We start from the raw sequence: 43,318 nt of genomic DNA, 5'->3' as shown, positions 1-43,318 counted from the left end.
CTCTCATGGCGCTCCGTGCCCAGGATGTGCAGCCCTCCGAGTTCGACCACCCCGTCGCCGAGGACAATGTCGGTTCCCCGGCCGGCCATGTTGGTGGAAATGGTCACTGCGTCCTTTTGGCCGGCATTGGCGATGATTTCGGCTTCAGCCTCGTGGTTTTTGGCGTTTAACACATTGTGGGCGACACCGCGCTTTTTGAGCAGACCGCTTAAATACTCCGAGACGTCGATGGAGACCGTTCCCACCAGCACGGGGCGGCCCACGCGGTTTAACTCGATGATCTCCTCGATGGCTGCATCGTATTTCTCCTTTTTGGTCATGTATATCGCGTCCGGATAATCCTCCCGAATCATGGGCTCATTTGTGGGAATGATGACCACGTCGAGATCATAGATCTTCTTGAATTCCGCGGCCTCGGTATCGGCCGTGCCGGTCATGCCCGAAAGCTTGTCATACATGCGAAAAAAATTCTGGAAGGTGATGGTGGCCAGCGTCTGGTTCTCGTTTTCGATTTTGACGTTTTCCTTGGCCTCCAGGGCCTGGTGCAGCCCTTCACTGTATCTTCTGCCCGGCATGAGCCGGCCGGTGAATTCATCAACAATGATAACCTGGTTGTCTTTGATGATGTAGTCCACATCGCGGGTAAACAGGGCATGGGCTTTTAATGCCTGGTTGACGTGGTGCAGCAGTTCAATGTTTTTGGGGTCATAGAGGTTTTCCACCTGGAGCTGCTGCTCGGCCATGGCCACGCCGGCCTCGGTCAGGGTCACGGATTTGGCCTTCTCATCCACCGTGTAGTGTTCTTCCGGCTTTAAGTGGGGCACGATGCCGTTGACCTGGTAATACAAATGCGTGGATTTCTCCGCAGGCCCGGAAATGATCAAAGGAGTGCGCGCCTCGTCAATGAGGATGCTGTCGACCTCGTCAACAATGGCAAAGTTCAGTTCCCGCTGCACCAGCGATTCCTTGTCAAACTTCATGTTATCGCGCAGATAATCAAACCCGAACTCGTTATTGGTGCCGTAAGTGATATCACAGGCGTAGCCCTCCTTGCGCTCCTGGTCGTTCATCCCGTGGACGATATTGCCCACGCTCATGCCCAGAAAGCGGTAAATCTTTCCCATCCACTCGGCATCGCGCCGGGCCAGGTAATCGTTGACCGTGACCACGTGGGCGCCTTTTCCGGTCAGAGCATTTAAATAAATGGCCAGGGTGGCCACCAAGGTTTTTCCCTCACCGGTTTTCATCTCCGCGATATTGCCCTGGTGCAGGACAATGCCGCCCAGAATCTGCATGTCAAAATGGCGCATCTCCAAGGTGCGCCGGGAGGCTTCGCGAACCACGGCAAAGGCATCGGGCAACAGGTCATCAAGGGACTCTCCCTGCTGGTACCGGGATTTGAGCAAGGGGGTCTGGGCGGCCAGATCCGCATCGCTCATGGCCTCGTATCTGGGTTCAAGGGCGTTGACCGCATCCACCACCGGGTGAAGCTTTTTTAAAACCCGCTCGTTTTTACTGCCGAATAATTTTGTTAAAAAATTGCCTGCGGCAAGTGCTGCCATGGAATTCCTGTTCAAGGTTTAAGGTTGAAGGTTCAAGGTTCGGGAATTCACATTGACGACAGAACATAACATATTGCCTGAACGTTTTGCCGTCAAGGTACCGGGTTTTAAGGCAAAAGGCCCGCTTCACGGGGAAGCGGGCCCTGGTTTTGGAACCCGGATAACAGATTATTTCAGCCCCAGCTGATATTTCAGGGAATTGAGGGTATTTTTCATGAGCATGGTAATGGTCATGGGACCCACGCCGCCGGGCACCGGGGTAATGGCACCGGCGATTTCCTTGGCTGCATCAAAATCCACGTCCCCGCGCAGGATGGCAACCGTTTTGCCGGTTTTCTCGCTAACCTTTTCGCCCACGCGATTAACGCCCACGTCAATGACGCACGCGCCCGGCTTGATCCATTCCGGCTTGACCAGCCCGGGCACGCCTGCGGCCACGATCAGGATATCGGCGCGCTTGCAGTGGGCGGCCAGATCCTGGGTGCGGGTGTGAACAATGGTAACCGTGGAGTTGGCACCCTCGCCTTTCTGGCACATCATCATGGCAATGGGTTTGCCAACGATATTGGAGCGGCCCACCACCACGACCTCGGCGCCGCTGGTTTCAACACCGGCGCGCACGATCATCTCCTGGATGCCGGCCGGGGTGCAGGGCGCGTATTTCACCTCAGATCCACCGATCATCAGGCGGCCCACGTTGACCGGATGAAATCCGTCCACATCCTTGTCCGGGTCAATGGCATTGAGGATCTTTTTCTCGTTGATGTGCTTGGGCAGGGGTAGCTGCACCAGTATGCCGTGAATTTCATTATCCTTGTTGTATTTGTCAATCAGGGCAAGCAGGTCCGCCTCGGAAATATCTTCGGGCTGGTTGTCCTGAATTTCCTTGTAACCCAGTCGATCCGCGGTTTTGATCTTTAGGGTCACATAAGACACTGAGGCGGGGTTTTCGCCTACCAGGATGGTAACCAGACCGGGCACCTTGTTGTGCTTCTCCTTGATCTGCTTGACTTCCTCTGCGATCTCCTCGAGGATCTGCTCCCGGATTTCGGTTCCTTTAATCAGTTTTGCCGTCATTTTTCCAACTCCTTTGTTTGGGGTTACACATTCGGGGCATATATTTGTGTCATCACGGCCAATCACACCGGATACGGGGCTGCTGTCAGGCCGGTGGTTTCAGACAGTCCCCACATGAGGTTCATGTTCTGCACGGCCTGGCCGGCCGCTCCCTTCACCAGATTGTCAATGGCCGACATCAGAACCAGCCGGCGGTTTTGATCATCCACCACAAAACCAATATCGCAGTAATTGGTGCCGCGCACCTCCCGGGTATCCGGCGGCCGGCCCTGCTTTGTGATCCGCACAAACCTGCGGTCCTGATAATACTGCTCCAGACACTGCCGGATATCCGGCTCATTTACGACACTGGCCAGGCTCGCATATATGGTTGTCTCCATTCCGCGAATCATGGGCAACAGGTGGGGTACAAAAGTAATGTTCACCGGTTTTTGACCCGCCTGGGTTAGCTTTTCCTCCATTTCCGGTTCGTGCCGGTGCGAAGCCACCTTGTAGGCCTTGAAAGACTGGCTGACCTCACTGTAGAGGCTGGTGACAGCCGGATTTCGGCCCGCACCACTGACACCGGACTTGGAATCGGCAATAATGGTTCCGCTGTCAATGAGCCCGGCCTTCACCAAAGGCACCAGGGGCAGCAGCACACTGGTTGGATAGCAGCCCGGATTGCCCACCAATCGCGCACCGGCAATATCGTCTGCAAAGACCTCGCAAAGCCCGTAAACAGACTCGGCAAGCAACTGTTTTGCCGCGTGGGTCTGGTATGCAGCCTCATAAAGGGCCGGATCCCGGAACCGGAAATCCGCGGACAGATCCACCACCCGGCAGCCTTTGTCAATGATTTCCGGAATGATTTCCATGGGAAGTTTATGGGGAAGGGCCGTAAACACCACGTCCGCACGCCGGCAGACCGAATCGGTATCAAAGGTCTCACACTTCTGGGTGATGATCCCCGCCATGGCCGGATATATGCTGTCAAAGGCCACGTCCGCATACTGCCGCGAGGTTAAAGCCGTGATCACCACTTCCGGGTGCCCGGCAAGAATCCGCACCAGTTCTGCACCGGCATAGCCGGTGGCCCCGACAACAGCGGCTCTGATCATGGATCCTCCTTACAGGTTGTTTAAAAAAACGATTTCCTGCACCAGGAAATCGGAACGTATGGATTGAAATCTAGAATAAATAGCAGAGCTTTTCGGCAAATTCAAGGCGTTTCATAGCAGTTGCCCGTTTTTCCGGCACCCGGCCCTCTCTACTGTCCGCCTCCGGAAAGAAACCGGAACAAAAGCCTCATACAGATCTGTGCGGGCAATAAATTCCATCACCTGAAAATCCGAATCCAGGATCTGTTCCGGATTCATAAACAAATCCCGGTCCAGGCGGTTTAACATCGGCCAGTCAATTCTTTCCAAAGGCGGCAGATTTTCCTCCGCGGCCATGCTCAGATGCAGGTGCGGCGGCAGCCAGCGTTTTTTGTTTTCACCGGAAATACGAGCAAAACACCGGCCTGCTTCCAGGCGCTGCCCGGGATGCAGGCCCTTGTCCGGCGTGATGTGGGCGTAGAACACAAGGCACCTGTCAGTACAGCCGCCCATCTCATGGGCTGCGATCACGGTGGTCCCGAGAAAATCGGGAATCATGGCCACCACCCGGCTATCAAATGCCGCGGGCACACAGACGGTTTCATCCAGCCGGAAATACCGGCCGGGCCTGTCTGCAAAAAAACAAATATCCAGCCCTTCATGGGATTGAGGCCGGGGCCTGCCGGGGCCCCACCAGCTTTTCCGGCTGCCAAAGCGCATGCCGCCAAAAAACAGCAGCCGGTCAAACTCAATGCTCCGGCAAATGCAATTTTCAATCAACAGATCCCGGACAAAACCGGTCTTGCCGGCACAGCCGCCTGAAGTGTTCACGCCTGCTGCCTCATCTGGCCGGCCAGTTCCAGGTAGCGGGCCGCCTGATCCGACTCGCCCTGTTTTTCATACAACCGGCCGATTCGCTGATAATACCCGCCCCGGTTGTCCGGATCCTCCTGAACCAGGGAGAAAAACAAATCCAGCAGCTTGGTTGAGGTCTCGCCGCTTTGAAAGGAAAGTTCGGCAAACCTGCGCTTGATAAAGGGGTCAATGCGCTGTTGACAGGACACGCACTCGTTCATGATCCGGGCATATGCATCCCGGGCTTCTGTCACGTGTCCGGAGGCCTCCAGGGTCTTGGCCAGGGCCCGGGATACGATCTCGTCTTCGCCGTGGGCGTCGGCACAGGCCTGAAACATGCCCATGGCTTTTTCCATGTCCCCGGCCTGAAAAAAGGTTTCTCCCATCAGCATCTGCATGTCCCGGCTTTCCTGAATCTCTTCAGGCGACGCGGCCAGCAGTTTCCAGGCTTCGGAATACTGCCCGTTTTCCCAGAACAATTCACAGAGCAGCTGATAAGCCCGGATTTCCCCGGGACTTTGTTCCAGGCAGGTTTCCAGCAACTGCCTGGCCCTGTCGTGCTGTTCAGCATGCAGGCAGGCCGTTGCCAGTTCCAAAACAATCAGGGGCTTTTCCGGGTTTTGCGCCATGGCCGCGGAGAGCTCGGTGACAGCCGTGGAAAAATCGCCCTGGTTCAATGCGGTATACCCCCGGACAAAGGCATCCCCATAGGAGCGGTATTCTTCTGCAATCTCTTCGGGAAGCGCGTGGCAGAGCACGGCAAACATATCCGCCTCGTCTGTATCAAATTGCCCGGGCCGGCCGGACAAATCCGGCTCTGCCGCTGAATCGGAATATTGCTGTTCAGCATGCCGGCGCATTTCTTTTTTCCCGCGGACAAGGCCGGATAAGCCCTGCTGGATCTTTTCCCGGGTTGCGGCATTTTCCGTCAGGCCCATGGCCAGCTCATAGAATTCAGCAGCTTCCCTGGTATCCCCGGCTTCTGCCAGGTCCCGGGCGTTTTCCACATGATTTTGCGCCAGAGCCTCGCTGGCCTTTTGATGCTTTTGCGCAATCCGGTCAGACAGGTGGCTTTTTTCCGGATACCGGGTTTTGATTTTATTCAATGCCTTTTCAAATTCGATCCGGGCTTCCCCATAGGCGGCGTTTCGAAAGCATTCATCGCCTTTTTCTTCATGTGCCTCCGGAGATTTTCCGGAAAATATGCGAAACAAACCCATTGCTTGTCTTTCCTTTCAAATCAACGCCAGTTTATGCCACAGGCTCCGGAAAATCCGGTCCGCGGCGGTGGTGTAAAAAATTTCCGGCTGCCGTGACCCCCTGCTCAAAACCCTCCAGGATCTTTTCCTCGCTTCGGGTCAGGCGATTGACCCGGAAATCGGCCGGCGGATAAATCACGTCAATGCGGTGCCTGTTTTCCAGATCATCCAGGAGTTGATTGTATGTCCCCCAGTGACGGTCCAGGGCGGCAATCAGGTGCTGGTAGCGACCCTTTTTGTAATAGGATTCATATAACATCTTGACCCAGAAGGATTCCCGCTCCTTTCGATATCCCCGGGGCCGGGTGGCCACCACGAGGATGTCTTTTTCCGCAAAGCCCAGTTCCAGCGCCTTTTTGTACGGCAGGGGATTGCAGACACTTCCGTCCATTAACTGGTGTCCGCCGTAGGAGACAAAATTGCGGTACAAAAACGGAATGGCCGACGAAGCCTTTAATGCGTCCGGGATATCATGAATTTTGCTTCCCAGATACACGGGTTCCGGTGGTGCGTCTTCATAAAACCGGGTAACGGCAATCCACAGGGGACATCCCGTGCTGCGCAGCCGCCCTATATGAAGCGGTTCGGGTCCGGCAATGAACTGATCCACCAGCCAGTCCAGGTTCAAAACGTGCTTTTCCGGCCTGAAGATATTGCTCATCCGGATAAACCGGCCGGTCAGCAGTTCAGAGAAAAACGCATCCCGGGCCAGGTGAATTTGCCGGGCGGCATATGCCGCCCCGATCAGGGCGCCTGCAGAAGTTCCAATGATGGCGCGCCACGGATAATACCCCCTCTCCAAAAAAGCCTGAAGCACGCCAACCAGAAAAATGCCGCGCATGCCACCGCCTTCGAGTACCAGCACCTTTTTGGGGGGGAAACCCAGAAACCGGCTTTTAATGGATCGGCACTCACTGAAAAGCCTGGAAATCAACGTCATGGTCCCCCTGTCCGGGCTTCCGGCTGTTTTTAAATGTTCACAGTAATATAATATTCCTGATTGCCGCGCAGCCGCACCGGTTATTGACAACAGTGAGACTGACCTTTTTCACCGCCTTGACAACGGCATTTTCCCGCTCATATACCTTTTGGGCTTGCGCGGAAAAAGTGCCTGTTGACAGTCATGGTTTCCGGCAAAAACCGGATGCTTTTATTCATAATACATCCGGCCCGCACCTGAAAAGCATAAAATAACCCGTTACAAACCACCGGATTTTCCGGCTCAAACCACCAAAACCCGGTTTTGGGCCTTGCATCCCAAAGATTTCGCATTTACCATTGAAACATGACAACCATTCGACAGCAGATCATGGCGATTCTGGAGCAGGGCCTCTGTGATGCCAGAGATCTTTCCCAGGAACTGGGCATCAGCGAAAAAGAAGTCTATGCCCACCTGCCCCATGTGGGCAAAAGCGTTGCGCCCCAGGGCAAAAAACTTCGCATTCAGCCCGCCCGGTGCCTGGCCTGCGGATTTGTGTTCGGCAGCCGCAAACGGGTCACCCGGCCTGGCCGTTGTCCGGAATGCAAAAACCAGCGCATCCAGAGCCCCAGGTTTGAGGTCAGATAAAAACCTGTTAAAGGCCAAGCACGGCTTGCAGTTCCGTCAGGGCAACGGGTGAAACCATACAATCCCCAATGGCCGAAAGCAGAACAAACCAGATAAAATCCGCCTCCCGCTTTTTGTCCCGGGCCAGGGCATCGTAAACTGCGGCCGGATCAGCGGGCAGGGAAACCGGAAGACCAAAACGCGCCAGCAAATCACAAAGGCGCTGCATGTCGGATTCGCTCAGCAGCCCTTTTTTCACAGACAACCGGGCGGCAGCAACCATGCCCGCGCTCACGGCCTGACCGTGGCCGCACCCAATGGTTTTTTCAATGGCATGGCCCAAAGTGTGGCCGAAGTTGAGTTTCCGCCGCTCGCCTTTTTCCCGTTCGTCCCGGTTGACAATATCGGATTTGATCAAAACGGAGTCATAGACAATCTGCTCGATGATCTCCGGCATCAGGGCCATGGCCTCTTCAGCCCGGCTTTCCAGCCGGCCGAAATATCCAGCATCGGCTATGGCGGCATGCTTGATGATTTCGGCAAAACCGGAAACCACCTCCTGCCGGGGCAGGGTCTTTAAAAGATGCGGGTCGCATATGACAAAACCGGGCTGATGAAAAACCCCGACCATGTTTTTGTAACCGTCCAGGTTGACCCCGGTCTTGCCGCCCACGCTGGCATCCACCTGGGCCAGCAGGGTGGTGGCGGCACTGGCAAACCGCACGCCCCGCAGATAGGTGGCAGCCACAAAACCGGCAATGTCGCACACAATGCCGCCTCCCACCCCGAGCAGAAACACGCTGCGGTCTGCCTCCAGCTCAATTAATCGCCTGTAGATAAACGCTGCCGTATCCAGGGTCTTGGACGCCTCGCCGCAGCCGATGACAATGCGCTCGGCATCCGGCATCTTCTGACCGTAAAGCCGGTTGACGGTTTCATCGGTGATCACAATCACACGCGTGTTTTCGGGCAGATACGCGCCTGCGTTTTCCAGGCGCTCACCCACCAGGATTTGCGAGGCCCCGGTCTGGCCTGCAATTTCAAGACGCTTCATTACCACCTCTTTTCAAATACCCAAATTAAATTCAGGAGGAAGCAAAAATATCGCAGATAGCCCTTGCCTGGCGGCACATAAGCGCAAACTGGTCCGGGTACAGCGACTGGCCCCCGTCGCACCGGGCAAAATCGGGCATATCATGGACCTCCACCATGAGCCCGTGGGCGCCCACGGCCGCGGCGGCCCTGGCCAGGGGCAGGACCTGGTCCCGGTATCCGGAGGCATGGCTCGGGTCGATGATCACCGGCAGATGACTTTCCCGCCGGACCACGGGAATTGCCGAAAAATCCAGGGTGTTTCGGCTGTGGCGCACAAAGGTGCGCACCCCGCGCTCACACAAAATGATATTTTCGTTGCCCTCGGACATTATATATTCGGCGGCCATGAGCCATTCATCCACGGTGGCCGACATGCCGCGCTTTAACATTACCGGTTTTTTTGACTCCCCGGCCCGGCGCAGAAGGCTGAAATTCTGCATGTTTCGGGTTCCGATCTGGACGATATCGGCATATTGCTCCACCATGTCAAAATGCTCCAGGTCCAGGACCTCCGTGACCACGGGCATGTCAAACGTTTCACGTACCTTTGCCAGGATTTTTAACCCCTCTTCGCCCAGGCCCTGGAAAGCATAAGGCGACGTGCGGGGCTTAAACGCACCGCCCCGGAAAATATCGGCTCCTGCCTTTTTCACGTGCTCGGCCGTTGCCATGGCCAGCGATTCGCTTTCCACCGCGCACGGCCCGCCGATAATGGAAAGACGGTTGCCGCCGACTTCTGTATTGCCCACCCGGACGACGGTGTCATGAGGCTTAACTTCCCGGCTGACCAGTTTGTATGGGCGGGTTACGGCAATGGCTTCCTTGACCCCGGCCATGGCCTGAAAACCGGCTGGATCCAGGGGACCCTTGTTGTATAAAACCCCAATGGAAACCCTTTCCCCTCCGGGAATGGGCCGGGCCCGGCAACCCTTTTCCTCAATGACGCGAACCACCGCATCAATCTGCTCCTGTGTGGCATCCTGCCGCATGACGATCAGCATGGTTTTTCCTCCTGTCTCAGATCACTGATAAAAATTTTTTCCGCAAAACAAAAAAACCGTGAAGCCCGACGGAGCCCCACGGTTTGTCTGTGTGTGTCAACTTTTGCCGGCGGCTTTACAGCGGCACCGGCCGAAGGGCATACCCCGCTTGTTCGGCCTTGGACCACCAGCGCCAAAAAAAGGAACAAACGAAATTATGATTGTCGAATATGCCCATGATAAGCTATTGTCAAATTTCAGAACAGACCGGTCCGCCGGTCGGTAAAAGTCCGCTGTTTCTATACTATAGGCAAAAATCGGATCCGCGTCAAGGAAAAATACCACATGATCGTGATCCCCCACGGAGGCAGCCATGACCACCAAGGATCTTTTGCTCACCATTGACAACGGCACCCAGAGCTTAAAGGCCATGGCATTTGACCTCTCCGGCCGGATGCAGGCCATTGTCAAAATCCCGTTCACCCCGTATTTTTCCGAAAAACCGGGCTGGGCCGAACAGGACCCGGAAATGTACTGGGAGCTGCTCGGCCGGGCCTGCCAGGGATTGTGGAGCGAAAGAAAAATCGAGCGAAAACGCCTTGCCGGTGTCTCGGTCACCACCCAGCGGGGGACCGTGATCAACGTGGATAAAAACGGCCGCCCCCTGCGGCCGGCAATCCTGTGGCTGGATCAGCGCAAGGCCATAAACCCCCCGCCTGTGGGCGGACTCTGGGGCCTGCTTTTCAAGGTTACAGGCCTATCCAGGACCGTGGCCTATTTTCAGCAGGAAGCCGAGGCCAACTGGCTGCAAACCCATCAGCCGGAGATCTGGAAAAAGACCCACAAGTATCTACTTTTGTCCGGGTATCTCACCTACCGGCTCACCGGCGAGTTTTCCGATTCCGTGGGCTGCCAGGTGGCATATCTGCCGTTTGACTACAAGCGCCTTGCCTGGGCCGGAAATTCGGACTGGAAATGGCGGGCACTGCCCGTTGACCCGGACATGCTGCCCCGGTTGATCCACCCGGGCGGCCGTCTTGGATTGGTAAGCGCCACAGCCGCCCGGCATACCGGAATTCCCGAGGGGCTCCCGGTTATTGCCGCAGCCGCGGACAAGGCCTGCGAGGTTATCGGCTCGGGCAGCATGGATGCGCAAACCGGATGCATCAGCTACGGCACCACGGCCACCATCAATGTGACCCATAATCGCTACGTGGAGCCCATATCCCTGATCCCGCCCTACCCGTCTGCCATTCCGGGCCATCATTCCCTTGAAGTACAGATTTTCCGCGGCTATTGGATGGTGAGCTGGTTTAAAAATGAATTCGGCCACAAAGAAAAGCAAAAGGCGCAAAACCTGGGCGTGGATGCAGAAGCGCTGTTCGACCGCCTGATTGACGACATTGCCCCCGGATGCATGGGACTGATGCTCCAGCCCTACTGGACTCCCGGCATCAAAATGCCCGGCCCCGAGGCCAAGGGCAGCATTATCGGGTTCGGCGACATCCATTCCCGCGGTCACGTGTACCGGGCCATCCTGGAAGGCCTGGCCTATGCCCTGCGCGAAGGAAAGGAACGCATTGAAAAACGGACCAAAACGCCCATCCGGCAGCTGCGGATTTCCGGGGGCGGGTCCCAGAGCCGCAATGCCATGCAGGTCACCGCAGATGTTTTCAACCTGCCGGCATCCAGGCCGCACATTTATGAAACCTCCGGGCTGGGAGCGGCCATCAACACGGCCGTGGGATTGAATCTGCACCCGGACTATCCCGCTGCAATCGCAGCCATGACCCGGATCGGCGACACATTTGAGCCCATTGCCGAAAACCAGAGGCTTTATGACACATTATACAGGCGCATCTATCAAAAAATGTATGCCCGGCTCAAACCATTGTACGAAGAAATCCGGGAAATTACCGGATATCCGCAATAAGCGGTTTGATCCGGCACTTGACATCCAAAAAAAAATCCTTTAAACATAAACAGGCATTTATGAGAATTTCTCATAAAAAAAAGCCCAATTCCAACCTTTTTTCTTTTACATTGTTGGAAGTGGTTACAAAACCACTTCCGGAAAAACCCGTTAACCACCACAAGGGGCAGGGCATGAGAACGCAATCCAAATCCAGGCGAATCCGGAAACTTGTCACCGCCGGTCTGTGCGCGGCACTCGTGATGTTTTTCTTTGCATCAGCAAACGCCGGCATTGAAGAGCACATCATTGAAACAGAAACCGGTTTTTACTACACGGTCCAAAAGGGTGACACCCTGTGGGATCTGTCTGAAGAGTTTTCAGATTCTCCCTGGCAATGGCCGGATTTATGGCACTACAACCCACAGATCCCCAATCCCCACTGGATCTACCCGGGCCAGAAAATCCGCATATACAAAAAAAGCTTTGGTGATAAAAAAAGGCAGGAGACCGAACCCACCCGGGAGGAAATCGAGCAATATTTCACTTATACCCCGATCCGGACGGTGGGATTTATCCGTAAGCAACCTGTTGAAACCCTGGGGACGCTCTCACTTGAACGCCATGGTATTAACCTGTTGAGCACCGGTGACAAGGTCTACATTCGCCCGGAACCCGGCGGGAACATCGTCAAGGGGGAAAACTACCTGATTTACCGCATGAAAGGAGGAGTTGACGATCCTTCCACTGATCAATACATCGGAGATCAGTACCTGCTCACCGGAATTCTGGAAATTACGGATTCCCAGCCGGATTTTGCCGCAGGCAGAATTGTGAAAGCCTTTCGCGACATTCAAAAAAACGACAAAATCATGCCCCTGATGGACCGCAAGGCAGACATCAGGATCAAACCCGGCATTGAAAACCTGAACGCCAACCTCATCAAGTCAGAAGAAGGCTGGAATTTCATTGGGCAAGACACCATTGCCTTTATCAACAAGGGTCGGGGCGACGGCATTGAAGTCGGCCAGCAGTACACGATTCTTGTCGAGGTCACCACTGACGCGGACTGGGGTCCGGATTCCCCGAAATATCTGACCACCGAGGAGATGGGCACCCTGCTGGTGCTCCACACCGAAGACAACACGGCCACCGTACTGATCACGGACTCAAAGGAAGATCTTAAGGCCGGCATGCCGCTGCAGGCCTTGAAATAAACACATCCGGCGCCGGCTTTCTTTTTTTCCCGGGCGGGCGGAAGGATATCCGCCCGCCCGGCTTTTTAAAATCCCGCCTGCTGAAAACCGTTTACGCAAAAGCGCTGAAATGCCCGCCGATCCGGGTTCTTGTAAAATTTTTCAGACTACACCTAAAGAACAGCCCGGCATATCCGATAGGAAAAATATCAACTATTAAGGCTTGGCCCGGCTATCGTACTGCCCATACCGGGATGGTATATACTGTAGAAGGAATTCATTCAGAGGAGCATTTAATTGGTTTCCATCACCTGCACGGGTTGCAACAAAACCTACCAGATACCTGACAGCGAACTGCCTGAAAACAAACCTGTGGATCTGCTTTGCCCGGCATGCAGCACCGTGCTGAGAGTGCAAAAAGATCAACAGCAAACCCGGGCGGAAACAAAGACCCCGGCCCTGACCGGCCCGGAGTTGATGGAAAAGATTGTGCAGACCTCAAAGGCACTGCCGCCCATGCCCCAAATCATCGCCCGGGCAAACGAGGTGCTTTCCAGTGAGAACTCCGGATTCAGAGAAATCAGCCAGGTGCTGGAAACCGACCAGGCCATGGCCACCCGGGTGCTGCGCATCGCCAATTCCGCCTACTACGGGGTGAGCGTGCCCGTGACATCCGTACAACAGGCCTCCGCCCTTCTTGGATTTCAAACCCTGTTTGAACTCATTACCGTGGTCAGCAGCTCCAAAATGATGGGAAAAAACCTGGAAGGATACAATATTGAGGCCAAATTTGTATGGAAGCATTCCCTTTCAGTGGCAGTGGGTGCCAAAGCCATTGCTGAAAAATATCACCCGGAACTGGTCAATGACGCTTTCATGTCCGGGCTCATCCATGATTCCGGCATGGTTTTGCTCGACTCCTGTATCCATAAAAATCAGCGGCAATTCAATGAGCTTCTGGCCCGGGGAAAGACCCTGCAGGACGCGGAATTTGAAATGTTTGAATTCGACCATGCGGCCCTGGCCGCCAGGTATCTAAAAAAGTGGAAGCTCCCGGAAAACCTGACCCATGCCATCCGGTATCACCACAGCCCGGCTGAATGCGGCCATGACCCGCTTGCCTGCATCCTGCACATCTCCGATGCCATGGCCAATACCAACAATCTGGAGAGCAATTTTGTCATGGACGACAGCGCTCTGGACGCCATCGGCATGCCCACCGATGACCTGGACCAGATGACCTTTGACATGGAGGCCTTGGTCGACAGCATTATCGAAAGCATGGAGGCCTGAAGGCAGCACTGTTCCGTCAGGCATTTACCCGCCAGGTCCTGCGAGATCTTCCACAACCAAATACAGGCAAGGCACGATGCCAAAACCCAGGGAAATGGCCATGGGAATGAGATAGGCGGCCTGCCGGGAGGTCTCCAGGATGATGGGGGTCAGGCCCCCGAATGTGGTGAGGGTGGTGAGCAGAATGTGGCCGGCAACCGCGCCCACAATCCCGAAGGGAATGGCGGTCATCACGATCAGCGGCTGGATATAGCTTGCAAATATCACCGCCAAAAGCCCGTAAATCACGGCCATGGCCATGATGAAACCGCCCCGCAGCGCGGCGGTGGACTCTCTCATCTCAGCCTCGATGCCTTCAACACCCCGGATGGCCTCTTCCACGGGCAGCAGGATGCCTTGTTCCACTTCCGCCGGGTCGGCGCCGGGATAGCTCACATAGACCTCGACCATGTCGAGCTCAAATTCCGGAAACACTTCCTTCTGGATGGCAAAGGCCGTCCAGATGCCCCCGACGATCAAAATGATCATCAGCAGATTGGCGGCAATGGGGTTGCGGACCATCCACGCAATGGGACCCGGACGGATCCTGGTCAGTGGTGGATGCCGTGGCTGTCAGGCTGAGCCTGGGATACCGGCTGATCTCTGCGGCAGCAAGGTCCTTGTCCGCGGCCTGAAGCCTCCTGCAAGCCTCCCGGACATCAGGCCGCCGGCTCAGCAATTCCGAAGGAACACAGTTTCCGGTAAGGGGGAAGACCGGCAACCCTGGAAGACGGGCAGCCGTCTTTTTGATCAAAAGACCGGCCAAGCAGCACCGCCAATTGATGATTGAAAACACCGATTGCGGATTTTGCAACATGGGCCTGCTCATGCGTGGATTCCAGGAGCTGATCCAGGCGAATCACATCTGCACGGTCGGCCTGGCCGTTTTCAAACCGGCTCTGGATCAGGGAAAAGATTTTTTCATTGGCCCCGATCTGGTCCCGCAGGAGCCGGAGCCGAGCAGAGGCCTCGGCAAGCTGATACCAGGTCCGCACCACTTCCGCTGACAAAGAAACCGCAAAAGCCCTGAAAACCGGGCTTACTAACAGATTGTTGACAGGCATAAAATTCCTGTAAGGGTTTATTTTAAAAAAGGCAGAAAAATCCAGCATAGCAAAAGTGCGCTTTTGCAATCATCTGTTTTCAGTTCAGGCTTTTTGACAGCAATGTAATCAAACAATCCAGAAAATCAGGTGAGTTGAGGCCCTGGATGCGCCCGAGCGTTTCAATATCCGCCTGTGCGGTTAGCCTGGCAGCCTCGGTTTTGGCGGCAGCGTTTAGTTCTTCTGCGTCTATGGCGCTGCGCTGGAGACGGGACAGGGCAAGGCGCAGGTTGCTGGTGCGGGGCAGGTCAAGTGCGTCCAGGGCCTGGCGGAAGGTTCGGGCATCCACGGTTTCGAGCAATTCTACGGCGGCTTCGGCGGGGTTTTGAACTTCTTCCGGCATTTCGGATGCGGTTTCTGCGGCAGCCGCTTCCTCCGGGGCTCGCTCTGCCCCGGCATCCCCGAAAACCACGGTTTCATGGTAGGCCGGGGATTGGGAAAGATCCACGATGGCTTCATAAACAAAGACTTGTGGCGTGTCTTTTACCGCCTTGAATGGATAAATGCTGGCCACGCCGGTTGTTTTTTTCCTGAGCTGATCGCAGATGCGGCCGGATTCCTTCTGTTTTTTGTCCGGATCCGGCTGGTAGATGCGGATTTGGGCAATGGCGCGCATGGAGCCGGCCTCGGGGTTGTGTATGTCGATTTTCACATCCGGTTCCAGCTTGACGCGCACACCCGTGGCAATGCCTTTTAGGACCAGGTCCTGGGCCTTGAACACGGAAACCAGACTTCGCAATCGTGGATCGGGTTTGCGTTCTATGATGCAGTATCCTTTTTTGCCTTTTCAATGGAATCAATAGCCTGATCAACCTGCCCGGCCAGGTCCGGGTTCGCCCGGGCCAGATCTTTTAAAAAACTTACGGAAAAATCCCCGCCCACCTTTCCCAGCAGGCCGATTGCAGCCTTTAACACGTGAATTTCAGCCTGCGCCTGGCTGTTTCGCTTGAACAGGGACAACCGCTTTTTCCCGCCAGTGCCCATTGGCTGAATCCACTCAAGGATCTGCGACTCCAGCCGGGTGCTTGCGGAAATATCAGGCAAGGCTGCAAGGGCGGTCATCAAAGCCGCAGCCTGTTTCAACCGGGGGAAAGCGCTTTTTAAATGGTCAAAGGGAACATCAGTAATCAGGTCCAGGATCTGATCTACTGTGTCCGGATTTTTTACCGGCAGCTCAGTGATCGCCTTCATGGCCCGCCAGTTCACTCGGGAATCCGGATCTGACAACAACTCGATCACATAGCGCTCTGCTTTCGGCGGCTTTAAGGCCACAATGGCAGCCAGTGCCTCCAGGCGCAGGCGAGGATGATCATGATTCAGAAAAGCCTCAGCCAGCCGGCCATCTTCAGCGTCAGTGCTTACCTGCCGCAGTATCATTAATGAATTCCTGTGGATATACCAGGGACGGTCCAAATCACTGAGCACGTCGATCACCCATTTCCTGGCGTCTTCGGCCAGGGCGGCCAGCCGGTCGACCACCCTTGCCCGCAATTTTCGGTCCGAGGTCTCGGACAGAATTTTGCCCAGCACCCGGATACCCGGATATCCCAGGCGGGCAAGCACGTCATCGAGCCGGTCGCGTTCCGGATCATCGGCGTTTTCATAGGCCCGGCACAGGTGGTCCAGGTGCGGGGAAAAAACCTGGTCAAATATTTCCAGGTCCCGGTCTGTAATGCCTTCCCGGCTTTCCACAAGCCCCCGGGAAAGGCTCTCCAACACCTCCCATTGCCGGTTTTCAATAAAAACCGGCACCACCCGGCGGAAGCACCGGATATAAACCATGGCGGTGTCATCATCTGCGGCAGATGCAAAGCCCTCTATGTATGCATCCGCGTGGGCGCGAACATCTTCTGCCATCCTGCGGGATTTGATGATGTATCTGACGTCTTCGGACAGGTGTTCAAAGGAGACAATCTCATTTTCGTAAAGGTAAGCCAGAAAAGCCTGTGCACCGGAAATATTTTCCGTCACCACGTGCCCGGCCATGCGTTTTAAAATCCTGCGGATACCCTCGAGGCGCTCCAAAATCCGCTGGTTGCCGGGGTCTGCAGCAATTTTTTCATTCAACCAGTCCAGTTCCTCGAAGGTATAGACGGCTGTTGCCGGCAGCAGGTCTGCGGGAAGGGCGTCCACGAGAAGATTCTCGATTTCTGAAGACTTCATGTGGGTGACATAATCGGCAATGATGTAGCAGTTGACCAGAAAATCATTAAACCGCTTCGGATGGCGCAGGGGCCGTAGAATGTCCCGGATGGACTGCTGTTTGAGCTTTCGCGCCTTTTCCTCTGAGATGCCGCTGAACATGGGCAGCAGCATCAAGTCCTTGGCCAGCCGCTGCATGGCGATTGCCACCCGCCAGGGTAAATTTTTTTCAAAATCAAGCTGATCGTTGTCAAATACCGCTGAGACTTCGGTTATGTTATGTTCCACCAGAGCTGCGGTCAAAACACGCCCGGCCTCCCGGGCCCCGCTTTGATCCACTTTTGGATCGCTCATGATCCGGACAAAGGCCCGGAAGTGATCAGCGGAAATGTCTTTTTTAATGGCAATGCTGAGCAGTTTTTTTTTCTCGAAATACTCAAACAGCTTAGGCACATAGAGCGCAGCCGAGCCCTTTCCCACCAAGGTTCGCACGGATACCGGCGCATCCAGGATCCCGGAGATGACAATATCGGTTTGCTGACGTGTTTCCTCTATGGTAAGCAAAAGCTCCGGGCAATCCCCCATTACCTGCTGAAACTCCTGGTACAGCCCTTGCCCGGCCTCTGCCGCACCCGGATGGGAAGCATCATAATAGCCGGTGCGCAGGATGGCCTTGGCCAGCTTCATGATCCATTCGCCCACGGGCCGGATCCGCTCGCGCTCATCCGGGTCAAGGGTTTTGTTTTGCTCAACAGGCTTGTCTGAAAACCCGGGCACCGGCTCGGATTCGGCTTCCCGTTCTTGCTCGGAAACCACCTCTTGAATCCATTCAAAGGATGCCGGGCCCGGGGCGTTTGAATTTGGGGTCCCGGCAGATTGTTCAGGCAGAGCGGATATGATCTGTTTTCCGGAACCATTGACCAAGGCAATCCGGGTGTTGTCTTCTGTATGCTGCGTCACAACGGCGTTTACCACCACAGGGGCTTCCATGTCCGGTGCGGTCAGAAATAAAAGGATTTTCGTGTCTTCAGGCAGGGGTCTTTTCAGGGCGAGGTCCCGGGGACCGGTTTGAAGCTGATCATGAAAGGCTTCGAGCCGGTCTGCTGCAACAAATTTGACGATGATCAGGTGTGGTTTCATGATCGTCCGGCATTGCTGGTTATCAATCAGAAATCAAACTCAGGCCCGGAAATATGTAACCGCATTCTCAAAAATGTGGACTCCGGCAGCGGACAAAGGCGGTTTTTCATCAGCGCCGGTGCAACGCCGCACCTGTTTGGCCCGGGTCCAGTCCGGATGATTGGCCGGATGATTGTAGGCCTCAGGGTGCGGCATCAGGCCGAAAACCCGTCCGGTGGGATCGCAGATGCCCGCGATATCGGCCATGGACCCGTTTGGATTGGCCGGAAACGCGCCTGCGGCCAAACCGCCGTCTGCCCGGGCGTATCTGCACACCACTTGGTTTTGATCAATGAGCCGATCAATCACCTTTTGATCGGCAATAAACTTGCCCTCCCCGTGGCGCACCGGCAGTTCCAGGTTTTCCATGCCGCGGGTAAACAGGCAGGGTGATTGGGCGTTGATGGACAAATGCACCCAGTCGTCGCGGAAATTGCCGCAGTCATTATAGGTCAGTGCCACTGTGCGGGCGGTATAATCATTGTCCAGACCCGGCAGGAGCCCGAAATTGACCAGGGTCTGGAAGCCGTTGCAGATGCCCAGCACCAGGCCGCCCTGGTTGATAAATCCAATGATCCGGTCGCCGGCGTTTTTTTTCATGCGCACGGCCTGGATCACCCCGGCGCCGTGATCATCGCCCCAGGAAAATCCCCCGATAAACACCATGAGCTGGAAAGCCTCCAGGGACACGGCCCCGGATATCACGTCGTTGATGTGCACGCACGTGGCCCGGGCTCCGGCCAACTCGCATGCATGGGCGGTTTCCACGTCGCAATTGAGCCCGTAACCGGTCAGCACAAGGGCGTTTATTTCAGAATTGTTTCTCATATATTTCTTTTTGGATAATCATTTCACAAATATGTAGCGCAAACCAATCCGGAAATCTATACCAATTGTCCAAACGGCGCTTTCCATGCGCCCTTGAGATCGGCCACCGGCAGCGACACCAGAGATCTCGCACCATAGGACAGATCCAGCCGGGCCTCTTTTGTCACCTCGCCAATACTGGCCAGGGCATGGTTTTTCATCATGGATTCGAAGTTTTCCCTGCTATCCGGTGCCACAGTCACCACAAACCGTCCCGGAGTTTCTGAGAAAAGCAGATGATCGGCCCGCAGGCCCTGTGCGCCGGGCACCTTGCCAATATCTGCACGGATGCCCAGGTTTCCGGCCATGGCGCACATGGCCAGGTGAACCCCCATCCCGCCGCGGTAAATCCCGTGAACCGATGCGGCAAGGCCTTTTTCCATTGCCGCATGAAGAGCTTTGTATAGAAGCCAATGTTTTCGGCCGTCAACCATCGGCACATTGCAGCCGGTATAGCCGAATCGTTCATAGTATTCCGAAGCCCCGAGTTCGTCTTTTGTCACGCCCAGCACATACACAAGGTCGCCGGGACACTTTATATCCAGGGTTACGCAGCAATCGATGTCTTTGACAACGCTGACCGCAGAAAACTGCATGGTCTCCGGGGCCGAAAGCTTGTGGGTCTCGCCGTAGGCCCCGGGCAGATGGCCGTCCACATACATGCTATCTTTTCCGGAAAGCAGCGGAATTCCGTAAACCCGGCAGGTATCGGCCAGGGCCCTGCAGGAGCGCACCAATTGTGCGGCCTTAAACCGGCCATCCGGGTTTCGCACCGGATCATACTGAATATTGGGCCAGCAGAAATTGTCCACCCCGCCGATGTGTTCCGGATCACCGCCCACGGCCACCAGCCGGCGCACGGCCTCGTCAATGGTGCAGGTGGTCATGTGAAAGGCGTCAATGGCCGAATAAAACGGCAGCAGTGCCTGGGAAAACGCCAGCCCTTGTTCAGACGTCAGCACCGGCCGGATCACCGATGCATCACTGTTGACATCCCGCTCAGCTCCCACCAGGGGCTTGATCACGCTGGTGCCCTGGACCTCGTGGTCGTACTGCCGGATGATCCATTCCCTGGAACAGATATTGGGCCGGGCCAAAAGATCGATCAAAAGCCGGTTGTAATCCCGGGGTTCGTCCATCACCGGTTCATAAAGCCCGCGCATTTCAGACGACCGCCACTCGGCGTCGAACGCCCACTGGGGAAAGCCCCGGGTGAGAAAGTCCATGTCCACGTATGCACATGTCACCCCATCGTAGGTGATGTGCAGCTTTCCCGAGTCGGTGTATTTGCCAATCACGGTGCTTTCCACCGCGTGCTTTTCAGAAAGCGCCATGAACCGGTCCACGTCCTCCGGGCGCACGGAAACGGTCATGCGCTCCTGGGATTCGGAAACCCAGATCTCCCACTGATCAAGCCCTTCGTACTTCAGGGGCACCCGGTCGAGCCACACCTCACAGCCCCCGGAAAAGCGGGCGGTCTCCCCGACCGACGATGACAGCCCGCCGCCGCCATTGTCCGTGACAAACCGGATCAGCCCCTCGTCCCTGGCCTGGAGCAGAAAATCGTGCATTTTTTTCTGGGTATAAGGATCGCCGATCTGTACGTGGCCGGCCGGGGTGTTTTCCGTAAAGATCTCAGATGATGCCGTCACCCCGTGGATTCCGTCTTTTCCCACCCTGCCCCCGCACATGACGATTAACTCGCCGGCGGCGGTAGTCTTTTCCTCAGAGGGCGTGCCGGCCACCGTGACCGGCATTATCCCTAAGGCGGTGACAAACACCAGGCATTTGCCCATGTAGCCGTGGTGAAAGGTCACCTGGCCGAAAGGCGTGGGAATCCCGCTTTTGTTGCCCCCGTCGCGCACCCCTTCGATGATGCCGTCAAGCAGCCGCCTGGGGTGCAGCTTTGGCTGCAGTTCCCCATCATAATCCCGGTCGCCCACGCAAAAGCCGTAGCTGCCCATGATCAGGCGCGCACCCTTGCCAGTGCCCAGCGGATCACGGTACACCCCCACAATGCCGGTAATGGCCCCGCCGTAGGCTTCCATGTTGGAAGGGGAATTGTGGGTCTCGCCGGTGATCACATAATAGTGGTCCTGATCAAAGCGCCCCACCCCGGCGTTGTCCCACAGAACAGAGACCACCCAGTCCTTTTGCGCCTGAAGCTGCCGGGTCGGCTCCTGAATGCAGGTCTTAAACAAATTGTCAATAGTCTCGGTCTTACCAGTGGAAAGGTCTTGGTAGTGAAACCGGCCCTGGAAGGTGTTGTGGTTGCAGTGATCGCTTCTGCCCTGGGAAATGTATTCGAGTTCCACGTCCGTAGGATCATCCAGGCCAATGGCCTGCCGCTGTGCGCGCACTTCGGAATCCAGGAAATACTGCCGGATCACAGGGATATCATTGACATTAAGGGCAAGGTTTCGCTCATCGCTGATCTGCTGCAGGACCGCATCCGAATCCACGCTCAGCGGAGTCACCGTGGGCTTGTGGTCCAGACGGACCTTTGGGATGATGATGTCCACCCCGTTTTCGGGGTCCCAGTCATGTTTGGAAAAAATCTTAACCTGCTGGATAATCTCGTTTGCCAGCAGCTGCTCTGCAATGCATCCGGCATCCTCCCGGCTGATTTCCGGGCCCCGGATGCAGAAACGCTTTGAGGTAAACACCCCCTCGCCTTCGGCCAGGCGGATGCCGAGCACGTCTTCCATGGCTTCTATGGCCGTGTGTCCGGGATTGTCCTTGACCCCGGGCCGGTATCCCACCCAGATGCACCAGTCAAAGGCCAGATCCAGTGGCGCAAAACCCGATACCTGGGTGACGGGGTTGGTGAAAATCTCGGTGCGGACGGTTTCGAGCTGCTCCGGGGACAAATCCGCATCCAGGGTGACAATATGCACAACCCGGACGTCCTGCACCCGGATGCCGAAATAAGCATCGGCCTTGCCGGCCACGGCCGCGCCCTCTGCGTCAAACAACTCATTTTTTAAAGCGATTTCCAGGCGATGGGGCATGGCAGCTATCCCGTCAACAATCTCATGATATCATTATAAAAAACAAAAACCATCAGCAGCATGAGCAGAAAAATCCCGACCTGCTGGGCCACTTCCCGAACCCGCAGCGACACCGGGCGGCCGATCATGGCCTCAATGCCGAAAAACAGAATATGACCGCCGTCTAACACCGGCACCGGCAGCAGGTTTAAGATCCCCAGATTCACGCTCACAAGGGCGATAAACGAAAGCAGGTTCACAATTCCGTGCTCCACCTGCTCACCGGCCAGCTGGGCGATCATGATGGGCCCGCCCAGGGTGTCGGCTGAAATGGCCCCCTGGACAAGCTTGACCACGGACACGATTGTCAGCTCCACGATCATGTAAGTCCGGCGCAGGCTTTCGCCCATTGCCGCCACAGGATTGAGCCGCTCGGCCCGAACCTCCCCGGCTGCGGTAATGCCCACGAGGAAACGCTCATGGGTCTCGCCGAAAACGTCTTCCACCCTCTCCTTTACAGGGGAGATGGTGACCTGGAGCCTGCGGTCGTCGCGCGCGATGGTAAAATCAATGGGCCGGCCCCCGCTCTGGCCGATGGCCTCGGCCATTTCAGGCCAGGCGTCAATGGCCTTGTCCTGTACGGCCACAACCCGGTCCCCGCTTTCCAGCCCCGCGGACTGGGCTGGAGACCCGTCCTTGATTTTGCCGATGACCGGCTCCAGGGTCCTTTCCCCGGAGATACTGAAAATGCCGAAAAAAATCAATATGCACAGGATGAAATTAAAAAACGGCCCTGCGGCCACGATCAGCATACGCCGGGACACGGGCTTGTGGGTAAATGACCGGGGGATATCCTCCTCGCCAAGTTCCTCGTCCGGCTGTTCGCCCACCATTTTCACGTAGCCGCCCAGGGGCAGCGCGGAGATACAGTATTCGGTTTCACCAATGGTTTTTTTTAGAATCTTGGGGCCGAATCCCAGAGAAAAGCGCTCCACGCCCACCCCGAAAGCCTTGGCCACGAGAAAATGTCCCAGCTCGTGAAAAAAAATCAATACGCCCAGGACAATGACCAATCCAATAACCGTACTCATATAGCGTGTTCCTATTGTAAGTCTTATTCAGGCAACTGCGCCCGGGCTGCCCGGCGGCCCCATGCGTCTGCGGCCAGTATGGTGTCCAGGTCAGGATTCATCAACGGCTCATATTGCTGCATGACGGCTCCGATCAACCCGGCAATCCGGTCAAACCCGATGCGGTCTTCAAGAAATGCGGCCACAGCCACCTCATTTGCGGCATTGAGCACTGCGGGCATGGTACCCCCGGTTTTTCCGGCCTCCAGGGCCAGGGCCAGGCAGGCAAATTTTTCCAAATCCGGGGCCTGGAAGGTGAGCTTTCCAATGTCCGGAAAATCAGGACTGGATAAACCCAGGGGCAACCGCTGCGGATAGGACAGGGCATAAGCAATGGCGCCCTGCATATCCGGCAGTCCCATCTGAGCCATGACCGTGCCGTCGCAATAAGCCACCATGGAATGGATAATACTCTGGGGATGGATTACCACTTCCACCTGATCCACGCGCAATGAAAACAGGTGCATGGCCTCGATCACCTCCAGACCCTTGTTCATCAATGTTGCCGAATCAATGGTGATCTTGCTACCCATCTGCCAGGTGGGATGCGCCAGGGCATCACCGGGTTTTACCCGGCCGAATTCAGAAGCCGGACTGTTGCAAAACGGACCGCCTGAGGCTGTCAAAAGGATTTTTTCCACATCTTTTCGCTGGTTGCCGCAAATGCATTGAAAAATGGCGCTGTGCTCGCTGTCTACCGGCAGCACCCGCACCCCGCAGATTCGGGCCTTATCCATGACCAGGTCCCCTGCCATGACCAGGGTTTCCTTGTTGGCAAGGGCAATGTTTTTTTTTGCCTCTATGGCCGCAAGTGTCGGCAGCAGACCGGCTGCGCCCACCATGGCCGAAACCACCATGTCCACGTCCTCGTGGGTGGCGGCATCCAGATAGCCCTGCTCCCCGTGCAAAATTTTCGTGGAAACTTTCCCGCCCAGTTTCTTTTTGAGATCCGCGGCATCCGAGGGATCATAGACAACCGCAATCTCCGGGCAAAACCGCTGAACCTGCGCTGCCAGCAACTCAATATTGTTTCTGGCAGTCAGGGCCCGGACCGAAAATCGTTCGGGAAAACGCTTTGCCACAGCCAGGGTATTTCTGCCGATGGAACCGGTGGAGCCGAGAATGGCCAGTTTGCGGGAATTCATATACGTGTTTCCGGTTAAAGCACCAGTATTTTCCATGCATAAGCCACGGGCACGGCAAACAGCAGGGCATCAATGCGGTCCAAAATCCCGCCGTGGCCCGGCAGAATCGAACCCGAGTCCTTGATCCGGGCGGTACGCTTGAGCTCGGACTCAAACAGGTCGCCTGCCTGGCCGGCAAGGCCCATGAGCACCACCAGCACCACCGTATGCAGCACAGGCAGCCCGGGAATAAAAAGAAGCTTAAATATCAGGCCCACAACCAGGTTGGCCCCCAGGCCGCCCAGGGCGCCTTCTATGGTTTTGCCCGGGCTGATGGCGGCATTGAGCTTGTGCCGCCCCTTGTACGTGCCCACGTAAAAAGCGCCCACATCTCCGAGAAAAACAACAAAAAGCACGAAAAAAAGCCATGCCAGTCCCTGGGGTTGTGCGCGCAGCAGCACCAGCATGGACAGGCAGAGAGGAACGTAAACCAGCCCCTGGACCTGGAGGGCAACCGTTTCCATGATCTGCGGGCTTTTTTTGTATGCCTGCATGGAAAGCAATGCTGCGGCCGCCAACCCCAGAAACACGAAAAACGACAGGCTCTTTGCCGGCAGCCAGGCAACGGCCATGATCATGACAATCCCGGCTGCGATTCCCGACAAGGCAACAGGCGAAAATATGCGGCCGCGATCTCCCCGGAAGACAATGAAAAAATATTCATAAAGCGCCACTGCCGCCACTATGGAAATAAATGCGGCAAACACCGGCAGCGATGCCCAAAAAATCAGGGCAATCAGCAGGGGAACGGCAATAATACTGGTAATCCAACGCTTTAAATGCATAACACGATCCCGGATAAATTGTAGTCAGGGGAAATCGGCGCAACAAATGCCAGGGGCATCATTTCTCCGAAACCTTGCCGAAACGGCGCTCGCGTCTTTGAAAGTCCTTGAGGATACCGATGAATTCCTCGCGGGTAAAGTCCGGCCACAGGGTGGGGGTCACAAAAATCTCCGAATAGGCGATCTGCCACAACAAAAAATTGCTGATCCGGTACTCGCCGCTGGTGCGGATCAGCAGTTCCGGATCCGGAATACCGTGGGTATAGAGATTTTGCGAAAACAGCTCTTCTGTGATGTCTTCGGAGTCCATGCGCCCGTCTTTGACCTGCCGGGCAAGCTTTCGGGCAGCCTCAACAATTTCCGAGCGCGCCCCGTAGGAAAGCGCCAGGCACAAGCACATGCCGTCATTTTTGCTGGTTTCCGCCATGACATCAGTCAAGCCTTCCCGAACATCTTCCGGAAGGTGGTGGATCTGGCCCAGCACGCGAAGTTGAACATTGTTTTCAACCATCTCCTTCCGCTCAGATGCCAGAAAACGTTTAAGCAGCGTCATCAGGGCTTTTACTTCGGATTTGGGCCGCTGCCAGTTTTCCGTGGAAAAAGCGTACAGGGTCAGGTACTGAATACCGATTTCCCGGCTGGCGCGCACCACCGCCCGTACCGTGTCCGCCCCCCGCTCATGGCCCTTGACCCGGTTTAACATCCGTTTCTGGGCCCACCGGCCGTTTCCGTCCATGATCACTGCCGTGTGAACGGGCAGTCTCGACGGATCCAGCCCCATCTCTTCGGCAGAATCAGACTTCAAGGATCTCCTTTTCCTTGTCCTTGTACAGATCGTCTATCTGCTTGACATGCTCGTCTGTGAGCTTCTGGATTTGGTCAAAGGCCTTGGTCACGTCATCTTCTGAGGCATCGCCGTCTTTTTTCAGGGTTTTTAAGGAATCATTGGCCTCCCTGCGGATGTTTCGCACGGCAATCCGGTATTCCTCGCAAACCTTGTTGACCTGCTTGACAATATCCTTACGCCGGTCTTCGGTCAGCGGCGGCATGGTAATACGGATGATCTTGCCGTCGCTTGAGGGTGTCAGACCGAGATTGGACTTCATGATCGCCTTTTCAATCTCCTTGATCGCCGAGGGATCCCAGGGCTGAATGGTAATCAGGCGGCTTTCCGGTACGGAAAGTGATGCAAGCTGGTTTAGCGGAGTGGGCGTGTTGTAGTAATTGACGCGAACATCATCGAGCAGACTCAGCGATGCCCGCCCCGTGCGGATTTTTTTCAAATCCTTTTTCAGGGCGTCCACCGACTTGTCCATTTTTTCACTGGCTTCACTGATAATCAAATCGATCATGGCCTTTTGCCCTCAAAATTGTGGTTGACGGATGTCTCTGATTTCAACCGAAACCGACCGGCTGGCAAACCTTACTTCCGGGGCTCGCAAATCTGTGTTCCGATGGCCTGCCCGCAGATGGCATTGCGGATATTGCCGCTTTGTCTGAGATTAAAGACAACCAGCAGCAGATGATTGTCCATGGCCAGGGAAATGGCGGTGGTGTCCATGACATGCAGCCTTTTTTCCAGGACCGTCATGTAATCGATATCCCGAATAAACTTTGCAGCGGTATTTCCCACGGGATCCATGTCATAGACGCCGTCCACCTTGGTGGCCTTGAGCAAAACTTCGGCGTGAATTTCGGCGGCCCGGAGCACAGCGGCCGTATCCGTGGTAAAATACGGATTGCCGGTACCTGCGGCAAAGATGACCACCCGCTTCTTTTCCAGGTGCCGGACCGCCCGCCTGCGGATATAGGGCTCGGCCACCTGGTGCATGGAGATGGCTGAAAGCACCCGGGTGGGAATATCGATTTTTTCCAGCGCCTCCTGCAGGGCCAGGCTGTTCATGACGGTTGCCAGCATGCCCAGGTAGTCGGCCGACGCGCGGTCCATGCCCTGGGAACTACCGGCCATGCCCCGGAAAATGTTGCCGCCGCCGACCACCACGGCCATTTCCACCCCGATATCCACCGCGGATTTGACCTCTTGGGCCACATATCCCAGGGTTTCGGGGTGGATGCCGTAGTTGCCGTCGCCCATCAGGGCTTCGCCGCTGAGTTTCAGTAATACGCGCTGGTATTTGGCCTGGTTCAAGATTTTCAGCTTTCTCCGATCTGAAAACGGGCAAACCGGTTAATGGTGATTTTCTCCCCGGTCTTGGCGATCATTTCGTTTAGCACGTCGGAAACCGTCAGGTTGGTATCCCGGATGTAGAGTTGGTTCATCAGGCAGGATTCCTTGTAAAACTTGTTCATCTTGCCTTCGACGATTTTTTCGGCCACGTTTTCCGGCTTGCCCATCTCCAGTACTTGCTGGCGGTAGATTTCCCTTTCGCGCTCGGCCACGTCTGCGGGGATATCTTCGGGAACCACGCCAAGCGGACTTGAGGCGGCAATGTGCATGGCGATGTTTTTGGCAAATTCCTTGAATTCATCTGTCTTGGCCACAAAATCGGTTTCGCAGTTGACTTCCACGAGCACCCCGATCTTGCCGCCCATATGGATATAGGACTGAATCACGCCGTCGCCGGCCACTTTCCCGGATCGTTTCTTGGCCGTGGCCAGGCCTTTTTTACGAAGATAGTCAGCGGCCTTTTCCATATCCCCGTCGCACTCGCTCAGGGCCTCCTTACAGTCCATAATCCCCGCGCCCGAACGGTCGCGGAGTTGCTTTACCATATCAGCACTAATTGTTGCCATCATTACTCTCCTGTATTCACAGCTTCTTCAGATTGTTCCGATTCCGGAGCCGGTGTCTGGGGCTTGGCCGGGGATGCCTTGCGAATCACTTCCACCACCGGCCCCTCTTCATCCTGGGTCTCCACGCGGCGTTCGGCCTTTCCGGCCGCCTGCATCTGGGCTTCCTCGGCCTGCTTGTCTTTTTCGGCCTGCATTTTCTCATCCCTGCGCTGGGCGCCTTCAATGGCGGCATCAGCAATCCGGGAGGTAATCAGCCGGATGGAGCGGATCGCGTCATCATTGCCAGGGATCACATAATCAATAAGATCCGGATCACAATTGGTGTCCACCACTGACACCACGGGGATGCCCAGACGGAGTCCTTCGCGCACGGCAATGCCCTCCTTTTTGGGATCCACCACGAACATGGCGCCGGGAAGCGATTTCATGGTGCGGATACCGCCAAGGTTGCTGTCCAGCTTGGCCCGCTCCTTTAGCATTTTCACCCGTTCCTTTTTGGGATACAGGTTAATGGATCCGTCATTTTCGATGGTATTGAGATAATTGAGCCGCTCGATGCTCTTTTTGACCGTGGGAAAGTTGGTGAGCATGCCGCCGATCCAGCGGTTGTGCACATAATACATTTCACACCGGTTGGCTTCCTCGTAGATCGATTCCCGGGCCTGCTTCTTGGTACCCACAAACAGAACGCTTTTGCCGTTTGCCACCGTGTTGGCCACGAAATCATAGGCAGTCTTAAACATCCGGACCGTCTGCTGCAGATCAACAATGTAGATGCCGTTTCTGGCCCCGAAAATGTATTTTTTCATCTTGGGATTCCAGCGGCGGGTCTGGTGGCCGAAATGGACACCGGATTCTAGCAGTTCCTTCATGGTTACATAGGCCATTGACAACACTCCTTTTGCTTCGGTTTTGGATTCCTCCGCCCTTATCCTCCCGGCTGCCGACTTTATGCCAAAGCACCGAGGCCGCCGGTCAAAGGGCGTGCGTCGTTAATTCATAAATTGAGTATCTATAGCAGAACCTGCCCGGGTCTGCAATATTTTTTGTGAGCATTCCAAGACGTCCAGGGCCGGGATCAGTTTTTCCGCAAAACCGCTACCCGGTCATGGCCGCCGTAATCCCGCACAAATTCGGCCGGGGCATAAGCCCCGGTCCCCCGGCAAAGTTTTTCAGCTGCCGCTTTCTGGTCCCAGCCGATTTCCATGAGCAAAAACCCTCCGGGCAGCAAATAATCCAAAGCCGTGCGCAGGATCTGCGAAATGGCAAAAAGCCCGTCACCGGCGCCGTCCAGTGCCATGCGGGGTTCGTATTGACTCACTTCCGGCTGCAGATCCCTGAACCGGGCAGACGGGATATAAGGCGGGTTGGAAACAATCATGTCAAAACCGGCACAATCGGCATTTACCGGGGACAACCAGCTGCCGGCGAAAAAATCAATGAGACGGGCCACCCCGTGGGCCGCAGCGTTTTTCCGAGCCACCTGCAGGGCGGCAAGCGAGCGGTCCATGGCGAAATAGCGGTTTTCAGGCCTTTGTGCGGCAAGGCAGACAACAATGGCCCCGGAGCCGGTGCCCAGGTCCAGAATTTTTCGGCTGTGACCGTCATTTTCCGGCAGGCGCTCAAGCGCGGCTTCCACCAGGTGCTCGGTTTCGGGCCTGGGAATCAAAACATCGGGTGTAATGGTAAAGCTGCGGCCCAGAAATTCCTTTTCCCCGAGAATATAAGCCACAGGCTCATGGCTTACCCGGCGGCGGATCATCTGACGAAAGGCGGCCCGTTCTTCTTCTGCCAGGGGCTGATCATGGCGCATGTAGAGATCAATGCGCGTGGTCTGCAGCACAGCGGCCAGAAGAATCTCTGCGGTCAATCTGGGGGAGTCGATTCCGTGGGTATCAAAATATCCGGCTGTCCACTGCAGGGCGTCAAGCACGGTCCATGTGGGCATTTTCCGGGGACTGGGATTGCTCATTTTGTAATGCCTGCGCCTGATAAAAAGTGGCCAGCTCGTCGATGATTTCGTCCAAAGCCCCCTGAAGCACCTGTTCCAGCTTGTAGAGGGTCAGGCCGATGCGGTGGTCGGTCACCCGGCCCTGGGGAAAATTATAGGTGCGGATCCGCTCGCTGCGGTCGCCGCTGCCCACCTGGCTGCGCCGCTGCTGGGAAATCTTGTCGTTCTGCTCCTGGAGCTGGATGTCAAAGAGCCGGGCGCGCAGCACTTTCATGGCCTTGGCCTTGTTTTTGTGCTGGGATTTTTCATCCTGGCAGATCACGACCAGTCCGCTGGGCAGGTGCGTCAGGCGAACCGCGGAATCCGTGGTATTCACCGACTGTCCCCCCGGCCCGCTGGATCGAAACACATCCACATGGATTTCACTGGGATCGATATGGACTTCCACTTCCTCGGCTTCCGGCAGAACCGCCACGGTCACAGCAGAGGTGTGAATCCGTCCCTGGGCCTCAGTGGCCGGAACCCGCTGGACCCGGTGGGTGCCGCTTTCATATTTCAAGTGGCTATAAGCCGCCTGGCCCTTGACCATGGCAATGACTTCCTTGAGCCCGCCCGAGTCGTTCCAGTTGGCATCCATTAACTCGATTTTCCAGTTCTTGGCCTCGGCATAGCGCGTGTACATGCGAAACAGATCATTGGCAAAAAGGCCGGCTTCCTCGCCGCCCGTACCCGCCCGGATTTCCAGGATCACGTTTTTGTCGTCATTGGGATCTTTGGGAATCAGAAGCTTTTTGAGGTCCTGTTCCAGGCTGTCCTTTTGCTGTTCAAGACTGTCGATCTCGTTTCTGGCCAGTTCTTTTATCTCAGGGTCCTGATCGGAAAGCAGCTCCCGGCTCTGGTCGAGTTCCTGGGATACCCGGTCATATTCCCGGTAGACCTCCACGATCTTTCCCAGCTCGGAATGCTCACGAACATACTTGGGATACAGTTCGCGGTTGCCCACCACCTCCGGGTCGCTCAGCAGGCTTTCAAGCTCCTGATAGCGTCTTTCTATGCCGTCGAGTCGTTCTAACATGAACTGCGGAAATCCTGGTTATTTCTTGTCGTTTTGCTGAAATTTGGCATACTTGCGACGAAACCGCTCAATGCGGCCGGCCGAGTCCACCAGCTTCTGCTTGCCGGTATAAAACGGATGGCACTGGGAGCAGATTTCAACGGAGATATCCTCGCGGGTGGAGCCGACGGTGACTTCGTTGCCGCAGGCACACCGGATTGTGGTGGTTTTGTATTCCGGATGAATCTCTTTTTTCATTTCAAACACCTCAGCGTTGGTTCGGGTTCAATGTTCAATGTTTAACGTTCAAGTTTTCAGGAATTCATGGCGTCGAGAAATTCCTTGTTGGTCTTTGTGCCCTTCATCTTATCGAGCAAAAATTCAAGACTGTCAATAGGATTTAAGGGCGAAAGCAGCTTGCGCAGGATCCAGACCCGGTTGAGAGCGTCGGCATCAAGCAGCAGTTCTTCCTTGCGGGTGCCGGAGCGGTTGATGTCAATGGCCGGGTACATGCGCCGGTCAGAAAGCTTGCGGTCCAGGTGCAGCTCCATGTTACCCGTGCCCTTGAATTCCTCGAAAATCACCTCGTCCATGCGGCTTCCCGTATCAATCAAGGCCGTGGCGATCACCGTGAGGCTGCCGCCTTCCTCGATGTTTCGGGCAGCGCCGAAAAACCGCTTGGGCCGGTGCAGGGCATTGGCGTCCACACCGCCGGAAAGCAGCTTGCCGCTGGAGGGCACGGTCATGTTGTAGGCCCGGGCCAGGCGGGTGATGCTGTCGAGCAGGATCACCACGTGCTTTTTGTGCTCCACCAGGCGCTTGGCCTTTTCAGCCACCATTTCGGCCACCTGCACGTGGCGCTCGGCCGGCTCGTCAAAGGTGGAGGAAACCACCTCCGCATCCACGGAGCGCTGCATGTCGGTGACCTCTTCTGGCCGTTCGTCAATGAGCACCACAAAAGGGACCACGTTTTTGTGGTTGCCAATGATGCTGTTGGCAATATTTTTGAGCAGCATGGTCTTGCCGGTGCGGGGCGGGGAGACGATCAGGCCGCGCTGGCCGAATCCCAGGGGGGTCATCAGGTCCATGATCCGCATGGAGTAATTGTCCGGCTCCCGCTCGAGCTTGACCTTTTTTTCCGGAAACAGGGGAGTGAGGTTGTCAAACAGGATCTTGTCCCGGGCGGCATCCGGCTCCTCAAAGTTGATGGCTTCCACCTTGAGCAGGGCAAAATAGCGTTCCGAGTCCTTTGGCTGGCGGATCTGGCCCGAAACCGTGTCCCCGGTCTTGAGACTGAACCGGCGGATCTGGGAAGGCGACACATAGATATCATCCGGGCCGGGAAGGTAGTTGCAGTCATGGGACCGCAGAAAACCGAAACCGTCAGGAAGGATTTCCAGGGTGCCTTCTCCGTAGATGAGGCCGTTTTTTTCAATGTGGGCCTGAAGCAGCGAAAAAATCAGCTCCTGCTTGCGCATCCGGCCGATGTTTTCGATGTTGAATTTCTTGGCCATCCGGGTCAGTTCATTGATTTTTTTGTTTTTCAGTTCAACGATGTTCATGTAATCCCATTCCTGTATTTTCTCCGATTCATTTCAAAATTGGGTTGTATGTCAGGCGTGCAGTGATCCTGCGGTGTTTCACCCGGATAGAGCCGGATGTTTGAAGCCCTGCGCGTTGCCGGCAGCAATGGCAGAGCTGTAAAACGAACAACAGGAAGACTGCAAAGCCGGATATAGAAATTATGTGTCTTCTTAAAACTTTAGGTAATATGAGGCCTGATTGGTTTTTAAGATGTTGAAGAAGGATTCGCACAAAACAAACGTCCAGGAGGCAGGCACGTTTATATACTCAATAATTCAGATAAAAAGGCCTGTCAACCATTTTCGCCTATTTTTTTATACTTTTCCGCAAGTTTTTCCAGGACCCGGTCCATTTGGCCATGCATTTTGTCAATGCTTCCGTTGTTTTCAATGATAAAATCGGACATCCGCCGCTTTTGGGCTTCATCCATCTGGATGTGCATCAGGGCTTGGGCCTGCTGCCGGCTTACATTGTCGCGCTGCATGATCCGGTTGATACGAACCTCGGTATCGCCGGAAACCAGAATCACCGCATCAAACTGGTCCTGCAGGCCGGCTTCAAACAGCAGGGGAACTTCCACTGCAGCCAGCCATGCGCCCTGCGCGGCCGCTGACCTGAAATGCGCTTGCATTTGCACACCCACCTCAGGGTGGATATAGCTTTCAAGATCCTTGCGCGCAGCCTCGTTCTGCGTGATAATTTGCCGCAGCCGGGGCCGGTCAATGGTGCCGTCGGCCGCAAGAATCTCTTTGCCGAACCGCTCGACAATCTGTTTGTGGGCCCGGGTATGAGGTTCAACCGCCTGTCTGGCCAGCTGGTCCGCGCTGGCAACGGGTACTCCCGACTCCTGCAGTCGCCGGCAGACCAGGGATTTGCCGGAACCCACCCCCCCGGTTACTCCGATTTTGACCAGCCGGCGGGGTTGTCCCGAGGATGTCTGTTGTCTGCCCATTGCACGCACCCTGTTTTTGAGCTATGAATCAATAATCCGATCCGAACGCGGGTCGCCCCAGGAAAACAACGCGAAAATGCAAAAAGAATAATTTCATATATGAAAAAATGCCTTTGATCAATACCAAATTTCTCCCGCAGCTGCTTCTTTCAAAGATTCCGGAACAATCCGGGGCCTATCTGGTTGGGGGGACTGTCCGGGATCAGCTGCTTTGCCGACCTTGCGCCGACTGGGACCTGGCCGTGGAAAGCGACCCCGCCGGGCTGGCCCGGGCCATTGCCGAAGCTGAAGGCAGCCGGGTCGTGATTTTGGGCAAAAAAAAGCAAATTATCCACCGGGTGGTCAGCGCCGGCAGGATTTTTGACATTGCTGCCATCCAGGGGCAAACCATTTCCGAAGATCTGTTGCGCAGGGATTTTACAGTCAATGCCATGGCTGTATCCCTGCCAGCCGGCCGCCTCATTGATCCGGCCGGCGGCCGCGGTGACATAGAGCACAGGGTGATCCGCATGACCGGCAAAACGGTTTTGGATGATGATCCCCTGCGCCTGTTGCGGGCCTTTCGCATGGCCGCAACCCTCGGATTTGCCATTGACTCGGAAACGCTTGGGGCGGTTTCCGAAAAAGCCGGGCAAATCCGGCAGGTTGCAGGCGAGCGAATCCGGGATGAATGGCAAAAGATCCTCCAAACACAGGATTCGGCACAATGGATTTCAGAGATGGACCGGGCCGGGCTTCTGGGAAGCCTGTTTCCGGAAATCGAAGCCCTGAAAAACTGCGGACAGAACCGGCACCACGAATTTGACGTATTTGACCACACCATGGGGGTATACAGGGGCCTGGAGCAGATGCTGCACCAAAACCGCCCTGCCCTCACGCCAGACCGGACCAATCAAGAACTGCTGAGCATGCCGGCGGCCGTGAAACTGCTCAAGCATGCCGCCCTGCTCCATGATATCGGAAAGCCGCAGACCCGCACAACAGATGACCAGGGCCGCATCCATTTTTATCATCACCCCCGGGCAGGGGCGCAAATGGCCGGACAGATCTGCCGCCGCCTGAGATTTTCCTGTGCGGATGCCGGTTATGTGACCTTTCTGATCCGCCATCACATCCGGCCGCTTTTTCTGTACACGGCCCGGCAGCGCGATGCACTCACCTCCCGGGCGATGACCCGCTTTTTCATCAAAACCCGGCCCTATACCCCGGATCTGCTGCTGCTGGCGACTGCCGACATGACAGGTAAAAAAGAAAAAAGAAATCCGGAATTTATCGAATTTGCCAAAGATTTGACGCGGCGCTACTTCACCGGGCACCTTCCGGCCTGGGCGCGTCCCCGGCTGCTCACAGGCCATGACCTGATCCGTGAACTGGGGCTTTCCCCTTCCCCCCTGTTTGCGACAGTTCTGGACAGGGTTGAAGAAGGCAGGCTGGCCGGTGATATTGCATCCCGGGACCAAGCCCTGGAACTGGCCCGTAAAATCGTTGAAACTCAAAAGGATGCTTGACATAATGCCATCATTTTAATATATAGAAAAATTTTCCAAACGGATAAAATGCAATCTGACGTACAGATAATGTATTGAACCGCATGTTTTTGACATCAACCTTGGGCAAAAGGAGAAAAAGGCGATGAACATTTTGTTTTTTGGACCCAACGGGAGCGGAAAAGGAACACAGGGAGCCATTCTCAAGGAAAAATTCAAGACCCCCCACATTGAATCCGGGGCCATTTTCCGCGAAAACATCAAGGGCGGAACGGAATTGGGCAAGCAGGCCAAGGCCTATATTGACAAGGGCGAGCTGGTGCCCGATGACATCACCATCCCCATGATTCTCGACAGGCTCAAGGAAGACGACTGCAAAAACGGCTGGCTTCTCGACGGTTTTCCGAGAAACAAAAACCAGGCCGTCAAGCTCAACGAAGCCCTGAAACAAGCCGGCATGAACCTGGATATCGTGGTGGAAATCGAGTTGGACCGGGAAATTGCCAAAAACCGCATCATGGGCCGCCGTCTTTGCGTCAATGACAACAACCATCCCAACAACATCTTCATCGACGCCATCAAGCCTGATGGCGACAAGTGCCGGGTATGCGGCGGCGAGCTGCAGACCCGCTCGGACGACCAGGATGAAGCCGCCATTGACAAGCGCCACGGCATTTATTATGACAGCGAAACCGGCACCCTGGCGGCTGCCTATTATTTCCGTGATCTGGCGGAAAATGACCCGTCCATGACCTATATCACTTTAGACGGCAAAAACAGCGTTCCGGAAGTGGCAGACGAACTGGTCTCCAAGCTTCCCAAGTAACACGGCCACAGATCAACCGGCATCAGATCCCAACCGGCCGCAAGCCGGCGGCATGGTCCACGAAGGTTTGACATTTTTGTAAAAAATATTAGAATACAGCGTAACTAAATTTCTTTGTAAAGGGGGTTGAAATATTTGAAGGAAATCGCGGTCAAAGTGGAAGACAACGACCTTGAAAAGGCCATGCGCATTCTGAAGAAAAAAATCCAGAATGACGGTCTGTTCAAGCGTTTGCGGCTCAAGAAGAACTACGAAAAACCCAGCGAATACAGACGCCGCAAGAAACGTGAAGCCCAGCGGCGGCAGCGGATTGCGGAAGCCAAAAAGCGGATGCGAACCCGCAGATCTTGATGCCGGCAGGACCGAAGCACTGAAATGAAAAAGTGCCATATTGATCAAAAAACCCGGAAGGCCCTGACGGCTTCCGGGTTTTTTACGCACCTGTAACGGAAAAAATCCATGACCCAAAGCCAATATGACAAATGCCTGGCAGAAATGTTTGGCCTGCGCCGGTTCGGCATCAAGCTGGGCCTGGACATCATCGATGCCATGCTCAAAGCCCTGGACCGGCCGGAGCGCAAATTTGCCTGCATCCACGTGGCCGGCACCAACGGCAAGGGCTCCATTGCCTCTGCCCTTGCTGCTATCCTGCAGGCCGCAGGCCTGCGGGTGGGGCTCTACACATCGCCCCACCTGGTGCGGTTTAACGAACGCATCTGCATCAACAACCAATACATATCCGATCAGGAAGTGGTCAATGCCTGGCAAGCCGCCAGGGATGAGGCCCCGAAAGAGCGCGAGGCCACGTTTTTCGAGTATACCACGGCCATGGCCTTATACGCCTTTGCCAGGGCGGAAGTGGATTGGGCCGTGATTGAAACCGGCATGGGCGGACGAATGGATGCCACAAACATTTTGCAGCCCAGGCTCTGCATTATTTCAAACATTTCCCTGGAACACCGGTTTTACCTGGGAAGCACCATCGCCCAAATCACCGGGGAAAAAGCCGGGATCATCAAGCCAGGCACCCCCGTGATCACCGGGGTCCATCAGAAATCCGCCATCGAGGTTATTGAAAAAAAAGCAGCCCGAAACAATGCGCCGGTTTTCCGAAAGGGCAGGGATTTTCGAATCCGGCGGAGCCCCAAAGCCGATGCCCGGGATTTCAGCTTTACCTACACGGGTATTGATCACAAGTGGACCGACATGCGCTCATCTTTGCAGGGCATCCACCAGCTCGACAACGCCGCCCTGGTGCTGGCGGCCTGCGAAGTGCTCATGGACCAGGGCACTGCCATTGATGTGTCCCGCATCAAGGACGGCCTTGCAAATGTCCGGTGGCCGGGACGCCTGGAGATGGTTGACACCACCCCGCCCATGATCCTCGACGGAGCACACAACCTGATTGCCGCCAGAAGGCTTGCGGCCTTTCTCTCGGATACGGCTCCGAACAAAAACATCACCCTTGTCATCGGCATACTCGATGACAAGCCCTGCCAAGCCATGCTAAACACCCTGGTGCCTCTGTGTCAGCGGGTGATCGTGACCCGGCCGGTGATCGACAGAAGCCTGCCGGCCCGGGTAATCGAAGCCGGGGTAAGAAAACTTACCGATCACGTGGAGATTGTTGAAAGCGTCAGGGATGCCGTGTTTTACGCCATGGAGAGCACAGCGGACACGGATCTGATCTGTGTTGCGGGATCACTTTACGTGGTGGGGGAAGCAAAGGCGGCCCTGGAAGGCGCCGGGGCGCCGGAACCCGTTTAAAAGCGGGCATTTTTGGCCTCCGCGCACAATCATTGCCGGTGGCCTGCAATTCCTGCTTGACTTCTGAAAAACGATCTTTTATGTTTCATGCCGTGTGCGCCCGTAGCTCAGGGGATAGAGCGTCAGCCTCCGGAGCTGAAAGTCGCAGGTTCGAATCCTGCCGGGCGTACCATTTTTTCCTTTCCCGCCCTTTGATGGCACCGTAAAAAGTCTGACTTTAGATGGTGCCGTAAAAATTTCAAGATCAAGGTTTGCGCAAAATCCAGAGAACAACAGAAATCACCACGCTGAGGACAATCATGGTGGTCACGGGTATGTAGACTTTCAGCCCGGGCCGGTCAATGATGATGTCTCCGGGCAGCCGCCCTACGGGAAGCCGGGCAATCCACGGCCAGAAAACACCGATGACGGCGATGGCGATTCCGATGGCAATCAAGGTTTTGTTCATGGCGGTTATACGCTGTAATAATCCCGGTACCAGTCCACAAATCGCCGGATGCCTTCCTGGATGGGCGTCATTGGCCGAAATCCCACGGCATTGTATAAATCGTCAATGTCTGCGCACGTGGCCGGCACATCTCCGGGCTGCAGGTCCAGATACTCTTTTTCCGCCTCTTTTCCCAGAACCTCTTCGAGCACGCGAATAAAATCCATGAGCTTTTCCGGACGATTGTTGCCGATGTTATAGACGCGGTAAGACGTATATGAGGTGCCCGGATCCGGGCTCTCCCCGCTCCAGTCCGGGTCCGGCTCCGGCAGTTTGCCCATGACCCGGACCACGCCCTCGATGATATCGTCGATATAGGTAAAGTCCCGCTGCATGCGGCCATGGTTGAATACCTGGATGGGCCTGCCCTCCAGTATGGCCCGGGTAAACAGGAAAAGCGCCATGTCCGGCCGGCCCCAGGGCCCGTACACGGTAAAAAAGCGCAGGCCCGTGCAGTGCATCCCGTAAAGATGGCTGTAGGTGTGGGCCATGAGCTCATTTGCCTTTTTGCTGGCCGCATACAGGGAAACCGGATGATCCACGTTGTCATGCACGGAAAAGGGCATTTTGGTATTGGCCCCGTACACGGAGCTCGACGAGGCAAAGACAAAATGGGACACGTTAAAATGCCGGCAGCATTCCAGCAGATTGACAAATCCCACCAAGTTGGCGTCCACGTAGGCATGGGGGTTTTCCAGAGAATAGCGCACCCCGGCCTGGGCGGCCAGGTTGACCACCACGTCGAACTTGCCCTCGGTAAACAAACGGTTTAACGCATCCCGGTCTTCCAGATCAATGCGGTGAAAGGAAAACCCGGCCTTTTGTTCAAGGCGTCTTAATCGGGCCTTTTTGAGCTCCACGTCGTAATAGGCGTTGAGGTTGTCCAACCCCGCAACGGTTTTGCCTTCATCTGCCAGACGAGCCGCCAGATGATAGCCGATAAACCCGGCCGCGCCCGTGACCAGTACCTTTTTGAATTCCAATTTGGATGCCGTCCTTTTTAAGGTTACAGATTTTCAATCACGCGGCAAAGCAGCCGAACCCCGAAGCCCGTGCCCCCGGGCCCGCAATAGTCGTTGGCGCCGGACGCATAAGCCGGGCCGGCAATGTCGATATGGGCCCAGCGCGAACCCTTGGTGAATTCAGACAAAAACAGGGCCGCTGCAATGGCACCGCCATAGCGGTTTTTGCCCACGTTTTTCAGGTCCGCAAAATCGCTTTTCAGATTTTCCCGGTAATCCTCGGGCATGGGCATGGACCAGCACCGCTCGTGAGTTTTTTGACCCGCATGGGCAATGCAGTCCGCCAGGTCAGTGTCCGTGGAAAACACCCCTGCGATCTTTTCGCCCAGGGCCACAATGCAGGCGCCTGTGAGGGTGGCCATGTCAATGACCACATCCGGGCTGTACTGCCGGATAGCATAATAAAGGGCATCTGCCAGAATCATCCGGCCCTCGGCATCGGTGTTGCCGATTTCAACGCTTTTGCCGGATGCGGTTTTGACGATATCGCCCGGCCGGTAGGCATTGCCCGAAGGCATGTTTTCCACAAGGGGCATCACCCCCACCACCCGCTTGCTGCAGCCGGTCTGGGCTGTTGCAATCAGGGTTGCGGCCACGGCCGCAGCCCCGGCCATGTCCTGCTTCATGGTTTCCAGACCCGATGCAGGCTTTAAGTTAATACCGCCGGAGTCAAATGTCACACCCTTGCCCACAAGCACCACTGTCTGATCCCACGTTTCGGGCTTGTAGTCGAGAATCACCATCTGGGGCCGGCCGGCACTTCCGGAGGCCACGGCCAAAAGCGCCTGCATCTTGTTTTTCCGCAAATCACCGGTATCCAGAACCACGGCCTCCAGGGGATGTTTTTCAGCCACCTTGATTATGGAGCGGGCAAAGCGCGCCGGCCGCTTGTCATTTGGGGGCATGCTCACCCAGTTTCTGACCATGTGGGTGCCTTTGCAGACGATTTCGGTTTTCTGCGCCAGGCTCCGGGCCTGGCCGGCAAAATCCTTGCCGGCGGCAAACGCGATGGATTTCAGGGCCTTGTGGGGTTTTTCCTTTTTGTAGAAGTCAAAGCGGTAATTGGCCAAAACAGCGCCTTCCATCAGGGCTTCGGCCGCATCCCCGGCCTCCATGCCGCAGGCCCGGGCGTCGGGCATGCAGATCAGAAGACCGGACATATCCGCGTTCACGGCCCTGCCAACAGCCTTTCCCGAAGCCCGGCGAAGGCTTTCCGCCGTAAGATCCCCTGTTTTGCCCAGGCCCGCCAGCATGACCCGCCGGGCCTTTGTCCCGGCCGGGGCATAAAGGATCAACTCATCGCCGGATTTTCCGGAAAACTCGGAATATTGCCGGCCCAGGTCAATGAGTGCTAGCATTTTTGCATCGTCGTATAGTGCTGTGTCCTCGCAAACAAGCAGCAGCATAAGATCGGTCTTGATCCCCTTTGGATCCCCCGAACGAATGGTCAGCAATGAAACCTCCCCCTGAATTTACAGATTTCTTTCCTTTTGAATGGCTTCCCAGGCCTCCTGGATCTCCCGGAACTTGTCATGGGCAAACCGAACAAATTCCTCGGGCAGCCCCTTAGAGGCAATGGTATCGGGATGGTAGTCCCGCACCAGCTTGCGGTACTGCTTTTTGATGGTATCATTGTCATCAGACGGACTGACCCCGAGCACGGAATAATATTTTTCAGAAACCGATACATACCGCGACTTCATGTTCTGATAATCCGCATCCGGCAGCCGGAAGGTGCGCACCGCGGTTTCAATGAGCGCCTCTTCGCTTTTGTCCATGGTGCCGTCTGCCACCGAGACCCGAAGCAGAATGTCGATCATCAGTTCCAGAAGCTCAGGCCGGTCATGGAACTGCTGGTAGAACTGCAGGGCAAAGTCGTCAAAGGTTTGTGGCGCATTTAAAGCCGTGTAAAATATTTTTTCCGCCATCTGGCGGCTTTCGGCGTTGAGGTGCAGGTCCTGGGCCATGAACCTGCGGATGGAGGCCATTTCCTCGTCCGTGACCTGCCCGTCCACTCTTGCCAGTTTCGCCAGCATGGAGAATGCCGCCACGAAAAAGGTCAGCTGCGCCTTTCCCTGGGGCGACATCTGCGCCTCATTGGGCAGCACCCGCTGCTGCTGGTCGCTGTCAGCATCCATCAGGTGCCCGAGAGCCGCACCCCCGATGGCGCCCAGGGGTCCGCCCAAAGCAAATCCGATGGTGCCGCCCACCATTTTTCCAAGCCATCCCATATGTCATCCTTGTTCACAATTTAGTGTTGAGAAATCAGTGTTTTGCGCAAAAGATTTAAGGCGGTTTCGGCAAATATGCGTTTGTTGGCCATCCGGTTTTCAAACGGAAATTTGTATTGCCTGGCAAAGCTCTGCTCCGGGCCGCAAAGGCCGATGCACACCGTGCCCACAGGCTTGTCTGCCGTGCCCCCGCCGGGGCCGGCAATGCCGGTGACAGAAACCGCGTAATCCGCATTGGCCATGCGCCTTGCCCCCTCTGCCATTTCCCGGGCGGTTTGTTCACACACCGCTCCACAGGTTTCCAGGGTATGGGCCGAGACCCCGAGCATGCGCATTTTGGCGTCATTGGAATAAGTCACCACCGAGCAGAGAAAATACCGGGAGCTTCCGGCCACATTGGTGATCCGGCTGGCGATCATACCCCCGGTGCAGGATTCGGCCAGGGCCAGGGTGGCGGATTGCCGGGCCAAAAGCTCGCCCACCACCTCTTCCATGCTCTGGCCGGTCTCGGAGAAGACATAATCGCCCACCCGCTCGCGCACCCGGTCTGCGGCCGCGCTGAGAGCGGCTTCCAATGCGCTGCAATCCCGGCCCGAGGCTGCGAGTTTGACGTGGATCACGGGAAATTCGGCCAGCATCCCAAGTTTTACACCGTCTAATGATCCTGTCAAGTCCGCGAGCCGCTCGTTGACATGAGCCTCGGGCAGACCGAACAAAGACAGCCGCTTTTCCCGGTAAAAACTGCCTGTGCCGTTTCTGGCCGCATCCGCCTCAAGGCTGGGAATCACATGATCGGCCATCATCCGGCGCATTTCAAAAGGCACCCCGGGCAGAAAGAAAAACCGGCACCCGCCGATCTTTAGGGTAAAGCCCGGGGCCGTGCCAACAGAATTGAGCAAAGGGGTTGCACCTTGCGGCAGCAGGGCCTGCTTTGCGTCAGAATCGGAAACCAGCCGGTCAAAGCGTTTGAAAAAACCCTCCATATAGGCCATGGCCTCGTTGTTGCGCTCCAGTTCCACCCCCGCGGCCCGGGCTGCGGCCGAAGCGGTAATATCATCCACGGTGGGCCCCAGCCCGCCGGTAACAACGGCGATATCGGCCCGCTGCCCGGCTTCGGCAAGCACATCTGTTAAGCGCTCCATGTCATCGCCCACGCTCACGTGGCGGCCCACGGCAATGCCGGTTTCATACAGGCGGCATGCAATCCAGGCGGCATTAGCATCCACCACCGTGCCGGTCAACACCTCGTCTCCGGTGGAAATAATTTCTGCTATCATTTGGGGTCCTGTTATCCTGACAATTGATGGCACCGTAAAAAGCTTCTAAATAAATTCGTTCAAGGTTCAAGGTTCAAAAAAATAAAATCAAAACTTTTAAGCATGCGGCAAAAAGTTATTTGCAGTGTTCGGTCCCGGGCTGCGGCCCTGGAAGGACGGTTCCAAGGAAGTCCAAGGACGGGGTTGGTTTTTGAAGCGACATTGAGCGTTTACGGAAAAATTCAGCAAATGCCGGAGCTAAAAAATTTCAAACTGTTTGAGGCCGACAGGCCGAGTTTTTGAAATTTTAAGCGAAGGCATTGGCTGAATCCGTAAACGCTCAATGTCGCTTACAAACCGACCCCGTCCTTGGACTTCCTTGGAAGTCCAATATCTGCGTTACGCGCAATTTCTCAGAATTTCACGTACGGATAAGTACGCTGCATTCTTCGAAATTGCGCAGGATCAGGTATTTCCAAAGTCTCGCGCAAATTAGCAAACGACTTCAGCAATTCGCGTTTAAGCATAGAAAAAATGGTCCTGGCTCTTCATCTTCAAAACAGTATCTTGGAGACACTATGCGGGAAGAATTAGAGTGCTAAGACTACATCGACCGAGGGGGTCGTCCATCGCCGGAGCCTACCGCGCGCGGCGGCCGCGGACGGTTCCGCAGG

The 43,318-nt window shown here is 55.7% G+C and carries 40 protein-coding genes and 1 tRNA gene; 9 read left to right on the top strand and 32 right to left on the bottom strand.

Annotated elements, in window-relative coordinates:
* From secA to R6U41_RS13325, 6 genes are all read right to left on the bottom strand, one after another.
* Positions 1–1,562 (bottom strand): preprotein translocase subunit SecA (gene secA, locus R6U41_RS13350; protein ID WP_410270336.1); only part of this gene is annotated, 1,562 nt, incomplete at its 3' end.
* Between the two features lie 168 nt (positions 1,563–1,730).
* Positions 1,731–2,639: a bifunctional methylenetetrahydrofolate dehydrogenase/methenyltetrahydrofolate cyclohydrolase FolD gene (gene folD, locus R6U41_RS13345; protein WP_410270335.1), complete on the bottom strand. Its 909-nt coding sequence runs from the start codon at positions 2,637–2,639 to the stop codon at positions 1,731–1,733.
* A gap of 62 nt (positions 2,640–2,701) precedes the next feature.
* Positions 2,702–3,739: an N-acetyl-gamma-glutamyl-phosphate reductase gene (argC, locus tag R6U41_RS13340; RefSeq protein WP_410270334.1), complete on the bottom strand. Its 1,038-nt coding sequence runs from the start codon at positions 3,737–3,739 to the stop codon at positions 2,702–2,704.
* A gap of 111 nt (positions 3,740–3,850) precedes the next feature.
* Positions 3,851–4,549: a hypothetical protein gene (locus tag R6U41_RS13335; protein WP_410270333.1), complete on the bottom strand. Its 699-nt coding sequence runs from the start codon at positions 4,547–4,549 to the stop codon at positions 3,851–3,853.
* Complete coding sequence (locus R6U41_RS13330) at positions 4,546–5,793, bottom strand: tetratricopeptide repeat protein (RefSeq protein WP_410270332.1); 1,248 nt, start codon at positions 5,791–5,793, stop codon at positions 4,546–4,548. Before R6U41_RS13330 ends, R6U41_RS13335 begins: the two co-directional genes overlap by 4 nt.
* A gap of 31 nt (positions 5,794–5,824) precedes the next feature.
* Positions 5,825–6,772, bottom strand: coding sequence for a patatin family protein (locus R6U41_RS13325; protein WP_410270331.1), 948 nt, complete (start codon positions 6,770–6,772; stop codon positions 5,825–5,827).
* A gap of 345 nt (positions 6,773–7,117) precedes the next feature.
* On the opposite strand from R6U41_RS13325, the gene R6U41_RS13320 reads away from it, so the two are divergent.
* On the top strand, positions 7,118–7,399 hold the full coding sequence (locus R6U41_RS13320; RefSeq protein WP_410270330.1) for a transcriptional regulator: 282 nt from the start codon (positions 7,118–7,120) through the stop codon (positions 7,397–7,399).
* Between the two features lie 7 nt (positions 7,400–7,406).
* On the opposite strand, the gene aroB is transcribed toward R6U41_RS13320, so the two are convergent.
* The gene (aroB, locus tag R6U41_RS13315) at positions 7,407–8,432 is read right to left on the bottom strand and encodes a 3-dehydroquinate synthase (RefSeq protein WP_410270329.1); all 1,026 of its coding nucleotides are present in this window, start codon (positions 8,430–8,432) and stop codon (positions 7,407–7,409) included.
* 31 nt (positions 8,433–8,463) lie between these two features.
* The gene (gene aroF / locus R6U41_RS13310) at positions 8,464–9,474 is read right to left on the bottom strand and encodes a 3-deoxy-7-phosphoheptulonate synthase (RefSeq protein WP_410270328.1); all 1,011 of its coding nucleotides are present in this window, start codon (positions 9,472–9,474) and stop codon (positions 8,464–8,466) included.
* A 352-nt stretch (positions 9,475–9,826) separates the two neighbouring features.
* Here aroF and R6U41_RS13305 point away from each other — a divergent pair, with 352 nt between their 5' ends.
* The 3 genes from R6U41_RS13305 to R6U41_RS13295 all read left to right on the top strand — a co-directional run bounded on the left by R6U41_RS13305 (position 9,827) and on the right by R6U41_RS13295 (position 13,854).
* The gene (locus tag R6U41_RS13305; RefSeq protein WP_410270327.1) at positions 9,827–11,386 is read left to right on the top strand and encodes an FGGY-family carbohydrate kinase; all 1,560 of its coding nucleotides are present in this window, start codon (positions 9,827–9,829) and stop codon (positions 11,384–11,386) included.
* 173 nt (positions 11,387–11,559) lie between these two features.
* On the top strand, positions 11,560–12,582 hold the full coding sequence (locus tag R6U41_RS13300; RefSeq protein WP_410270326.1) for a LysM peptidoglycan-binding domain-containing protein: 1,023 nt from the start codon (positions 11,560–11,562) through the stop codon (positions 12,580–12,582).
* Between the two features lie 276 nt (positions 12,583–12,858).
* Complete coding sequence (locus tag R6U41_RS13295) at positions 12,859–13,854, top strand: HDOD domain-containing protein (protein WP_410270325.1); 996 nt, start codon at positions 12,859–12,861, stop codon at positions 13,852–13,854.
* 24 nt (positions 13,855–13,878) lie between these two features.
* Here R6U41_RS13295 and R6U41_RS13290 read toward each other — a convergent pair whose 3' ends face one another.
* From R6U41_RS13290 to coaE, 19 genes are all read right to left on the bottom strand, one after another.
* The gene (locus R6U41_RS13290) at positions 13,879–14,415 is read right to left on the bottom strand and encodes an efflux RND transporter permease subunit (RefSeq protein ID WP_410270324.1); all 537 of its coding nucleotides are present in this window, start codon (positions 14,413–14,415) and stop codon (positions 13,879–13,881) included.
* Between the two features lie 137 nt (positions 14,416–14,552).
* Positions 14,553–14,957: a TolC family protein gene (locus tag R6U41_RS13285; protein WP_410270323.1), complete on the bottom strand. Its 405-nt coding sequence runs from the start codon at positions 14,955–14,957 to the stop codon at positions 14,553–14,555.
* 79 nt (positions 14,958–15,036) lie between these two features.
* Entirely contained in the window at positions 15,037–15,735 is a 699-nt protein-coding gene (locus tag R6U41_RS13280) for a hypothetical protein (protein WP_410270322.1), read from the bottom strand.
* Between the two features lie 20 nt (positions 15,736–15,755).
* Positions 15,756–18,278: a HEAT repeat domain-containing protein gene (locus tag R6U41_RS13275; RefSeq protein WP_410270321.1), complete on the bottom strand. Its 2,523-nt coding sequence runs from the start codon at positions 18,276–18,278 to the stop codon at positions 15,756–15,758.
* Between the two features lie 39 nt (positions 18,279–18,317).
* A complete protein-coding gene (locus tag R6U41_RS13270; protein ID WP_410270320.1) occupies positions 18,318–19,145 on the bottom strand; it encodes a phosphoribosylformylglycinamidine synthase subunit PurQ in 828 nt (275 codons plus the stop codon).
* 56 nt (positions 19,146–19,201) lie between these two features.
* The gene (locus tag R6U41_RS13265; protein WP_410270319.1) at positions 19,202–22,195 is read right to left on the bottom strand and encodes an AIR synthase-related protein; all 2,994 of its coding nucleotides are present in this window, start codon (positions 22,193–22,195) and stop codon (positions 19,202–19,204) included.
* A gap of 5 nt (positions 22,196–22,200) precedes the next feature.
* Positions 22,201–23,265, bottom strand: a complete 1,065-nt coding sequence (gene rseP, locus R6U41_RS13260; RefSeq protein ID WP_410270318.1) for an RIP metalloprotease RseP — start codon at positions 23,263–23,265, stop codon at positions 22,201–22,203.
* Positions 23,266–23,288: 23 nt separating this feature from the next.
* Entirely contained in the window at positions 23,289–24,449 is a 1,161-nt protein-coding gene (locus R6U41_RS13255; RefSeq protein WP_410270317.1) for a 1-deoxy-D-xylulose-5-phosphate reductoisomerase, read from the bottom strand.
* 14 nt (positions 24,450–24,463) lie between these two features.
* On the bottom strand, positions 24,464–25,273 hold the full coding sequence (locus R6U41_RS13250) for a phosphatidate cytidylyltransferase (protein WP_410270316.1): 810 nt from the start codon (positions 25,271–25,273) through the stop codon (positions 24,464–24,466).
* Between the two features lie 58 nt (positions 25,274–25,331).
* Positions 25,332–26,078 (bottom strand): isoprenyl transferase, encoded by a 747-nt coding sequence (locus R6U41_RS13245; RefSeq protein ID WP_410270315.1) that lies wholly within the window; start codon positions 26,076–26,078, stop codon positions 25,332–25,334.
* The gene (gene frr / locus R6U41_RS13240; RefSeq protein ID WP_410270314.1) at positions 26,068–26,625 is read right to left on the bottom strand and encodes a ribosome recycling factor; all 558 of its coding nucleotides are present in this window, start codon (positions 26,623–26,625) and stop codon (positions 26,068–26,070) included. Before frr ends, R6U41_RS13245 begins: the two co-directional genes overlap by 11 nt.
* A 71-nt stretch (positions 26,626–26,696) precedes the next feature.
* Complete coding sequence (gene pyrH / locus R6U41_RS13235) at positions 26,697–27,422, bottom strand: UMP kinase (RefSeq protein WP_410270313.1); 726 nt, start codon at positions 27,420–27,422, stop codon at positions 26,697–26,699.
* Positions 27,423–27,427: 5 nt separating this feature from the next.
* Positions 27,428–28,027 carry a translation elongation factor Ts gene (tsf, locus tag R6U41_RS13230; protein ID WP_410270338.1) on the bottom strand — a complete coding sequence of 200 codons (600 nt, stop codon included), beginning with the start codon at positions 28,025–28,027 and terminating at the stop codon, positions 27,428–27,430.
* 2 nt (positions 28,028–28,029) lie between these two features.
* Positions 28,030–28,914, bottom strand: coding sequence for a 30S ribosomal protein S2 (rpsB, locus tag R6U41_RS13225; protein WP_410270312.1), 885 nt, complete (start codon positions 28,912–28,914; stop codon positions 28,030–28,032).
* Between the two features lie 191 nt (positions 28,915–29,105).
* A complete protein-coding gene (gene prmC, locus R6U41_RS13220) occupies positions 29,106–29,999 on the bottom strand; it encodes a peptide chain release factor N(5)-glutamine methyltransferase (protein WP_410270311.1) in 894 nt (297 codons plus the stop codon).
* Entirely contained in the window at positions 29,953–31,053 is a 1,101-nt protein-coding gene (gene prfA / locus R6U41_RS13215) for a peptide chain release factor 1 (RefSeq protein ID WP_410270310.1), read from the bottom strand. Before prfA ends, prmC begins: the two co-directional genes overlap by 47 nt.
* Positions 31,054–31,071: 18 nt before the next feature.
* Positions 31,072–31,290, bottom strand: coding sequence for a 50S ribosomal protein L31 (rpmE, locus tag R6U41_RS13210; protein WP_181550524.1), 219 nt, complete (start codon positions 31,288–31,290; stop codon positions 31,072–31,074).
* Between the two features lie 56 nt (positions 31,291–31,346).
* The gene (gene rho / locus R6U41_RS13205; protein ID WP_410270309.1) at positions 31,347–32,594 is read right to left on the bottom strand and encodes a transcription termination factor Rho; all 1,248 of its coding nucleotides are present in this window, start codon (positions 32,592–32,594) and stop codon (positions 31,347–31,349) included.
* 314 nt (positions 32,595–32,908) lie between these two features.
* Positions 32,909–33,568, bottom strand: a complete 660-nt coding sequence (gene coaE, locus R6U41_RS13200) for a dephospho-CoA kinase (protein WP_410270308.1) — start codon at positions 33,566–33,568, stop codon at positions 32,909–32,911.
* Between the two features lie 113 nt (positions 33,569–33,681).
* On the opposite strand from coaE, the gene R6U41_RS13195 reads away from it, so the two are divergent.
* The 5 genes from R6U41_RS13195 to R6U41_RS13175 all read left to right on the top strand — a co-directional run bounded on the left by R6U41_RS13195 (position 33,682) and on the right by R6U41_RS13175 (position 37,820).
* A complete protein-coding gene (locus tag R6U41_RS13195; RefSeq protein ID WP_410270307.1) occupies positions 33,682–35,076 on the top strand; it encodes a CCA tRNA nucleotidyltransferase in 1,395 nt (464 codons plus the stop codon).
* 124 nt (positions 35,077–35,200) lie between these two features.
* Positions 35,201–35,881 carry an adenylate kinase gene (locus R6U41_RS13190; protein ID WP_410270306.1) on the top strand — a complete coding sequence of 227 codons (681 nt, stop codon included), beginning with the start codon at positions 35,201–35,203 and terminating at the stop codon, positions 35,879–35,881.
* A 183-nt stretch (positions 35,882–36,064) separates the two neighbouring features.
* Positions 36,065–36,232 carry a 30S ribosomal protein S21 gene (gene rpsU, locus R6U41_RS13185; RefSeq protein ID WP_410270337.1) on the top strand — a complete coding sequence of 56 codons (168 nt, stop codon included), beginning with the start codon at positions 36,065–36,067 and terminating at the stop codon, positions 36,230–36,232.
* 108 nt (positions 36,233–36,340) lie between these two features.
* Positions 36,341–37,648, top strand: coding sequence for a bifunctional folylpolyglutamate synthase/dihydrofolate synthase (locus R6U41_RS13180; RefSeq protein ID WP_410270305.1), 1,308 nt, complete (start codon positions 36,341–36,343; stop codon positions 37,646–37,648).
* Positions 37,649–37,744: 96 nt separating this feature from the next.
* A tRNA-Arg gene (locus tag R6U41_RS13175) sits at positions 37,745–37,820 on the top strand.
* 72 nt (positions 37,821–37,892) lie between these two features.
* Here the strand turns inward: R6U41_RS13175 and R6U41_RS13170 are convergent.
* From R6U41_RS13170 to R6U41_RS13150, 5 genes are read right to left on the bottom strand one after another with little or no spacing between them, the layout of a single operon-like run.
* A complete protein-coding gene (locus tag R6U41_RS13170; RefSeq protein ID WP_410270304.1) occupies positions 37,893–38,096 on the bottom strand; it encodes a DUF2905 domain-containing protein in 204 nt (67 codons plus the stop codon).
* A gap of 5 nt (positions 38,097–38,101) precedes the next feature.
* Positions 38,102–39,118 (bottom strand): NAD-dependent epimerase, encoded by a 1,017-nt coding sequence (locus tag R6U41_RS13165; protein WP_410270303.1) that lies wholly within the window; start codon positions 39,116–39,118, stop codon positions 38,102–38,104.
* A 23-nt stretch (positions 39,119–39,141) separates the two neighbouring features.
* Entirely contained in the window at positions 39,142–40,611 is a 1,470-nt protein-coding gene (locus R6U41_RS13160) for a leucyl aminopeptidase (RefSeq protein ID WP_410270302.1), read from the bottom strand.
* Positions 40,612–40,629: 18 nt separating this feature from the next.
* Complete coding sequence (locus R6U41_RS13155) at positions 40,630–41,388, bottom strand: TerB family tellurite resistance protein (protein WP_410270301.1); 759 nt, start codon at positions 41,386–41,388, stop codon at positions 40,630–40,632.
* A 20-nt stretch (positions 41,389–41,408) separates the two neighbouring features.
* A complete protein-coding gene (locus R6U41_RS13150) occupies positions 41,409–42,665 on the bottom strand; it encodes a competence/damage-inducible protein A (RefSeq protein WP_410270300.1) in 1,257 nt (418 codons plus the stop codon).
* Between the last annotated feature and the right edge of the window lie 653 nt (positions 42,666–43,318).

Source organism: Desulfosalsimonas sp. (assembly GCF_046483245.1).
In the GTDB taxonomy this organism is placed as follows: domain Bacteria; phylum Desulfobacterota; class Desulfobacteria; order Desulfobacterales; family Desulfosalsimonadaceae; genus Desulfosalsimonas.
The sequence above is the reverse complement of the archived record's forward strand: the minus strand, read 5'-3'. Positions and strand labels throughout refer to the sequence as shown.

What these genes read in the sequence shown, in the direction of transcription:
- folD (WP_410270335.1), bottom strand. Translation starts at nt 2,639, where the DNA reads ATGACGGCAAAACTGATTAAAGGAACCGAAATCCGGGAGCAGATCCTC.
- argC (WP_410270334.1), bottom strand. Translation starts at nt 3,739, where the DNA reads ATGATCAGAGCCGCTGTTGTCGGGGCCACCGGCTATGCCGGTGCAGAA.
- R6U41_RS13330 (WP_410270332.1), bottom strand. Translation starts at nt 5,793, where the DNA reads ATGGGTTTGTTTCGCATATTTTCCGGAAAATCTCCGGAGGCACATGAA.
- R6U41_RS13325 (WP_410270331.1), bottom strand. Translation starts at nt 6,772, where the DNA reads ATGACGTTGATTTCCAGGCTTTTCAGTGAGTGCCGATCCATTAAAAGC.
- R6U41_RS13320 (WP_410270330.1), top strand. Translation starts at nt 7,118, where the DNA reads ATGACAACCATTCGACAGCAGATCATGGCGATTCTGGAGCAGGGCCTC.
- aroB (WP_410270329.1), bottom strand. Translation starts at nt 8,432, where the DNA reads ATGAAGCGTCTTGAAATTGCAGGCCAGACCGGGGCCTCGCAAATCCTG.
- aroF (WP_410270328.1), bottom strand. Translation starts at nt 9,474, where the DNA reads ATGCTGATCGTCATGCGGCAGGATGCCACACAGGAGCAGATTGATGCG.
- R6U41_RS13305 (WP_410270327.1), top strand. Translation starts at nt 9,827, where the DNA reads ATGACCACCAAGGATCTTTTGCTCACCATTGACAACGGCACCCAGAGC.
- R6U41_RS13300 (WP_410270326.1), top strand. Translation starts at nt 11,560, where the DNA reads ATGAGAACGCAATCCAAATCCAGGCGAATCCGGAAACTTGTCACCGCC.
- R6U41_RS13290 (WP_410270324.1), bottom strand. Translation starts at nt 14,415, where the DNA reads ATGGTCCGCAACCCCATTGCCGCCAATCTGCTGATGATCATTTTGATC.
- R6U41_RS13285 (WP_410270323.1), bottom strand. Translation starts at nt 14,957, where the DNA reads ATGCCTGTCAACAATCTGTTAGTAAGCCCGGTTTTCAGGGCTTTTGCG.
- R6U41_RS13275 (WP_410270321.1), bottom strand. Translation starts at nt 18,278, where the DNA reads ATGAAACCACACCTGATCATCGTCAAATTTGTTGCAGCAGACCGGCTC.
- R6U41_RS13270 (WP_410270320.1), bottom strand. Translation starts at nt 19,145, where the DNA reads ATGAGAAACAATTCTGAAATAAACGCCCTTGTGCTGACCGGTTACGGG.
- R6U41_RS13265 (WP_410270319.1), bottom strand. Translation starts at nt 22,195, where the DNA reads ATGCCCCATCGCCTGGAAATCGCTTTAAAAAATGAGTTGTTTGACGCA.
- rseP (WP_410270318.1), bottom strand. Translation starts at nt 23,265, where the DNA reads ATGAGTACGGTTATTGGATTGGTCATTGTCCTGGGCGTATTGATTTTT.
- R6U41_RS13255 (WP_410270317.1), bottom strand. Translation starts at nt 24,449, where the DNA reads ATGAATTCCCGCAAACTGGCCATTCTCGGCTCCACCGGTTCCATCGGC.
- R6U41_RS13250 (WP_410270316.1), bottom strand. Translation starts at nt 25,273, where the DNA reads ATGCATTTAAAGCGTTGGATTACCAGTATTATTGCCGTTCCCCTGCTG.
- frr (WP_410270314.1), bottom strand. Translation starts at nt 26,625, where the DNA reads ATGATCGATTTGATTATCAGTGAAGCCAGTGAAAAAATGGACAAGTCG.
- tsf (WP_410270338.1), bottom strand. Translation starts at nt 28,027, where the DNA reads ATGGCAACAATTAGTGCTGATATGGTAAAGCAACTCCGCGACCGTTCG.
- rpsB (WP_410270312.1), bottom strand. Translation starts at nt 28,914, where the DNA reads ATGGCCTATGTAACCATGAAGGAACTGCTAGAATCCGGTGTCCATTTC.
- prmC (WP_410270311.1), bottom strand. Translation starts at nt 29,999, where the DNA reads ATGAGCAATCCCAGTCCCCGGAAAATGCCCACATGGACCGTGCTTGAC.
- prfA (WP_410270310.1), bottom strand. Translation starts at nt 31,053, where the DNA reads ATGTTAGAACGACTCGACGGCATAGAAAGACGCTATCAGGAGCTTGAA.
- rpmE (WP_181550524.1), bottom strand. Translation starts at nt 31,290, where the DNA reads ATGAAAAAAGAGATTCATCCGGAATACAAAACCACCACAATCCGGTGT.
- rho (WP_410270309.1), bottom strand. Translation starts at nt 32,594, where the DNA reads ATGAACATCGTTGAACTGAAAAACAAAAAAATCAATGAACTGACCCGG.
- coaE (WP_410270308.1), bottom strand. Translation starts at nt 33,568, where the DNA reads ATGGGCAGACAACAGACATCCTCGGGACAACCCCGCCGGCTGGTCAAA.
- R6U41_RS13190 (WP_410270306.1), top strand. Translation starts at nt 35,201, where the DNA reads ATGAACATTTTGTTTTTTGGACCCAACGGGAGCGGAAAAGGAACACAG.
- rpsU (WP_410270337.1), top strand. Translation starts at nt 36,065, where the DNA reads ATGCGCATTCTGAAGAAAAAAATCCAGAATGACGGTCTGTTCAAGCGT.
- R6U41_RS13180 (WP_410270305.1), top strand. Translation starts at nt 36,341, where the DNA reads ATGACCCAAAGCCAATATGACAAATGCCTGGCAGAAATGTTTGGCCTG.
- R6U41_RS13170 (WP_410270304.1), bottom strand. Translation starts at nt 38,096, where the DNA reads ATGAACAAAACCTTGATTGCCATCGGAATCGCCATCGCCGTCATCGGT.
- R6U41_RS13155 (WP_410270301.1), bottom strand. Translation starts at nt 41,388, where the DNA reads ATGGGATGGCTTGGAAAAATGGTGGGCGGCACCATCGGATTTGCTTTG.
- R6U41_RS13150 (WP_410270300.1), bottom strand. Translation starts at nt 42,665, where the DNA reads ATGATAGCAGAAATTATTTCCACCGGAGACGAGGTGTTGACCGGCACG.